This window comes from Pseudomonas sp. BIGb0278, assembly GCF_024809895.1.
GTDB lineage: Bacteria > Pseudomonadota > Gammaproteobacteria > Pseudomonadales > Pseudomonadaceae > Aquipseudomonas > Aquipseudomonas shirazensis.
Genome location: NZ_JANUEL010000006.1, coordinates 57,348 through 114,155, shown reverse-complemented (window position 1 = coordinate 114,155; position 56,808 = coordinate 57,348). Strand labels below are relative to the sequence as shown.

The following is a 56,808-nucleotide window of genomic DNA, read 5'->3' as shown; positions in this document are numbered from 1 at the left end:
CTGCGCCCAGACGGTCATCGGCGACAGCTTGGCGATGCGCAGGATCAGCGGGGTCTGCTGTTGGGCGTTGAGGGTCTGGCCCTCGCGCGCGTCCAGCGCCACCACCGTACCGTCCATTGGGGCAAAGATACGCGTGTAGCCAAGCTCGGCTTCATCACTGCGCAAGCTGGCCTGGGCCTGGCGGATCTGCGCCTGGTACATGTCGATGCGCGCCTGGGTGACCTTGAGCTGGGCGTCAGCGCTTTGCAGGTCTTCGGCACGGGTGGCGCCGGCGGCAGCCAGTGCACGTTGGCGCTGCTGTTGTTGCTGGGCTAGCTGGAATTGCGCGCGTTGCTCAGCCAGTTGCGCCTTGAGGTTGTCGATCGAATAACGCCCGGCATCGAGCCTGGCCTGTTGCGTCGAGGGGTCGATTTCGACCAGCAGCTGACCCTGGCGGATCGGGTCGCCGACTTCGACGTGCAGCTTGCGGATCTGCCCCGACGCCTGCGCCCCCACGTCGACGTAGCGGCGTGGCTGCAGGGTACCCAGCGCGGTGACGCTGCTTTCGATGTCGGCGCGGGTAACCGCGACGGTGCTGACTGGCGCGCCAGCCAAGGGCAAGCTGGCCCAGGCCAGTACGCTGCCCAGTGCCAGCAGGCCGAGGCCACCGAGCAAAACACGGTGGCGGGTGGTGGTTGAGCGACTCATGCGAACTTCCAGCCAGTGAGGTTGGCCACACGCTGCCAATCAGGGCGCGCACGGAGGTGCCAGATAGACGAAAGCGCTGTATCCGGATTTAGCCGGAAAAGGTGCTCGCGTGCTTGTTGCTGAGAATAATTATAATTTGTAAGATCGCACTCTGATATCACTCAGTCCCGCGTCAATGCAGTGCATATTGCCCAGCAGGGAGACGCCAGGTGCCGTTGTGGAACATTATTATCGCGAGTTGGTGAGCTTTCTTTGCGCGCGTCTGGGTAATCGCCAGGCCGCCGAAGACGTGGCTCACGACGCTTATCTGCGGGTGCTGGAGCGTACCGATACCCAGCAGATCGAGCATCCCCGCGCGTTCCTTTATCGCACTGCGCTCAACCTGGTGATTGACCGCCACCGCCGCCACCTGATCCGCCAGACCGAATCGCTCGATGTGCTCGACAGCGATGAGCGCTGGCACAGCCCGGCGCCGTCGCAGAGCATGCAGCTTGGCCAGCGCCTGGCACTGATGCAGCGCGCACTGGATGAACTCAGCGCGCCGTGTCGCGAGTGTTTTCTGCTGCGCAAGATCGACGGTCTGTCGCATCCGCAGATTGCCGAGCGTCTGGGTATTTCCCGCAGTCTTGTGGAAAAGCACATCGTCAATGCCATGAAGCACTGCCGCGTGCGCATGCGCCAGTGGGAATCGTGAACGGCGGCCAGTGAAAATCCCCGTGCTGGCACCTTGATTTCTCGCGTTTTAGCGACGAGTATCAGTAAAGACCCCGCCTGGTAGTGACCGGGCATGCCTGAACTGGCGCAGTATGGTCATGGAGCGTGTGTCCTTACCTCTGCCCAGGTTCGATCGATGCCTCATAAATCCTTGCGCATCCTCATCGCCGACGAGCACCCGTCCCAGCGTTTGCAGCTGGAGAAGATGCTCAATGCCATGGGGTATTACCGGATCGCCCCGGTGGAAAACTTCGAAGACTTGCAGCGCCTGGTGCAGAGCGCGCTGCAGCCGTTCAATCTGTTGATTGGCAACATCGAGCTGGCTAGCCACGCCGGTGTTGATCTGGCGCGTTTCTGTCGGGTCAGTTCGCAGATTCAGCATGCCCTGCTGTATCACTCGCAGCGCCTGAAAGTGCCGGCGGTGCCGCAGACCGAGCGCAAGGCGGTGAGCATCAGCCTACCGAAAGTGCCTGACAGCGAGGCGTTGGAGTCATTTATGGCAATCATCGACCTGCCGATGGTGGTCGGCCAGTTGCCGCTGCCGCCCGGGCTTTCCCCAGGCTCGGGCTATCCAAGACTGCGGCGCAACTTCGCCCAGACCGTGTTCAACCGCTAAGCCTGGATGCGCCTGATGGCCGCAGGGTTTGTTATCCTCTCGCCCTTTGCCGATCTGCGGACTCTGCCATGACTGCCATCGATAGCGCGCCTGCGCCGCGGTTTACCCGCGCTGACCACCGGACCCTGGGTCTGGCGGCGCTGGGCGGCGCGTTGGAAATCTACGATTTCATCATCTTCGTGTTCTTTGCCCTGACCCTCAGCCAGCTGTTTTTCCCGCCGGAAATGCCTGAGTGGCTGCGTTTGTTGCAGAGCTTCGGGATTTTTGTGACTGGTTACCTGGCGCGGCCGTTGGGCGGTATCTTGATGGCGCATTTTGCCGACCACCTGGGCCGCAAGCGGGTGTTCAGCCTGAGCATCCTGATGATGGCGCTGCCGTGCCTGCTGATCGGGGTGATGCCGACCTACGCCGACATCGGCTACGCCGCGCCGTTGATCCTATTGGCGCTGCGGATTCTGCAGGGCGCGGCAGTGGGCGGTGAAGTGCCCAGCGCCTGGACCTTCGTTGCCGAGCATGCGCCAGATGGCCGGCGCGGCTACGCATTGGGCTTTTTGCAGGCTGGATTGACCTTTGGTTATTTGCTCGGCGCGCTTACGGCTACTTTGCTGGCGCAGCTGTTTACCCCGCAGGAGATCCTTGATTACGCCTGGCGTTACCCGTTCTTGCTTGGCGGGGTGTTCGGCGTGATTGGGGTTTGGCTGCGCCGTTGGTTGAGTGAGACGCCGGTGTTTCTGGCGCTGCGTGAGCGGCGTGAGCAGCCGGTGGCGTTTCCGTTGCGCCAGGTGTTGCGCGAGCATCGGCGGGCGTTGCTGCCGGCGGCGCTGCTGACCTGTGTGCTGACTTCGGCGGTGGTGGTGTTGGTGGTGATTACGCCTACAGTGATGCAGCAGCGCTTTGCTATCAGTGCTGGGCATACCTTTGCCTTGAGCAGTGTCGGGATCGTGTTTTTGAATATTGGTTGCGTGCTGGCGGGGTTGCTGGTTGACCGCATCGGGGCGTGGCGGGCGTTGCTTGTTTATAGCCTGGCGCTGCCGGTGGGGATTGCCACGTTGTATGCGAGTCTGGTGGGGCAGTGGGGGATGATCTGGCCGGCCTATGCGCTGGCGGGGCTTTGCTGTGGGGTGGTGGGGGTGGTGCCTTCGGTGATGGTCGGGTTGTTTCCGGCGCAGATTCGGGTTTCCGGGATTTCCTTTACCTATAACGTGGCATATGCATTGTGGGCAAGTACTACGCCTTTGGCTTTGATCGCCTTGATGCCTTGGAGTCCTTGGGTTTGTGTGGGGTTCTGTTTGGTGATGGGGGTGGTTGGGGTGGTGACTGCGCTGTATTTTCAGGGGCGGGAGTCGTTGGTGTTTGCAGGTGATAGTTCTGCTTCAGGGGCGGCTTTGTGTCGCGAGGGGGCTGCTTAGTTAGGCTTGGCTGTCTTCGGGTTGATCGCGGGTCTTTTGAGCTTATCCATTTGATTTATAGATAGTTCTGGCCCCTTTCGCCCTTACGGCGAGTCACCTTTTTGGGGCGCGCGGGCGTTTGCCAAAAAAGTGACTCGCCGTAAGGGCGAAAGGGGCTGGACCTACCCATGCATCACATGGACAAGTCCCAGCCCCCAGCCTCAAACAATCACATATTAGGGTAGTTAGGCCCACCCGCACCCTCAGGCGTAACCCAGGTAATATTCTGCGCCGGATCCTTGATATCACACGTTTTGCAATGCACACAGTTCTGCGCATTGATCTGGAACCGCTTGGCGCCATCTTCCTGCGTAACCACCTCATACACCCCAGCCGGGCAATATCGCTGCGCCGGCTCGTCATACAACGGCAGGTTACTGGCAATCGGTACACTCGGATCAGCCAGCTTCAAGTGGCAAGGCTGCTCCTCTTCATGGTTGGTACTGGAGAGAAACACCGAACTCAGCTTGTCAAAGCTCAACTTGCCATCCGGCTTCGGATAATCGATCTTCTTCGAGTCTGCCGCCAGTTTCAGGCACGCATAATCAGGCTTGGTATCACGCAGGGTGAACGGCAGCTTGCCGGCAAACCAGTTCTGGTCGACATAGTTGAAGGCAGCACCAAACAGCGGCCCGAACTTGTGCATCGCCGGGCCAAAGTTACGGCTGGCAAACAACTCGTCATGCAGCCAGCTGGCCTTGAAGCCATCGACGTAGCTATTGAGCACATCACCGCCTTCACTCCCGGCCAGCAACGCAGCAGCCACCGCATCAGCGGCGAGCATGCCTGACTTCATCGCCGTATGGCTGCCCTTGATCTTGGCGAAGTTCAGCGTGCCCAGGTCGCAACCAATCAGTGCGCCGCCATTGAAGACCATCTTCGGCAGCGAGTTGAAGCCGCCCTTGGCGATTGCGCGGGCGCCGTAGCTGATGCGCTTGCCGCCTTCAAGGTACTGGCTGATCACCGGGTGATGCTTGAGACGCTGGAACTCATCGAACGGCGACAGGTACGGGTTGGAGTAGGACAGGTCGACGATAAGGCCAACCACCACCTGATTGTTCTCCAGGTGATAGAGGAACGAGCCACCGGTGTTCTCGTTGCTGACCACATCCAGCGGCCAGCCCGCGGTATGCACCACCAGGCCTTGCTCGTGCTTGCTCGGGTCGATCTCCCAGATCTCTTTGACGCCGATGCCGTAGTGCTGCACATCCGACTCGCTGTCGAGATTGAAGCGTTTGATCAGCTGCTTGCCGATGTGCCCGCGGCAGCCTTCGGCGAACAGGGTGTACTTGGCACGCAGTTCCATGCCTGGGGTGTACAGGCCATCTTTCGGCTTGCCTTCGCGGTCGACGCCGAGGTCGCCGGTGAGGATGCCGCGAACTACGCCGTTGTCATCGATCAGCGCTTCCTGAGCGGCAAAACCTGGATAAACCTCGACGCCGAGGTTTTCCGCCTGCTGGGCCAGCCAGCGGCACAGGTTGCCCAGCGAGATGATGTAGTTGCCCTGGTTGTGCATGGTCTTGGGCACGAACAGGTCAGGCACCTTGGTCGAGCTGCCGGCATCTTTGAGGACATAGATGTCATCGCGTTTGACCGCGGTGTTGAGCGGGGCGCCGAGCGCTTTCCAGTCAGGGAACAGCTCGTCCAGCGCGCGCGGTTCGAACACCGCGCCAGAGAGGATGTGAGCGCCGACTTCGGAGCCTTTCTCGACCACGCAGACGCTGATCTCGCTACCGGCTTCGGCGGCCTTCTGCTTCAGACGGCAGGCGGCGGACAGGCCTGCCGGCCCGGCGCCGACAATGACCACGTCGAATTCCATGTATTCGCGTTCCACTGGTTCTCTCCTACTCAAGGCTCATCGCTGTTTCTTGTCGGGGGACGGGCAGTCACCGGTAGCTATCTAGGCTGTAGCTTTACCGAACACGGACTACACCGCTGGGTCATGCCGCGCATTATATCTACACCACTCCAACGGTCCAATACAAACGTTTGTTTGAATTTGCCGCAGACCAGTAAAATCACAGGGAGGCGGCTGGAGGCTGGCCGATTTGCCGTATTGACCAGGCTGGGTGTTACGGTCAAGATACGAGCGGTTTTACGCTCGCCGTAGGCTGATCGATGGGCGCAGGAGCACCCCTAAAGACCAGGTGTAGAGCAGGGTTTTCGGGCTGAAAGCCGTCATGTAGTGGAGTTTACACGCCACCACAGAAAATGACCCGCAGGTTCTACCTCGGCAGTCGCTACAGGACTTATCAGTCACAGTGAATAATCCTCTGGCCGATACGTTTTTAGAGGTGCCCTTGTACCCACGCGCAATCGCCGGGCCTTTGTCCCCAGGCGAGTTTCTTTTCACCGGAGAGTAACGAGGAATCCATGAAGGTTCTTGTAGCTGTCAAACGAGTGGTCGACTACAACGTCAAGGTTCGCGTCAAAGCGGATAACTCCGGCGTCGACCTTGCAAACGTCAAGATGTCCATGAACCCCTTCTGCGAAATCGCGGTGGAAGAAGCCGTACGCCTGAAAGAAAAGGGCATTGCGACCGAGATCATCGCCGTTGCAGTCGGCCCGACTGCTGCCCAGGAGCAACTGCGCACCGCGCTGGCCCTCGGCGCTGACCGTGCCATCCTGGTCGAGACCAGTGATGAACTGAACTCGCTGGCCGTGGCCAAGGTGCTCAAGGCGCTGGTCGACAAGGAGCAGCCGCAGCTGGTGATCCTCGGCAAACAGGCGATCGACAGCGACAACAATCAGACCGGGCAGATGCTCGCGGCGCTGACTGGCTATGCCCAGGGCACCTTCGCCTCCAAGGTTGAGGTGGCCGGTGACAAGCTCAATGTCACCCGTGAAATCGATGGCGGCCTGCAGACTGTATCGCTGAACCTGCCGGCGATCGTCACTACCGACCTGCGCCTGAACGAGCCGCGCTATGCGTCGCTGCCGAACATCATGAAGGCCAAGAAGAAGCCACTGGAGACTGTTACTCCGGACGCGCTGGGCGTTTCTACCGCCTCCACTGTGAAGACCGTAAAAGTCGAAGCGCCGGCTGCACGCAGCGCGGGTATCAAGGTCAAGTCGGTGGCTGAACTGGTCGAGAAATTGAAGAACGAGGCGAAGGTAATCTAAATGACTATCCTGGTTATCGCTGAACACGAGAACGGCGCTGTTGCCCCGGCCACCCTCAATACCGTTGCTGCTGCCGCCAAGATTGGTGGTGAAGTCCACGTACTGGTCGCCGGCGCCAACGTTGGTGCTGTCGCCGAAGCCGCAGCCAAGATCGCTGGCGTGGCCAAGGTGCTGGTAGCCGACAACGCCGCCTATGCCCACCTGCTGCCGGAAAACGTCGCGCCGTTGCTGGCCGAGCTGGGCAAGGGTTACAGCCACGTGCTGGCTCCGGCCACCACCAACGGCAAGAACATCCTGCCACGGGTTGCTGCACTGCTGGACGTCGACCAGATCTCCGAGATCATCGCGGTCGAGTCTGCCGACACCTTCAAGCGCCCGATCTATGCTGGTAACGCCATTGCCACCGTGCAATCGAGCGCGGCCGTCAAGGTCATCACCGTGCGTACCACCGGCTTCGATCCGGTTGCTGCCGAAGGTGGTTCGGCCACTGTCGAAGCCGTCAGCGCTGCCCACGATGCCGGCAAGTCGGCGTTCGTTGGCGAAGAGCTGGCCAAGTCGGACCGTCCCGAGCTGACTGCTGCCAAGATCGTCGTTTCCGGCGGCCGCGGCATGGGTAACGGTGACAACTTCAAGCACCTGTACACCCTGGCCGACAAGCTCGGCGCCGCCGTTGGTGCATCCCGCGCTGCGGTAGACGCAGGCTTTGTGCCGAACGACATGCAGGTCGGTCAGACCGGCAAGATCGTCGCGCCGCAGCTGTACATCGCCGTCGGTATTTCCGGCGCGATCCAGCACCTGGCCGGTATGAAAGACTCCAAAGTGATCGTTGCGATCAACAAGGATGAAGAGGCGCCGATCTTCCAGGTAGCTGATTACGGCCTGGTCGCGGACCTGTTCGAAGCAGTTCCGGAGCTGGAAAAGCTGGTCTGATCCGCCTGCTTCACTTATAAAGAAGCCCGGCCCTCGACATGAGGGCCGGGCTTTTTTCATAAGGAGTGGTGGATGAATTTTCGCAGAACGGGCAGGGCGCTGGTCTGCCTGGCCGCGCTGATGTCGCCTGCGGTCATGGCGGCCGGCAAGTGCGAGCGCCTGGTCGCCACCGGCAGCCCGGATGCGCCGCCTTATTCATGGCAGGACCCGCAAGACCCGCGGCACCTGATCGGGGCCAACGTCGACCTGCTGCGCCAGGTGGCGACCGAGCTTGGCCTGAAGCTTGAAGTGCTGCACGCCGGCCGCCGCGATCAAGCGCTGGAAGAGGTGCGCAGCGGGCGTATGGACCTGTTGCTCGATACGCCCATGCAGGTAACCCAACTGGATGCCCTGGATTACATCCACCCTGCGCTGCAGCTCAATGAATACCTGGTCTGGACCCGGCATGACGGCGCCGTGGTGTTCGACGGGCCGGCTGATCTGGCTCGCTACCAGGGCACTTTGTCCGAGCGGGCGCGGCTGACCCCGGCCTTCGAGGCCTTTGCCAAGGCGCAGCTCAAGCTGGTGCCGGCGCAGAACCTGACTCAGGCGTTCCAGAAGCTGGTGCTCGGTCAGGTTGATTATGTGCTGGCCGGGCGCTACTCGGGCATGGCCATGGTCCAGGGCCTGGGCATGGCCAATGACCTGATCGCCCGTGGCCTGCCGGTGGACCGCCCCGGGCTGTACCTGGCTGTGTCGCACAACTCGGCCTGCAATGACGCCTGGTTGCGCGGACAACTGGCAAAAAAACTGACAGAATTGCCGATCTCCGGTGCATCCGAAACGGTGCTGCAACGTAACGTCGAACGCTGGAAGGCGCAGATGTTGGTGCCCCAGGATGCCCCCAAACAGTAGGAAGACCGTGTTGAGAATCCAACCCTTGATGCTGGCCCTGGCCATCACCAGCCTGGCTGGCTGTGCCAATGATCCGGCGCCCACTGAACAACTGCGGCTGTCCGAGCAGGCGCTGGAGCAGGCCAAGGCCGTCGGTGCCACCGATCAGGTCGAAGCGCTGAAGCTGGCAGACGAAAAACTGACTCGCGCCAAAGCCAATCTGCTCAGCCAGGACAATCGCGATGCACGCATGCGCGCCGAGCAGGCCGAACTGGATGCGCGCCTGGCCGAGGCACAGGTATTGACGCTCAAGAGCGAAGAGCAGTTGACCGTGCTGCAGTCGCGCGTCAAGCGCTTGCGCAAGCAATTGGAGGCGCAGCCATGAATCGCACTACGCCAATCGCGGCGCTGGCATTGCTGGCGCTGGTCGGTCTGCAGGGCTGTGCCAGCCAGCGCAGCGAGTCGGCCCTGGAGGACGCCAGCGCGGCGTTCCAGAAGGTCAAGGATGACTCCAACGTGCTGCGCAGTGCGCCACGCGACGTGATCCGCGCCGGCGAGTCGCTTGCCAAGGCCGAGCGCTTGTCCAGCTACATCGGCACCGGTGCCGATGTGCGCCACTACGCTTATCTGAGCCAGCGCTACAGCGAGATCGCTGCCGAGCACGCCAAGCTGTCGTTGAATCAGGAGCGCATCGCCAAGCTTGATCTGGAGCGTCAGCGCCTGCAATTGGCGCTACGTGAGGCCAAGCTGGCCAGTGTGCAGCAGCAAGGCAAGTGGGTCGAAGCGCAGATCAGCGCGCTGGCCTCCGAGCAGAGCGAACGCGGCCTGGTGATGACCCTCGGCGATGTGCTGTTCGACACCGGTCGGGCTGATCTGAAGAATTCGGCAAGTCGCACCGTGCTCAAGCTGGTGCAGTTTCTCCAGCTCAATCCGCGCCGTGTGATCCGCATCGAGGGTTACACCGACAGCACTGGTACGCCGGAAGACAACCTCAAGCTGTCGCGTGATCGTGCACAGGCCGTGGCCGATATGCTGGTCGATCTGGGTATCGACGAGAAGCGTATTCAGGTCGAGGGTTACGGCGACCAGTACCCGATCGACGTCAATGCTTCGGAGCGGGGCAGGGCGCAGAACCGCCGAGTCGAGATCGTCTTCTCGGACGACAAGGGCAAACTCGCCGCGCCACGCTGACGGATGCTGCTCGCGGGGCCGTTGCATGGCCCCGTGAGCTGGCGTGGATAAACCCTGAAAGGGTGCTGGTCACGTAACTGTAATGTCGACTATTCTGCAATCTGTCCCCGTACACTTTGCAACTGTTCCGGTATTCTGCCTATCAGTGAGTCGCATAAAAACAACGACCCGTCCGCGCTTCGAGAATCCGTCATGACCAACCTGCTGCTGTACCAGCGCATCGCCCAGCAACTGGCTGAGGACATCCGTCGCGGTGTCTACCAGCCCGGGGAGCGAGTACCGTCGGTGCGCAAGATGAGCGCGCAGCTCAATGTCAGCCACGCAACCGTGCTTCAGGCCTACGCCAACCTGGAAGACCAGGGGCTGATCCGCGCACGGCCGCAGTCCGGCTACTATGTGCACCAGACGCCAGCGTTGACTGCGCAGACGCCGGACATCGCCCGCGTCGAGCGGCCTGGCCTGGTCACCCGCGCGACCATCATCCAGCAGGTACTGACCGAGGCACGTCGGGATGGCGTATTCCCGTTCGGCGCTGCCGTGCCGCATGTCGACTATCTGCCGGTACGAGCGCTACACCAGCAATTGGCCAAGGTCACCCGTTTTCATAGCCCGCGCGCGTTCAGTTACATGTTCAGCCCGGGCTTCGAGCCACTGCGTCGACAGATAGCCATTCGCATGCGTGATGCCGGTGTGTTGGTCGACCCGAGTGAGATCATCGTGACCCATGGCTGTGTCGATGCGCTGCAGATGTCGCTGCGCGTGCTGACCCGGCCGGGCGACCTGATCGCAGCCGAGTCGCCGACCTATTACGGCCTGCTGCAACTGGCTGATCTGCTTGGGCTGAAAGTCATCGAGATCCCCAGCGACCCTGCCAACGGCATCAGCCTTGAGGCATTGCAGCTGGCGGCCAATCAGTGGTCGATCAAGGCGCTGGTACTGACTGCGCGATTGAGCAACCCGCTTGGCGGCACCATCCCGGAAGAGCGCCAGAAGCAGCTGCTGCGGCTGGCGTCGGACTTCGACATCCAGATCGTCGAGGATGATATCTACGGCGAGCTGATGTTCGAACAGGGCCGCACCAAGGCACTCAAGGCCTACGACCGGCTGGATCGGGTGATCTACTGCTCGAGCTTTTCCAAGACCTTATCGCCCGGCGTACGGGTGGGCTGGATGATTGCCGGCCGTTATCAGGCCGAGATCCAGCGCTTGCAGACTTTCACTACCCACTCGGCTTGCAGCGTGACTCAGATGGGGGTGTCGGCGTACCTGGAAAACGGCGGCTATGACCGCCACCTGCGCTTTATCCGCCAGGAATACCGCAAGAACCTCAGTGCGTATCAGTTGGCGGTGCAGCAGCACTTCCCTGAGGGCACGCAAATGACCCGGCCAACCGGCGGTTTCATCCTTTGGGTGAGTCTGCCTGGGCGGGTCAACACCCAGGAGTTGCATGTGCGCGCGCTGGAGCAGGGCATCAGTATCGCGCCAGGGTTGATCTTCAGTAATACCGAGCAGTTCAACCACTGTATTCGGCTCAATTGCGGTATCCCGTGGAACAAGGAAGCCGAGCGCGCCGTGATCACCCTTGGCCTGCTGGCCCATCAATTGTGCAAAGACTCGGCCAGTTCACTGTTCTAGTCTTGCCAGACTCAGGCGGAACCGCCAGCATAGTCCTGTCATTCAGCGGTGTTTATGGAGTTCATGAAAGCGCTTCGCTGTTTTGCCCTGTTGTTTTGCCTGGCTCCGCTGTGTTTCTCCAGCGGTGCGCTGCAGGCTGCGTCCACAGCGCCCGTCGCTGCCCCGGCCAAGGCGGCCAGCAAAGCCACCGCTGGCAAGGCGAGCACGCCCCCGGCAAAGGCTGCGGTACGGAAGAAGGCCAAGGCCAAGCCTGTGGCGAGAAACAAGCGCAAGGCAGTCAGCAAGGCTGTGGCCAAACCGGTACCCAAGACCAAGCTCGACCTCAGCTTGCCTACGCACTTGGTCGACAAGCTGGAGCCGGAGGTGAATACCTTGTCGTCGCAACGGCGCAAGCCTCTGCTGCCGTCGATGTTCCCGGAGAACCCGCCGGCGGATGACAGCCCATTTCAGCTCAACGGGCGCTTGATCAACAACGAGATGCAGCTGCAGTTGCGCAATGACAGCCGGCGTGAAGTCGAAGGCGCTGCCATCGATTTTCAATTCCGCCAGTAACTGCAACTGACTGCCGGGTCACGGCAGATTTCATCTGGCCAGCAATTTCAAACGAATGTTTGAGTCGTTACTATCAGGGACGTTCGTCCCGTTTTGTTCCAGGAGTCTAGACTTGATGAAATGCCGAGAGGGTTGCGGTGCATGCTGCATCGCCCCTTCGATCAGCTCGCCCATGCCGCGCATGCCACATGGCAAGCCGGCCGGTGAGCGCTGCCTGCACCTGACGCCGAGCAATCTCTGTGAGCTTTTCGGCAGGCCGGAGCGCCCCGCAGTGTGTGGTGGCTTCAAGGCCGATGTCGAGGTGTGTGGCAGTGACAGTGACGAGGCAATCAGGCTTCTTGGCTGGCTGGAGCAGATGACGGCGGCGTGACACGGTATCTTCGACAACAAGGATAAGCATGATGAGATCGTTCAAGCGTATTGCACTGCTGTGTGGCATGGGTGTGTTGTTGGCTCCGGCCGCCTGGGCAGAAAACTGGCAGGTGGCCAAGGACAAGGACGGCATCACCGTGTCGCTCAGCGAGGTGGCAGGATCGCAGTACAAGGCCTACCGCGGCGTGACGGTGATCAAGGCACCGCTGGCCAAGGTCAAGGCGCTGCAGGAAGACGTCGCCGGGGCCTGTGCCTGGATCCATGAGTGCGAGTCGCAGAAGCTGCTCAAGCATGAGGGTGATCAAACCTGGACTTACAGCCGCTTCAATACGCCGCCGCTGGTTACCCCGCGCGACTCGGTGATGCTGGTTACCACCACTCAGCAAGCGGACGGCAGCCTGCTGCGCACGCTGGAAGAAAAGCCCGATTATCTGCCGGCAGAAAAGGGTTTTGTGCGGGTGGCCAAGGTTGAAGGCTTCTGGAAGCTGGTGCCCAAGGGTGACAGCACTGAGGTGACCTATCAGGTGCACACCGAACCAGGTGGCAGCGTGCCGTCCTGGCTCGCCAACAAATTCGTCGTGGATGCACCGTTCAATACCCTGCAGGCGCTGCGCGAGCGCGCCGAGAAGCCCTGATCGGCAAATGCAAAAAGGCTGCCCGAGGGCAGCCTTTTTTACGCATTCAGCATTAAACCAGCGATGCTTACTTGCGATCCGTCAGGTTGACGATATCGCGCTGCGGCTCACCGGTGTACAGCTGGCGTGGACGGCCAATCTTGTACGGGCTGGAGAGCATTTCTTTCCAGTGCGAGATCCAGCCGACAGTACGTGCCAGGGCAAAGATCACGGTGAACATGCTGGTCGGAATGCCGATCGCCTTGAGGATGATCCCCGAGTAGAAGTCGACGTTCGGATACAGCGAGCGCTCGATGAAGTACGGATCGGTCAGAGCGATCTCTTCAAGGCGCATGGCCAGTTGCAGTTGCGGGTCGTCCTTGATGCCCAGCTCGCGCAGGACTTCGTCGCAGGTCTGCTTCATCACGGTGGCGCGCGGGTCACGGTTCTTGTAGACGCGGTGACCGAAGCCCATCAACTTGAACGGATCGTTCTTGTCCTTGGCCTTGGCGATGAAAGTGTCGATGTTGGAAACATCGCCGATTTCATCGAGCATGGTCAGTACGGCTTCGTTGGCGCCGCCGTGTGCCGGGCCCCACAGCGCGGCGATGCCGGCTGCGATACAGGCGAACGGGTTGGCACCCGACGAACCGGCCAGACGTACGGTGGAGGTCGAAGCGTTCTGCTCGTGGTCGGCATGGAGGATGAAGATCCGGTCCATCGCCTTGGCCAGCACCGGGCTGATCGGTTTGATCTCGCACGGGGTGTTGAACATCATGTGCAGGAAGTTTTCCGCGTACGACAGGTCGTTGCGCGGGTACATCATCGGCTGGCCCATGGAGTACTTGTAAACCATCGCTGCCAGGGTCGGCATTTTCGCGACCAGGCGCACCGCGGAAATTTCGCGGTGTTGCGGGTTATTGATATCCAGGGAGTCGTGGTAGAACGCCGAGAGGGCGCCGACCACACCGCACATCACCGCCATCGGGTGAGCGTCGCGGCGGAAACCGTTGAAGAACGACTTCAGCTGCTCGTGAACCATGGTGTGGTTCTTGACGGTGCTGACGAACTGCGCCTTCTGCTCAGCATTCGGCAGTTCGCCGTTGAGCAGCAGGTAGCAGGTTTCGAGGTAGTCCGATTGCTCGGCGAGCTGCTCGATCGGGTAGCCGCGGTGCAGCAGGATGCCCTTGTCGCCGTCAATGTAGGTGATCTTCGACTCGCACGAGGCAGTCGCCATGAAACCTGGGTCGAAGGTGAAGTGACCAGAAGCCCCCAACCCGCGGACGTCGATTACATCGGGACCAACGGTGCCGGTTAAAATGGGCAGCTCGACGGGGGCTGCGCCCTCGATGACCAACTGCGCTTTTTTGTCAGCCATGTGGCCTCCTATTAATGCTTGAAATCATCAGACAGACCCCCCACGCAGGGCCCGCACCACTATAGAGGGATAAATTCAGATGTCAATTTGCCTAAAGGTGGGTTGAATCACCCCCTAAGGCCTGATTTTTCAAGAAATTGGCGCCCGTTTACGCCTTTTGTTCGCTAAAGGCAATGCGCTATTTGGGCTAGCCCATCACGTTGTCATAAGCAGCCTAACTGTCTATACTCGGCAGCCGACCGCCAAGGGCTTGCAAGCCCGATTGCTGGGGGTCGCCGTTCTCTGGGTGGTGGGTACCTGACCAGTACACTTACCAACAACTTTGCCCTGTTAGCTTGGGGCTCTTCAGTGTGAAAAAAGCCGTGAAAAGCCAACGACCTGTAAACCTAGACCTAAGGACCATCAAACTCCCCATTACCGGTATTACGTCATTCCTGCACCGTGTCTCCGGCATCATTCTCTTCCTGGGCTTGGCGATCATGCTTTACGCATTGAGCAAATCCCTGGGTTCGGAGGAAGGTTTCGGCGAGGTGAAGGCGTGCTTGACCAGTCCGCTGGCCAAGTTCGTGGCGTGGGGTCTCCTCTCTGCCCTGCTGTATCACCTGGTTGCCGGTGTGCGCCATTTGATCATGGACATGGGCGTCGGTGAGACACTGGAAGGCGGAAGACTGGGCTCGAAAATCATCATCGCTGTTTCCGTAGTGGTGATCGTGCTGGCAGGAGTTTGGATATGGTAACTAACGTCACGAACCTCTCGCGTTCGGGCCTCTATGACTGGATGGCGCAGCGCGTATCTGCGGTCGTTCTCGCGGCTTACTTCATCTTCCTGATCGGCTACCTCGTCGCCCACCCGGGTATCGAGTTTGCCCAGTGGCACGCTCTGTTCTCCAACAATGCGATGCGAATCTTCAGTCTGTTGGCCCTGGTGGCCCTTGGCGCTCACGCCTGGGTCGGCATGTGGACCATCGCCACTGACTACCTGACGCCAATGGCGCTGGGCAAGTCGGCGACTGCGATTCGTTTCCTGTTCCAGGCGGTATGCGGCGTTGCGATGTTCGCTTACTTCGTCTGGGGTGTGCAGATTCTCTGGGGTATCTGATTCATGGCTATGATTCCAACGATTTCATTCGACGCCATCATTGTTGGTGGTGGCGGTGCCGGCATGCGCGCTGCGCTGCAGCTGGCCCAGGGCGGTCACAAGACTGCCGTGATCACCAAGGTCTTCCCGACCCGCTCGCACACTGTATCCGCCCAAGGCGGCATCACCTGCGCAATCGCCTCGGCTGACCCGAACGACGATTGGCGCTGGCACATGTACGACACCGTCAAGGGGTCGGACTACATTGGTGACCAGGACGCTATCGAATACATGTGTCAGGAAGGCCCGGCTGCGGTGTTCGAGCTGGACCACATGGGTCTGCCGTTCTCGCGTACCGAAACTGGCCGTATCTACCAGCGTCCGTTCGGTGGCCAGTCCAAGGACTTCGGCAAGGGCGGTCAGGCGGCGCGCACCTGCGCAGCTTCCGACCGTACCGGTCACGCGCTGCTGCACACCCTGTACCAGGGTAACCTGAAAGCCGGCACCACCTTCCTCAACGAGTACTACGCAGTCGATCTGGTGAAAAACCAGGACGGCGCATTCGTTGGTGTGATCGCGATCTGCATCGAAACCGGCGAAACCCTGTACATCAAGGCCAAGGCCACTGTACTGGCGACTGGCGGTGCGGGCCGTATCTACGCGTCGACCACCAATGCCCTGATCAACACCGGTGACGGTATCGGCATGGCCCTGCGTGCAGGCGTTCCGGTACAAGACATCGAAATGTGGCAGTTCCACCCGACCGGCATCGCCGGCGCTGGTGTACTGGTCACCGAAGGTTGCCGCGGTGAAGGCGGTTACCTGATCAACAAGCACGGCGAGCGTTTCATGGAGCGCTATGCGCCTAACGCCAAGGACCTTGCCGGTCGTGACGTTGTGGCCCGCTCGATGGTCAAGGAAATCATCGCCGGTAACGGCTGTGGTCCGAATGGCGACCACGTGATGCTCAAGCTCGACCACCTCGGCGAAGAAGTGCTGCACAGCCGCCTGCCAGGCATCTGCGAGCTGTCCAAGACCTTCGCCCACGTCGACCCAGTGGTCGCGCCGGTGCCGGTCGTACCAACCTGCCACTACATGATGGGCGGCGTTGCCACCAACATTCATGGTCAGGCCATGACCCAGGACGCCGACGGCGTCGACCAGATCATCCCGGGCTTGTTCGCCGTGGGTGAAGTGGCTTGCGTATCGGTTCACGGCGCTAACCGCCTGGGCGGCAACTCGCTGCTCGACCTGGTGGTGTTCGGTCGTGCTGCTGGTCTGCACCTGGAAAAAGCGCTGTCCGACGGCATCACCTACACCGACGCCAGCGACACCGACATCGAAGTCGCCCTGAGCCGCTTGAACAAGCTCAATCAGCGCACTGATGGCGAAGACGTGGCTACCCTGCGTCGCGAGCTGCAAAGCTGCATGCAGAACTACTTCGGCGTGTTCCGCACCGGCGAATACATGCAGAAGGGAATCGAGCAGCTGGCTCAGCTGCGCGAGCGTATTGGCAACGTCAAGATCAACGACAAGTCCCAGGCCTTCAACACCGCGCGGATCGAAGCGCTGGAGCTGCAGAACCTGCTGGAAGTTGCCGAAGCTACTGCGATCGCCGCAGAAGTGCGTAAAGAGTCGCGCGGTGCTCACGCCCGTGAAGACTTCGAAGATCGTGACGACGAAAACTGGCTGTGCCACACCCTGTTCTTCCCAGGTGAGAAGCGGGTTGCCAAGCGCGCAGTCAACTTCGCACCGAAGACCGTACCGGCGTTTGAGCCAAAAATCCGGACTTACTAAGGGGTGGCCGCTATGTTGAAAGTCGAAGTATATCGCTACAACCCGGACACCGACTCGGCGCCGAAAACTCAGATTTTCGAAGTCGACACCGGTGGCAAGGACCTGATGGTGCTGGACGTGCTGGCACTGATCAAGGAGCAGGACGAAGGTTTCTCCTATCGTCGCTCCTGCCGTGAAGGCGTCTGTGGTTCCGACGGCATGAACATCAACGGCAAGAACGGTCTGGCGTGCATCACGCCGCTGTCTGCCGTAGTAAAAGGTAACAAATTGGTCGTGCGTCCGCTGCCGGGCCTGCCAGTTATCCGTGACCTGGTCGTCGATATGAGCATCTTCTACAAGCAGTACGAGAAGGTGAAGCCATTCCTGCAGAACGATTCGCCAGCTCCGGCTATCGAACGCCTGCAATCGCCAGAAGAGCGCGAGAAGCTGGACGGTCTGTACGAGTGCATCCTGTGCGCTTGCTGCTCGACTTCCTGCCCGTCGTTCTGGTGGAACCCGGACAAGTTCCTCGGTCCAGCTGCACTGCTGCAGGCCTATCGCTTCCTGGCCGACAGCCGCGACACGAAAACTCAGGAGCGCCTGGCGTCCCTGGATGACCCGTTCAGCGTATTCCGCTGCCGCGGGATCATGAACTGCGTAAACGTTTGCCCTAAAGGTCTGAATCCGACCAAGGCAATCGGTCACGTACGTAACATGCTGCTGCAAAGCGGCACCTGATACACAGCTGTAGCAAGTGCAAGACACTGAAGCGCGGGTGGTGAGCCCGCGCGGAGGTGAAACCCGGGCAGGGGTCGATAAGGCCCACGCCCATTACCTATGAAGATTTGAGACCAGCAGGGGCTTCCGGGCTGGTACCCGGAAAATCTGCAGGATCCTCGGTGGCGTGATTGGTCGCTGTTCTCGGGCTTTCTCATGCGTATTGAGGTACTTGCCGATTCGTCCCCGAACGAGGGTGACCAAGCATGCAAGAAAGCGTGATGCAGCGCATGTGGGAAAGCGCCCACCTTTCAGGTGGTAACGCTGCATATGTGGAAGAGCTCTACGAACTCTACCTGCACGACCCTAACGCTGTGCCAGAAGAGTGGCGCACCTACTTCCAGAAGTTGCCCGCCGACGGCAGCACCGCTACCGATGTATCGCACTCGACAATCCGCGACCATTTCGTACTGCTGGCAAAGAACCAGCGCCGCGCTCAACCGGTTTCCGCCGGGAGCGTGAGCAGTGAACACGAGAAGAAGCAGGTTGAAGTTCTGCGACTGATCCAGGCCTATCGTATGCGCGGCCATCAGGCTGCCAAGCTCGACCCGTTGGGGTTGTGGCAGCGCCCTGCGCCCGTAGACCTGTCGATCAATCACTACGGCTTGACCAATGCCGATCTTGATACGACCTTCCGTGCCGGCGACCTGTTCATCGGCAAAGAGGAAGCGAGCCTACGCGAAATTCACGATGCGCTGGAGAAGACATATTGTCGCACCATCGGCGCCGAGTTCACCCATATCGTCGATTCCGAGCAGCGTAGCTGGTTCCAGCAGCGTCTCGAAAGCGTGCGTGGGCGTCCGGAGTTTTCCGCTGATGTGCAGGCGCATCTGCTTGAGCGTGTCACCGCAGGTGAAGGCCTCGAGAAGTATCTGGGCACCAAGTATCCAGGTACCAAGCGCTTCGGTCTGGAAGGCGGCGAGAGCCTGATCCCGATGCTGGACGAAATGATCCAGCGCTCGGGCTCCTACGGCACCAAGGAAGTCGTGATCGGCATGGCCCACCGTGGCCGTCTGAACGTGCTGGTCAATACCTTCGGCAAGAACCCGCGCGAGCTGTTCGACGAGTTCGAAGGCAAGAAGATGAACGAGCTGGGCTCGGGTGACGTTAAATATCACCAGGGCTTCTCGTCGAACGTGATGACCCCGGGTGGTGAAGTTCACCTGGCCATGGCGTTCAACCCGTCCCACCTGGAAATCGTCTCGCCAGTGGTGGAGGGTTCGGTGCGCGCCCGTCAGGACCGTCGCAACGACAGCGTTGGCGACAAGGTACTGCCGATCTCGATTCACGGTGATGCTGCGTTCGCTGGCCAGGGTGTGGTACTGGAAACCTTCCAGATGTCGCAGACCCGCGGTTTCAAGACCGGCGGTACCGTGCACATCGTGATCAACAACCAGGTTGGTTTCACCATCAGCAACCCGCTCGACTCGCGTTCCACCGAGTACTGCACCGACGTCGCCAAGATGATTCAGGCGCCGATCCTGCACGTCAACGGTGATGATCCGGAAGCTGTGCTGTTCGTGACCCAGCTGGCCATCGATTACCGCATGCAGTTCAAGCGTGACGTGGTGGTTGACCTGGTCTGCTACCGTCGCCGCGGCCACAACGAAGCGGACGAGCCTAACGGCACCCAGCCACTGATGTATCAGCAGATCAGCAAGCAGCGCACCACCCGTGAGCTGTACGCCGAGTCGCTGATCCAGGCCGGTCGTGTCGATGCCGAGCGTGCTCAGGCCAAGATCGACGAGTACCGCAACGCACTGGACAACGGTCTGCATGTGGTCAAGAGCCTGGTCAAGGAGCCGAACCGCGAACTGTTCGTCGACTGGCGTCCATACCTGGGCCATGCCTGGACCGCGCGTCACGACACCCGTTTTGACCTCAAGACCTTGCAGGACCTGTCGGCCAAACTGCTGGAGATGCCGGAAGGCTTCGTCGTGCAGCGTCAGGTGTCGAAGATCTACGAAGACCGCCAGAAGATGCAGGCCGGTGGCTTGCCGATCAACTGGGGCTATGCCGAAACCATGGCGTACGCCACGTTGGCCTTCGAAGGTCACCCGATCCGCATGACCGGTCAGGATATCGGCCGCGGCACCTTCTCGCACCGCCATGCGGTGTTGCACAACCAGAAGGACGCCAGCACCTATATCCCGCTGCAGAACCTGTACCCGGGCCAGCCACGTTTCGACCTGTACGATTCGTTCCTGTCCGAGGAAGCAGTTCTGGCGTTCGAATACGGTTACTCGACCACTCAGCCAAACGCGCTGGTGATCTGGGAAGCCCAGTTCGGCGACTTCGCCAACGGTGCGCAAGTGGTCATCGACCAGTTCATCACCAGTGGCGAGCACAAGTGGGGCCGTCTGTGCGGTCTGACCATGCTGCTGCCGCACGGCTACGAAGGTCAGGGTCCTGAGCACTCCTCGGCGCGTCTGGAGCGTTACCTGCAGCTGTGCGCCGAGCACAACATCCAGGTGTGCGTACCGACCACCCCGGCACAGATCTACCACCTGCTGCGTCGCCAGGTGATCCGCCCGCTGCGCAAGCCGCTGGTAGTCCTGACGCCGAAGTCGCTGCTGCGCCACAAGCTGGCCGTGTCGACCTTGGAAGACCTGGCAGAAGGCTCGTTCCAGACCGTGATCCCGGAAATCGACACCCTCGATCCGGCCAAGGTCGAACGCTTGATCCTGTGCAGTGGCAAGGTCTACTACGACCTGCTGGAAAAACGCCGTGCCGAAGGCCGCGAAGATATCGCCATCGTGCGTATCGAGCAGCTGTATCCGTTCCCGGAAGACGACCTGGTCGAAATCCTGGCGCCGTACAGCAACCTCAAGGCCGCCGTCTGGTGCCAGGAAGAGCCAATGAACCAAGGCGCCTGGTACAGCAGCCAGCACCACATGCGCCGTATCCTGGGCCGCCACAACAAGGCACTGGTCCTGGAATACGCCGGCCGCGACGCTTCTGCCGCGCCAGCCTGTGGTTACGCATCGAAGCACGCTGAACAGCAGGAAAAACTGCTGCAAGACGCCTTCACTGTTTAATGCTTTCGCGCACCTGAAACCGAATTTAAGGAAACACTGCTAATGGCTATCGAGATCAAAGCCCCAACCTTCCCGGAATCGGTTGCCGACGGCACCGTTGCCACCTGGCACAAACAGCCGGGCGACGCCGTCAAGCGTGACGAGCTGATCGTTGACATCGAAACCGACAAAGTCGTCCTGGAAGTGCTCGCCACTGCCGACGGCGTACTCGGCCCGATCGTCAAGGGCGAGGGCGACACCGTCCTCTCCGACGAACTGCTGGGCTCGATCGTTGAAGGCGGCGCTGCTGCCGCTGCACCTGCTGCTGCCGCGCCTGCTGCTGGCGGCGCTGCCCCGGCCGCTGCTGCCGACGCTGGCGAAGACGACCCGATCGCTGCACCGGCCGCGCGCAAGCTGGCTGAAGAAAGTGGTATCGATCTGGCTACCGTCGCCGGCACTGGCAAAGGCGGTCGTATCACCAAGGAAGACGTGGTTGCCGCCGTTGCCAACAAGAAGTCCGCGCCTGCCGCGGCTCCTGCTGCCAAGCCAGCCGCTGCTGCTGCCGCTCCAGTACTGACCGCCACTGGCGACCGTACCGAGAAGCGTGTGCCGATGACCCGTCTGCGCGCCAAGATCGCCGAGCGTCTGGTCGAAGCCCAGTCGAACATGGCGATGCTGACCACCTTCAACGAAGTCGACATGACCGAAGTCATGGCTCTGCGTTCGAAGTACAAGGACCTGTTCGAGAAGTCCCACAACGGCGTACGCCTGGGCTTCATGTCGTTCTTCGTCAAGGCCGCTACCGAGGCGCTCAAGCGCTACCCGGCAGTCAACGCCTCGATCGACGGCACCGACATCGTCTACCACGGCTTTGCTGACGTCGGCGTTGCCGTCTCCAGCGACCGTGGCCTGGTGGTTCCAGTACTGCGCAACGCCGAGCAGATGAGCCTGGCGGAAATCGAGAACGGCATCGCCACCTTCGGCAAGAAGGCTCGTGACGGCAAGCTGGGCATCGAAGACATGACCGGCGGTACCTTCACCATCACCAACGGTGGTACATTCGGCTCGATGATGTCGACCCCGATCGTCAACCCGCCGCAGGCGGCTATTCTGGGCATGCACAACATCATCCAGCGTCCGATGGCGGTCAATGGCCAGGTTGCCATTCGCCCGATGATGTATCTGGCGCTGTCCTACGATCACCGTCTGATCGATGGCAAGGAAGCAGTAACCTTCCTGGTCACCATCAAGAACCTGCTGGAAGACCCGGCTCGTCTGCTGCTGGACATCTAACACGCAGCTGCAAGCGGCAACCGGCCGGCTCCCGTGCGAGCCCGTCGCTTGCCGCTTGAGGCTTGCAGCTTGTAGCTGAAAAGGAATCTTTTATGACCCAGAAATTCGACGTGGTAGTGATTGGTGCAGGCCCTGGTGGCTATGTTGCCGCGATCAAGGCCGCTCAGCTTGGCTTGAGCACCGCCTGCATCGAGAAGTACACCGACGCCGAAGGCAAACTGGCCTTGGGCGGTACCTGCCTGAACGTCGGTTGCATTCCTTCCAAGGCGCTGCTGGACAGCTCCTGGAAATACAAGGAAGCCAAAGAGAGCTTCAACGTTCACGGTATCTCCACTGGCGAAGTGAAGATGGACGTTGCTGCCATGGTTGGCCGCAAGGCTGGCATCGTGAAGAACCTGACCAGCGGTGTTGCCACCCTGTTCAAGGCCAACGGCGTTACTTCGATCCAGGGCCACGGCAAACTGCTGGCTGGCAAGAAAGTCGAAGTCACCAAGGCTGACGGCACTACCGAAATCATCGAAGCCGAAAACGTGATCCTGGCCTCCGGCTCGCGTCCGATCGACATTCCGCCGGCTCCGGTCGACCAGAACGTCATCGTCGACTCCACCGGTGCCCTGGAATTCCAGACCGTTCCGCAGCGTCTGGGCGTGATCGGCGCTGGCGTGATCGGCCTGGAACTGGGTTCGGTATGGTCGCGTCTGGGTGCTCAGGTAACTGTCCTGGAAGCTCTGGATACCTTCCTCATGGCTGCCGATACTGCAGTTGCCAAGGAAGCCCAGAAGACCCTGACCAAGCAAGGCCTGGACATCAAGCTGGGCGCTCGCGTGACCGGCTCGCAAGTCAACGGCAACGAAGTCGAAGTGACTTACACCGATGCCAACGGCGAGCAGAAGATCACCTTCGACAAGCTGATCGTTGCGGTCGGCCGTCGTCCAGTGACCACCGAACTGCTGTCTGCCGACAGCGGCGTCGACATCGACGAGCGCGGCTACATCTTCGTCGATGACTACTGCGCAACCAGCGTGCCGGGCGTGTACGCCATCGGTGACGTGGTGCGTGGCATGATGCTGGCGCACAAGGCCTCGGAAGAGGGCATCATGGTTGTCGAGCGCATCAAGGGCCACAAGGCTCAGATGAACTACGACCTGATCCCATCGGTGATCTACACCCACCCGGAAATCGCTTGGGTCGGCAAGACCGAACAAGCCTTGAAGGCTGAAGGCGTAGAGGTTAACGTGGGCACCTTCCCGTTCGCGGCCAGCGGCCGTGCGATGGCTGCCAACGACACCGGTGGTTTCGTCAAGGTCATCGCCGATGCCAAGACCGACCGCGTTCTGGGTGTGCACGTGATTGGCCCATCGGCTGCCGAACTGGTTCAGCAGGGCGCAATCGCAATGGAATTCGGCACCAGCGCCGAAGACATCGGCATGATGGTGTTCAGCCATCCGACCCTGTCCGAAGCGCTGCATGAAGCCGCTCTGGCTGTGAATGGCGGTGCCATTCACGTCGCCAACCGCAAGAAGCGTTAATTATAAGAAACCACGGCGGGTCGCCCGTCGTGAGTCCTGCGTGCATGACTCACCGCGGAACGTCCGCCGGACCGGACCTTCGGGACCACCCGAAGGTTTAACGGTCACAGGTGGTGCGGCGCCATTGTTGGCGCAGCGCCGAAGCGCAGTACCTAACGAAGACGGTATAAAGCATGAATCTTCACGAGTATCAGGGTAAGCAGCTGTTCGCTGAATACGGCCTGCCAGTTTCCAAGGGTTTCGCAGTCGACACCCCTGAAGCAGCAGCAGAAGCCTGCGACAAGATCGGCGGTTCCGAGTGGGTTGTAAAAGCCCAGGTTCACGCAGGTGGTCGCGGTAAAGCGGGCGGCGTCAAGCTGGTTCGCAGCAAAGAAGACGCCAAGGCGTTCGCTGCACAGTGGTTGGGCAAGCGTCTGGTGACTTACCAGACTGACGCCAACGGTCAGCCAGTGACCAAGATCCTGGTCGAGTCCTGCACTGACATCGCCAAAGAGCTGTATCTGGGCGCTGTAGTCGATCGTTCGAGCCGTCGTATCGTGTTCATGGCTTCCACCGAAGGTGGCGTGGATATCGAGAAAGTCGCTCACGAAACTCCTGAGAAGATCATCAAGGCTACTATCGATCCACTGGTTGGCGCTCAGCCATTCCAGGGTCGTGAACTGGCGTTCCAGCTGGGTCTGGAAGGCAAGCAAGTTGCACAGTTCGCCAAGATTTTCGTAGGCCTGGCCAAGCTGTTCAAAGAACACGACCTGGCCCTGCTGGAAGTCAACCCGCTGGTCATCAAGGCCGACGGCGACCTGCATTGCCTCGATGCCAAAATCAACATCGATGCCAACGCAATGTACCGTCAGCCTAAGCTGAAGACCTTCCACGACCCGTCCCAGGACGATCCTCGTGAAGCCCACGCTGCCAGCTTCGAGCTGAACTACGTAGCGCTGGAAGGCAACATCGGTTGCATGGTCAACGGTGCTGGCCTGGCCATGGGTACCATGGACATCGTCAACCTGCACGGCGGCAAGCCAGCCAACTTCCTCGACGTAGGTGGTGGTGCTACCAAAGAGCGCGTGACCGAAGCTTTCAAGATCATCCTGTCCGACAGCAATGTCGCGGCCGTACTGGTCAACATCTTCGGCGGCATCGTTCGCTGCGACATGATTGCCGAAGGCATCATCGGCGCTGTGAAAGAAGTCGGCGTCAAGGTACCGGTTGTCGTCCGTCTGGAAGGCAACAATGCCGAACTCGGCGCTAAAGTACTGGCAGAAAGCGGTTTGAACATCATTGCTGCAACCAGCCTGACCGACGCTGCTCAACAAGTTGTCAAAGCTGCGGAGGGCAAGTAATGAGCGTCCTGATCAATAAAGACACCAAAGTCATCTGCCAGGGCTTCACCGGCTCGCAGGGCACTTTCCACTCCGAGCAAGCCATCGCCTACGGCACCAAGATGGTTGGCGGCGTGACTCCGGGCAAGGGCGGCACCACTCACCTGGGCCTGCCAGTGTTCAACACTGTGAAAGAAGCTGTAGAAGCTACCGGCGCTGACGCTTCGGTCATCTACGTTCCAGCTCCTTTCTGCAAGGACTCGATCCTTGAAGCAGCCCTGGGCGGCATCAAGCTGATCGTCTGCATCACCGAAGGCATTCCTACCCTGGACATGCTGGATGCCAAGGTCAAGTGCGACGAACTGGGTGTTACCCTGATCGGCCCTAACTGCCCAGGCGTGATCACTCCGGGCGAGTGCAAGATCGGCATCATGCCAGGTCACATCCACTTGCCAGGCAAGGTCGGTATCGTGTCGCGTTCCGGCACCCTGACCTACGAAGCTGTCAAGCAGACCACCGACGCCGGCTTCGGCCAGTCGACCTGCGTCGGCATCGGCGGTGACCCGATCCCAGGCTCGAACTTCATCGACATCCTGAAGCTGTTCCAGGAAGACCCGCAGACCGAAGCGATCGTCATGATCGGCGAGATCGGCGGTTCGGCTGAAGAAGAAGCCGCTGCCTACATCAAAGCCAACGTGACCAAGCCGGTCGTTTCCTACATCGCTGGTGTTACCGCTCCTGCGGGCAAGCGTATGGGTCACGCTGGTGCAATCATCTCTGGCGGCAAAGGCACTGCAGACGAGAAGTTTGCAGCGCTGCAGGACGCAGGTGTTAAAACCGTGCGTTCGCTGGCCGACATCGGCAAGGCCCTGGCCGAGCTGACTGGCTGGGAAGCCAAGAAGTAATACGCTAGACCCCCCACGCGCACAGAGGCCACCTTCGGGTGGCCTTTGTCGTTTCAGCAGTACCGCAAGTCAGCTCACTGGGGCTGTCGTTCATAACCGCGACAGCCAATTGCATTGGCGAGACACCTCGTCAGCCAGCCGTGCAGTCGGGGTGCAACTTGGTTACACTGTCGCCCACTTTCGTGTCGGCGCCCCAAAAGGGTGCGGGTATGTCAAAAAGGTCTGTCCCACCCGGACGGTCCCATATTTCCCTCATCCAAGGGGAAATCCCTCTCTAAATCCCGATTTCAGTAGTGTGGTATTTCCTTAAATGAAAGTTCTCAAAGGCCAGGATATTCTGGCGCTTGGCTTTATGACGTTTGCGCTGTTCGTCGGCGCCGGCAACATCATCTTCCCGCCGATCGTTGGCTTGCAGTCAGGCCCGCACGTGTGGATGGCAGCCTTGGGCTTCCTCGTCACTGCGGTAGGCCTGCCGGTCATCACCGTGGTTGCCCTGGCCAAGGTCGGCGGCGGCATGGACGCGTTGAGCAGCCCGATCGGCAAGTTCTTCGGTGGCCTGCTGGCGGCGGTCTGCTACCTGTCGGTCGGCCCGCTGTTCGCTACCCCACGTACAGCAACGGTGTCGTTCGAAGTGGGCGTAGCGCCGTTGACCGGTGAAAGCCCGCTGGCGTTGTTCATCTACAGCCTGGTCTACTTCATCATCGTGCTGGCAGTGTCCATGTACCCCGGCAAGCTGCTCGATACCGTGGGCCGCTTCCTTGCACCGCTGAAGATCCTCGCCCTGGCGGCCCTGGGTATCGCTGCGTTTGCGCTGCCTGCCGGGACCATCGGCGAAGCACAGCCGGCTTACGTTGCCGCGCCGTTCTCGCAGGGTTTCATCAATGGCTACCTGACCATGGACACCCTCGGGGCGCTGGTCTTCGGTATCGTCATCGTCAACGCGATCCGCTCGCGTGGCGTAGAGTCGCCAAAGCTGATCACCCGCTATGCAGTCATCGCTGGCCTGATCGCCGGGTTAGGGCTGGCACTGGTGTACATCAGCCTGTTCCGCCTCGGTGCCGGCAGCCATGACATCGCCGCTGACGCTACCAACGGCGCGGCCGTGCTGCATGCCTACGTGCAACACACCTTTGGCTCGCTTGGTAGCGGCTTCTTGGCGGTTTTGATCGCGTTGGCCTGCCTGGTGACTGCGGTTGGCCTGACCTGCGCCTGTGCCGAGTACTTCAGCCAGATTCTGCCGCTGTCGTACCGCACGCTGGTGGTGATCCTGGCCGGTTTCTCGCTGGTGGTTTCCAACCTTGGCCTGACCAAGCTGATCATGTTCTCGATCCCGTTGCTGACGGCAATCTATCCACCATGCATCGTGCTAGTGGCGCTGAGCTTCTGCAAAGGGATCTGGAACTCGCCGGTGCGTATCATGGGTCCGGTGATGGCGGTGTCGTTGTTGTTCGGCATGGTCGACGCGATCAAAGGCACTTCGCTCGCGCACATCCTGCCGGATGCCGTAGCGCATCTGCCGCTGAGCGAACAAGGCCTGGCGTGGTTGGTACCTTCGGCGCTGACCCTCGGCGCGGCGATGCTTTGCGACTGGATGCTGGGCAAGCCGCGCGAGGTCCTGGCGTGAGGCACTGACAGCTTCTGGCGAGCGCTGGCCACAAGCCGCTTGGGCGTTTGCTGCAGCTGAATGACAAAACCCCGTGTCCGTCAGGATCCGGGGTTTTTTTATGCGTGGCTTACAATGTGCAACTAGGAGCGTTCCAGAATCTGCGGGCCAGGGCCTGCTTCACCGAGTACATCACCTGGGTTGCGCAACGGGCAGTCATCCAGCGATAGACACCCGCAACCTATGCAACTGTCCAGTTCGTTCCGCAATCTCGTCAGCCGTTCAATGCGCTCATCGAGGTTGGCCTTCCACTGGGACGACATCACCTTCCACTGCGCCGCGGTGAGTTTGCTGCCGACCGGGTACTGGCTGAACGCTGCGCGGATGGACTCCAGGGAAATCCCGGTGCGCTGTGCCACTTTGATGATGGCGATATAGCGCAACATGATTGCCGAGTAGCGGCGCTGATTACCTTCGCTGCGCGTGCTCGTGATCAACCCCTTGGACTCATAGAAGTGCAGGGTAGAGACCGCTACGCCGCTGCGCTTGGCCACCTCGCCGACGCTCAATGTCCGGTAGGGGCCGATCGATTCCAGTTCTTTGTCCATGGTGCTTGACCTCAAGATAACTTGAGGTATTAGAGTGCCTCGCGCTGCATTTGGCAAATCTGCGTGCGCGCCGTGGGATCGGCGCGTGCTCCCGTGCGGGCTGGCTGCAATGGCAGCCGTCTGCAGCGGCAACGGGCAATAGCACTACTACGGATAAAGGCATTTCTATGAGTTTGGATAGTTCTGTGTGGCTGTTTCAGTCGCTGTACGCAGTCGGCCTGGCCATTTGGCTGACGATCGCTGTGATCGATAACCTGCGCGGGTTTCGTGAGTTGGTCCACGCGGTGGGGGTGACGATGTCGATGACGTCGCTGCAACAACCACCCGCTATCCATTCGATCCTGTCGGAGCGTGCGCTGACCTCCGTGCGCTGGCATCGCCTGACCGTGTCCGTGCTGCTGGTGCTCAAGTGCGTTGCTTTGCTTGCGTGCTGGATCGGGTGTTACCTGTTGCTTATCGGCGGCGGCCTGGAGCAAGCCCGTCCTTGGCTCAACGTTGCCCTGAGCGCTTTCACTGGCTGCCTGTTGGCCATGCATCTGGGCGGCCTTTGGTTCGCTTACTGGATTCGCGAAGACGACCTGCAACGCGGTCACCTGGCGTTACTGATCTGGACGTTGGGCAGCTTTTTCCTGTTCAACGGCCGCTGGGCATGAACCGAACCAAGTCCGAGACCAAGAGCCTCTTCGCCATGCATACAAAAACGACCCGTGCCCTCGCCATCGCAGCGTGTGCCCTCATCCTGTGCGCTGCGCTCTACGCAGCGGGTAATTTCAAAGACACTGCAGACACAGCTGGAGTGACTGCATTGACCAAGGTCGCGCTCGCTACCGTCGAGCACGGCAACGCTTCGAGTAGCATCTCCGCAATCGCCGGGCTGGAAGCCGCTCGCCAGGTGCAGGTGCCGGCGGAGGTCGGTGGTCGGGTGACCAAGATCTCGTTCACCTCGGGGCAGGCGGTTGCCGCGGGTCAGTTACTGCTGCAACTCAATGACGCACCCGAGCAAGCCGAGCGCATACGCCTTCAGGCACAGCTGCGTAACGCGCAGACAGCGCTCGCACGCACCCGCAGCCTGGTCGCGCAAAACGCCGCGACCCAGGAGCAGCTCGACGACGCACGCGCGGCACATGACATGGCCGTCGGCGCGCTACGGCAGAATGAGGCGTTGATCGCACAAAAGGCTATTCGTGCGCCATTCTCCGGGGTGGTTGGCATCCGCCGTGTGCATGAAGGCCAGTACCTGAACGCTGGTGATGCAATTGTCAGCCTGGTCGACGCGCGCACGCTTCACGCCAACTTCTCGCTCGCCGAGCAAAGCAGCCCAGGCCTCTACGTCGGGCAGCCGGTCGAGCTACTGGTCGATGCTTATCCTGGTCGCAGTTTCCAGGCAAAGGTAAGCGCGATTGATCCGTTGATCGACCGCTCGCGTACGGTCCAGGTGCAAGCCACGCTGACCAACCCCGACAGCCTGCTCAAGGCCGGTATGTACGCGAGCATCCAGGTGGCGCTCGCCGAGACGCAGCCGGTGCTCACCATTCCGGAAACGGCGGTGACCTACACAGCCTATGGCGACACGGTATTCGTGGCGGAACGCAACGACCAGCAGATGCTGGTGGTCAAGCGTGTCGCCGTCGAGGCCGGCGAGCGGCGCGATGGTCGCGTGGAGATCGACAAGGGCCTGCGCGAAGGAGATCGGGTGGTCACCTCAGGGCAGCTCAAGCTCAGCGATGGCATGGCCGTCGAGGAGGTCACGCATGACACCTTGGCCGCACCAGATCCGCTTGCCAGCGATATCGCACAGGTGTCGCCATGAAATTTACCGATGTTTTCGTGCGCCGCCCGGTGCTCGCCTTGGTGGTCAGCACGCTGATTCTGCTGCTGGGCTTGCTCGCAGTGGGCAAGCTGCCGACCCGCCAGTACCCCATGCTGGAAAGCTCGACCATCACGGTCATGACCGAGTATCCGGGAGCATCGTCGGAGCTGATGCAAGGCTTCGTTACCCAGCCGATTGCGCAAGCGGTGTCGTCCGTCGAGGGCATTGACTATCTATCGTCCTCCTCGGTGCAGGGGCGCAGCCTGGTCACCCTCAGGATGGAGCTCAACCGCGACTCGACCCAGGCGCTGACCGAGGTCATGGCCAAGGTCAATCAGGTTCGCTACAAGCTGCCGGCGCAGGCCTATGACCCGGTGATCGAACGCTCGTCCGGCGACTCCACCGCCGTCGCTTATGTTGGTTTTTCCAGCGCAACGCTCGCTACGCCAGCGATGACAGACTACCTGGCGCGGGTGGGGGAGCCGATGTTCTCCACCATCGAAGGGGTTGCCAAGGTCGAGGTATTCGGCGGGCAACGGCTCGCGATGCGGTTGTGGCTGGACGCCGACCGCTTGGCTGCACGCGGGTTGACCGCTGCCGATGTCGCGCAGGCTGTGCGGCGCAACAACTTTCAGGCCGCACCCGGCAAGGTCAAGGGCCAGTACGTGGTGTCGAGCGTGCGGGTCAATACCGATCTTGCCAGCGTCGCCGAATTTCGCGAGCTGGTAATTCACAACGACGGCAACCGCCTGGTGAAGTTGAAGGACGTCGGCACGGTCGAGCTGGGAGCAGCAGCGTCGGAAACCAGCGGCTTGATGGATGGCACGCCTGCGGTACACCTGGGGCTGTTTCCGACCCCGGCTGGCAACCCGCTGGTGATCGTCGCAGGGATCAGGGAGCTGCTGCCGCAGATCCGCCAGACCCTGCCGCCCGGCGTGCAGGTCGAACTGGCCTTCGAGACTTCGCGGTTCATTGAGGCGTCGATCGATGAGGTCATGCATACCTTGCTCGAAGCCTTGCTCGTGGTCGTGGTGGTGATCTATCTGTGCCTTGGCTCGTTGCGCACCGTGTTGATCCCGGTGGCGACCATTCCGCTGTCGATGCTGGGCGCCGCAGGTTTGATGCTGGCCTTCGGCTTCAGCATCAACTTGCTGACCCTGCTGGCCATGGTGCTGGCCATCGGGCTGGTGGTGGATGATGCCATCGTGGTGGTCGAAAACGTCCATCGGCACATCGCGGCGGGCAAGTCACCGGTCGCCGCTGCGTTGATCGGCGCGCGTGAGGTGGCCGGGCCGGTGATCGCCATGACCATTACCCTCGCGGCGGTGTATGCGCCGATTGGGCTGATGGCCGGCCTGACGGGCGCATTGTTCAAGGAGTTTGCTTTGACCCTGGCCGGCGCGGTGGTGGTGTCGGGCGTGGTTGCCCTGACCCTGTCGCCGGTCATGAGCTCGTTGCTGTTGCCAGCCAGACAGCAGGAAGGGCGCATGGCGCATGCCGCCGAGCAGTTCTTTGCTGGTTTGACGCGACACTATGGCCAGCTGTTGAGTATTTCGCTGAGCCACCGCTGGGTCACCGCCGGGTTCGCGCTGCTGGTGTGCGTGAGCCTGCCGCTGCTGTATCAGTTGCCGCAGCGCGAGCTGGCACCCGCTGAGGATCAGGCCAACGTGCTGACTGCGATCAAGGCGCCGCAGCATGCAAATCTGGACTATGTGGAACGTTTTGCCCATAAACTCGATGCCGTCTACGCAAGCATCCCGGAGACCGTCAGCACCTGGATCATCAACGGCAGCGACGGCGTGGCCTCCAGCATTGGTGGCATCAACCTGTCGACCTGGGGCGAGCGCGAGCGATCAGCCGCGCAGATCCAGGCGCAACTGCAGGGCGCCGTCAATGAAGTCGAAGGCACCAGTATCTTTGCCTTCCAGTTAGCGGCGTTGCCCGGTTCTACCGGCGGCCTGCCGGTGCAGATGGTGCTGCGCAGTCCACAGGGTCATGCGCTGCTTTACCAGACAATGGAGGAGATCAAACAGCGCGCACGAGACAGCGGCCTGTTTGCCGTCGTCGACAGTGACCTCGATTACAACAGTCCGGTGGTGCAGGTGCGCATTGATCGCGCCAAGGCCAACAGCCTTGGTATAAGCATGCAGGACATCGGTGAATCGCTGGCGGTACTGGTCGGTGAGAACTACGTCAACCGTTTCGGCCTGGAGGGCCGCTCCTATGATGTAATTCCGCAGAGCGTGGGCAATCAGCGCCTTACTCCGCAGGGGTTGGCGCGCCAGTTCGTGCGCACACAGGATCAAACGCTGGTGCCGCTGTCGACCGTTGTGCAGGTAGCGATGCAGGTAGAGCCCAACAAGTTGACGCAGTTCAACCAGCAAAATGCCGCTACCTTGCAGGCCATCCCTGCGGCGGGTGTATCACTTGGCGAGGCCGTGGCCTTTCTCGAGGGGGTGGCGAGTAGCCTGCCGGCCGGCTTCAGCCATGACTGGCAATCCGATGCCCGCCAGTACGTGCATGAAGGCAGCGCGCTGGTGTTCGCGTTCCTCGCGGCGCTGGTGATCATTTACCTGGTGCTGGCCGCACAGTACGAAAGCCTGATCGACCCGTTGATCATCCTGATCACCGTGCCGCTATCGCTTTGCGGCGCATTGCTGCCGTTGGCGCTGGGCTTTGCCACCTTGAACATCTATACCCAAATCGGCCTGGTGACCCTGATTGGTCTGATCAGCAAGCACGGCATCCTCATGGTCGAGTTCGCCAATGAGCTGCAGGTGCATGGAGGGCTGAACCGGCACACGGCCATTCTGCGTGCGGCACAGATTCGCCTGCGGCCGGTGCTGATGACCACTGCGGCAATGGTGGTGGGGCTGGTGCCGTTGTTGTTCGCCAGTGGTGCGGGTGCTAATAGCCGCTTCGGGTTGGGTGTGGTGATCGTGTCGGGGATGCTGGTCGGTACGCTCTTCACCTTGTTCGTGTTGCCCACGGTGTACACGCTGCTGGCCCGCAACCACTCGGCCAGCGCCACGACCCTTCGCGCACGACAACTTGCCGAAGTCGATACTTGTGAGGGCGCAGCGGAGCAGGGGAGCGCATCATGAAAAAACTGTACCCATGGGTCTTGATGGCCAGTGTCAGCGCGGTGCTCGGCTGCGCGGTAGGACCGCAATACGTTCAACCTGTCACGCCGCCGATTGCAGTGCAGAGCAAGCAGGCGAGCCAGTTCAATGCGGCGCTGAGTCAGGCGCCGTGGTGGACGTTCTTCGATGAACAGCGGCTTACTCAGCTTATCTCCACGGCACTGACGCACAACCATGACATTCGCCAGGCCCAGGCCAACCTGCAGGCTTCTCGCGCGGTGTCCGATGAACGCCGCCTGGATCGACTGCCCGCCGTCACCGCGCAAGCTGGCTATCTGCGCAGCATCGCGCAACAAGCCGACGCTGACGGTAAGGTCGAACGCAGGCTGAGCGAAAGCTGGCGGACAGGTTTCGATGCTCAGTGGGAGATCGATTTGTTCGGGCGTCTGAACCGCCTGAGCCAGTCGGCACAAGCTCGTTCGCAGGCAATGCAGGCAGAATTGGACTTGATCCAACTGACCATTGCCGCCGAAGTTGCGCGTGCCTATTACGAGGGCCAAGGCGCGCAGCACAGACTGCAACTGGCTCGAGCGCAGGCACAGAGCTGGCAAGAAACGCTGCAGTTGGTCCAGGCCCGCGTAATGTCGGGCAGCGGCTCCCCGGAGGATCTGGAGAACGCCCGCGCCAACCTGTTGCGCAGCGAGGCCGCCATTCCGCCGCTGGCAGTAATGCTTGAGCAAATGCGCTTACGGCTCGATGTGCTGACGGGTTATCGGCCAGGCCACCATTCAGTCAACTTCGACGCGCCATCATCGCCACCTCTGGTCAGGCAATTACCGCTGGGCGACGTCGATCGCCTGATCCGCGCCAGGCCCGACGTGGTGCGTGCCGAGCGCTTGCTGGCAGCGAGCACTGAAGACGTCGGCGCTGCGACTGCCGAACTGTACCCGCGTGTGGACCTGGGTGGCTTCATCGGGTTCATCGCCCTGGGCGGCAACACCATCGGCAGCGCATCACGCGCATTCGAGGTTGCGCCTGGCGTCAGCTGGCCTGCACTGCGCCTGGGCAGCGCGCGTGCGCGCTTGCGCGGGGCGCAGGCGCTATCGGAGGGCGCCCTGGCAGGCTACGAGCAGTCCTTGCTGCAGGCTCAGGAGGAGGTTGAGCACGCTGTTACCCAGCTCACCCAGCAACAAACGCGTGTAGCCAGGATGCTGCAATCGGCTACTCATGGCCAGGCAGCACTCGACATCGCGATGGCGCGCTATCGCGCGGGCTCGGGCAGCTACTTGGCAGTGCTGGAAAATCAACGCGGCCTGTTCGAGATCCAGCAGGAGCTTGCCCAGGCGGAGACAGCCTCGTATGTCCACGTCATCGCCCTTTACAAGGCATTGGGTTGGGGTGCAGCAGGCCCTGGTCATGCGCCGCAGGCGCTTACTGCAGGTGCAGGCGTGTGAGCCGAAGCGTGGCAACCTGGGTGGTTGGCGAGGGGGCGCAGCTTTTGTAGTTCAACGCGTGTCTTTTGCCACATTCGGGCGTCGAAACCGATATCCTTTTGTGCACCTGAACGGTCGAGAACCTGCATGAGCTTTATCCAAAGCAACCTGAGCAACCTGTTGGCAGTCTGCTGGTTTGCCGTGTGCTGGGGTGGTTACACCCGCTACGCAATCTGGAAGGGCCGCGATACGGCCTGCCTGGCCAGCGTTCTGCACCTCTATCGGGAAGACTGGATGCGGCGCATGCTGCTGCGCGACAACCGCATTGCCGATGCCAGTGTGATCGGCAACCTTGAGCGCAATGCATCGTTCTTCGCTTCCAGCACGTTGATCATCCTTGCCGGTATCCTCACGGTGCTGGGGGCGTCGGACCGCGCCGTATCGCTGCTGGCCGACCTGCCGTATGTGCAGGTGGCTTCGCAGGGCATGTCGGAAGTGAAGCTGTTGGGCCTGGCGGCGGTGTTCGTCTACGCCTTCTTCACCTTCAGCTGGTGCATGCGCCAGTACAACTTTGCAGCGGTGCTGGTGGGCTCGGCGCCGATGATCGGCGAGCGCCTGGTCAACGAGCTTGAGCGCAAGGCATTTGCCGCGCGGGCAGCACGGGTGCTGTCACTTGCGGCCAACCAGTTCAACTTGGGCTTGCGCGCCTATTACTTCGGCATGGCCATGTTGACCTGGTTCATCAACCCGTGGCTGTTCATGGTCGTCAGCCTGGGCGTAGTGCTGATTCTTTATCGCCGCGAGTTCCACTCCGATGTATTGGAAGTGATGGTGTTCACGCCGACTGAAAGTGTCCCTGCTGACGCGCCGAAAGAGCCGAGCGCGGTGTTGACTGAAACGGTTAATCGTTAAACTTCAGGCATAAAAAAACCCGACAATGTCGGGTTTTTTAATGTGCTGCGATTACGGCTTGACTGGTGCAGTCGGGGCCGGCTCGCCTTTGTCAGCAGCTTCTTCAGCTGCTTTTTGCTGCGCTTCAGCCTGGTCTTTGGCAGCTTCGGCGTTTTCCTTGGCAGCTTCATTCATCTTATCCTGAGCTTCGCCCGCTTTTTCCTGGGCTTGCTCAGCGTGTTCCTGTGCATCTTGAGCCTTGTTTTCGCTTGCCTTGTCGCAAGCAGCCAGGCCCATGGCAGCAGCCAGCATCAGAGCAAAAGCAAAAGGTTTACGCATGGGGTGTCTCTCCTTGGGTGGAATAACTTACTTGAACCTTCGAGTTCAAGTGCGCGAAATTAGTTCCACAGAGATTACAGATATATAAGTGCGCGTCCACTCTGGAATTTTCAACGCGCTTGTGCTGTCACGCCAACGAGGGCTTAACGGTGATCGATTCGTCTCTGACGGCCATGGCTGAACGCTTTCTGTCGGCACTCCGGCATTGCCAGTTATTGAACATGCGCGTGCATCAAGCTGATGCTGGCGGCATGACCTTGGTGCTGCCTTGGTCGCCGCTGCTGGTTGGCAATCCACAGACCGGTGCAGTCCATGGCGGCGCGCTGACCACGTTGATGGACACCACCTGCGGCATGGCCACTTTGTGTTCGTTGGCGCAGTTCGAAGTGTGCCCGACCCTGGACCTGCGCATCGACTATATGCACCCCGCCGAGGCCGGCAAGGATATCTACGGCCACGCGCATTGTTATCGTGTCACCCGCGATGTGATTTTCACCCGTGGCATGGCCTATCAGGATGACCCCGAGCAGCCTATCTGCCAGGTGGTGGGGACTTTCATGCGCCTGGGTCAGCAGGCCAGGGGTGGTATCCGCTTTGCTGGCAAGCTTGATGGAGGGCAGGGCTGATGATTCCGGCAGACGTTCGCCAGCGCCTCAATCAGGCCCACGCTGTGGGTGATTACGCACCACTGCTGTCATTGATTCCTTATGCAGGGCTCATCGGTATCGAGTGCGAGCGCCAGGGCGAGCAGCTGTTGTTCCGCTTGCCAGCCAGTGCCGACAATGTCGGCAATCCGCTGTTGCCGGCCATTCATGGTGGTGTCATCGCAGGTTTCATGGAGCTCTCGGCAGCGCTCTACCTGCTGGTCTATAGCGAAAGCGCGAGCATTCCGAAAATCATCGATTTCTCCATCGACTACCTGCGTGCCGGCTATCTGCGCGACACCTACGCCAGCTGCCAGCTCTGGCGCCAGGGGCGGCGGGTGACCAATGTCGCGATCAGTGCCTGGCAGGACGATCGCAACCTGCCGATCGCCATGGCCCGTGCTCATTTCAAGATCGAACCGGAAAAGCCCTTGAAATAGTCCGCCATGCCCCCATCTGTTGGACATCCCGCCGTAAACGCCGGCCACCGCGGCCTGCCAGGCGACCATTGCCATCAGATCGGAGTTTTGAAGACCATGAGTGTGGAGACACAAAAAGAAACCCTGGGCTTCCAGACCGAGGTAAAGCAACTGCTGCACCTCATGATCCACTCGCTGTACTCGAACAAGGAAATTTTCCTTCGCGAGCTGATTTCCAACGCCTCCGACGCCGCTGACAAGCTGCGTTTCGAAGCCCTGGCCAAGCCAGAGCTGCTCGAGGGCGACGCCGACCTGAAAATCCGCGTCAGCTTCGATGCCGAGGCCGGCACCGTGACCCTGGAAGACAACGGCATCGGCATGAGCCGTGAAGATGTCATTGCGCACCTGGGCACCATTGCCAAGTCCGGCACTGCCGATTTCATGAAAAACCTCAGCGGCGACCAGAAAAAGGATTCGCACCTGATCGGTCAGTTCGGCGTGGGCTTCTATTCGGCGTTCATCGTCGCCGACCAGGTCGACGTCTACAGCCGTCGTGCCGGTCAGCCAGCTGCTGAAGGCGTGCACTGGTCGTCGAAAGGCGAGGGCGAATTCGAAGTTGCCACCATCGACAAGCCACAACGCGGCACGCGCATCGTTCTGCACCTGAAGAAGGAAGAACAGGAGTTTGCTGACGGCTGGCGCCTGCGCAACGTCGTGAAGAAGTACTCCGACCACATTGCCCTGCCAATCCAGCTGCCTAAAGAGCAGGCCGAAGCCGCTGAAGGCGAAGCCGCACCGGCGCAGGAATGGGAAACCGTCAACCGCGCCAGCGCCCTGTGGACCCGTCCGCGTACCGAGGTCAAGGACGAGGAATACCAGGAGTTCTACAAGCACATCGGCCATGACTTCGAAAACCCGCTGGCCTGGAGCCACAACAAGGTCGAAGGCAAGCTCGAATACAACTCGCTGCTGTACGTCCCGGCCCGCGCGCCGTTCGACCTGTACCAGCGCGAAGCGCCGCGTGGCCTGAAGCTGTACGTGCAGCGTGTGTTCATCATGGACCAGGCCGAGTCGTTCCTGCCGTTGTACCTGCGTTTCATCAAGGGCGTGGTTGACTCCAATGACCTGTCGCTGAACGTTTCGCGCGAGATCCTGCAGAAAGACCCGATCATCGACTCGATGAAAACCGCGCTGACCAAGCGTGTGCTGGACATGCTCGAGAAGCTGGCGAAGAACGAACCCGAGCAATACAAGGGCTTCTGGAAGAACTTCGGCCAGGTCCTCAAGGAAGGCCCGGCAGAAGATTTCGCCAACAAAGAGAAGATCGCCGGCCTGCTGCGCTTTGCTTCAACCCACGACGACAGCGGCGAGCAAAGTGTGTCGCTGGCTGACTACCTGGCCCGTGCCAAAGAAGGTCAGGACAAGATCTACTACCTCACCGGCGAAACCTACGCGCAGGTCAAGAACAGCCCGCACCTTGAGGTCTTCCGCAAGAAAGGCATCGAAGTGCTGCTGCTGACCGACCGTATCGACGAGTGGCTGATGAGCTACCTGAGCGACTTCGACGGCAAGAGCTTTGTCGATGTTGCCCGCGGTGACCTTGACCTGGGCAAGCTGGATTCGGAAGAAGACAAGAAAGCCCAGGAAGAAGTCGCCAAGGAAAAAGAAGGTCTGGTCGAGCGTCTGAAAGCTGCGCTGGGTGACAGTGTTGCTGAAGTGCGTGTTTCCCATCGCCTGACCGACTCGCCAGCCATCCTGGCCATCGGTGAGCAGGACCTGGGCCTGCAGATGCGTCAGATTCTCGAGGCCAGCGGGCAGAAAGTGCCGGATTCGAAGCCTATCTTCGAATTCAACCCGGCTCACCCGCTGATCGAGAAACTCGATCACGAGCAGAGCGAGGATCGTTTCGGCGAGCTTTCGCACATCCTCTTCGATCAGGCTGCCTTGGCCGCTGGCGACAGCCTCAAGGACCCTGCGGCGTATGTGCGTCGCCTGAACAAGCTGCTGGTCGAGCTGTCTGCTTGAGATAAGCGCTGAATAAGCCCGCTTCGGCGGGCTTTTTTATTACGGTCTTTTGTACCAGGACAAGGAGAAGCTTGATGAGCAAAGCAATCGTCGAATCGTTGGTCTATCACCACGCCGGCAAGGCTTACGAGAGCCGCTTGGTATACGCCCCAGGCGCAGAAGCAAAACCTGCTCTGCTGATGGCGCCGAACTGGATGGGCATCGGCGAAGGTGCCGAGCGCATTGCCAGGGAAGTCGCCGAGAAGGGCTATGTGGTGCTGATCGCCGACCTCTATGGGCAGTCGGTGCGGCCGACCAATGCAGATGAAGCGGGCGCCGCCATGATGCCGCTGAAAAACGATCGTGGTGAGCTGCGCAAGCGCATGCATGCCGCCCTGGCCCAGTTGCTGGGGCAGTCCAGGGCGCTGCTGGCGCCGGGCAAAGTGGCGGCGTTCGGCTTCTGTTTTGGTGGTTGCTGTGCACTGGAGCTGGCCCGCAGTGGCGCTGATCTGAAAGCCACTGTCTCCTTCCACGGCACCCTCGACACACCTGATAGCGCTGATGCCGGCAACATCAAAGGTTCGGTACTGGTGCTGCACGGCGCCAGCGATCCACTGGTACCCCGCGAGCAGCTACCTGCCTTCGAGCAGGAAATGAACGCGGCCAAGGTCGATTGGCAACTGGTCAGCTACGGCGGTGCGGTGCATTCGTTCACCGACCCGGCGGCAAACGTACCGGGCAAGATGCAGTTTGACTGGCGCACCTCGCAGCGCGCGTTCAAGGCCATGCACAATCTGCTCGAAGAAGTGTTCAAACCGGATCCTGCTTCGCTAGCGGGGTAACTCGATCCGCTGGGTTTCTCCGGCTACCACTGGCCATTGCCCGGCTGCCCAGTTGGCCCGCGCCTGTTCGATCAGTGCCGGGTCGCTGGCAACAAAGTTCCAGTTCATCCGCCGCGGCCCATCCAGCGGCGCGCCGCCGATCAGTGCCAGTTGGCATTCACCTTGCGCGTACAGCGTCAGTTCCTCGCCTTCTGGCAGCACCAGCAAGCTGTGCGGCTCGACCGGCTCATCATCGAGCAACACCTCGCCCTCCAGCAGATACAGCGCACGCTGGGTATGTTCAGTGGGGATCAGCAGGCTGGTTGCCGGTTGCATGCCGATGTGCGCGTACAGGGTAGGGGAAAGCACCGGTACCGGCGATTCAAGGCAAAAGCCTTGACCGGCAATCAGACAGATACGCACCCCCAGGGTGTCGCTGACCGGCAAGCTCGCTGCGCAGTGATGGCTGTAACTGGGCAGTGCCTGCTCGTGTTCACGCGGCGCCGCCAGCCACACCTGCAGCCCATGCAGGCGTGAGCCGCTTGCGACCAGCTCGGCCGGCGTGCGCTCGACATGGGCCACGCCAAGACCGGCGCTCATCCAGCTGACCTCGCCAGGCCGCACACGTTGATCAGAGCCAATGCTGTCCTTGTGCAGCAGTTCGCCTTCGAACAGGTAGGTCAGGGTCGCCAGGCCGATGTGTGGATGTTGGTGGATATCCATGCCACTGCCCGCAGCGTAGTCGGTTGCCAGCATGTGGTCGAAGAACACGAACGGGCCGACGCTGCGACACTGCGCCGAGGGTAGCGGCCGCAGAATGGGCTGGCCTGCGATGGTTTCGGCGCGTGGGCGGATGATCAACGGGCGGCTCATGCAAGGCTCCAGGCGCAGGGCTGAGGCTGCAAGCATAGCGGTTTGCCAGCCATTGCTGAACCGTGGCCACCAGGCGCGGGTCTACTCTGTTCGAATCAGCTCAAGGAAACTGCCATGATCGCCAGAGCACTGGCTGCGGTGCTGGTCTCGGGCCTGCTGTGCCACGCGGCGCAGGCACGCGACTACCGCTACAGCGATGCCCATCTGCATTACGTCGACTTTTTCCAGGAATCCGAGGGCATGCCGGCCCTGCTTGCGGCGATGGACAATGCCGGTATCGATCAGTCGATGATTTCCGGGGTGTCAGTGGCGAAGAAGTGGCACGAGGACGAACCCAAGCGCCCGCGCTACTACGCCGGTGATGATGCCGATGCCTACTGGTACAGCGCCACTGACGTCTATGTGGCGGCCGCATTGGAAAAGCTGCCGGCCGAACAGCGCAAGCGCTTCCATCCATTCCTGACCGGCTTCAATCCGGTTGACAAGAATGCAGCCAGCCACATCGAGCGTATGCTCGAGCTGTACCCGGGAATGTGGCAGGGCATCGGCGAGGTGTTCACCCGCCATGACGACCTTACTGCGCTGACCAGCGGCGATACGCCGAGGGCCAACAACGAGGCCATGACACGGATTTATCACCTGGCCGCAGAACGTGACCTGCCCGTGCTGATCCACTCCAACATCACCTCCAAGCGCGAGCGCAACCCACTGTACCTGGCCGAGCTGGAAGAGCCTCTGCGCAACCATCCGCACACACGATTCATCTGGGCGCATGCCGGTACCAGCATGGAGATTCATCGCCATCAGACGCAGATGGACTTTCTCTTGCCGGTAGTAACGCGATTGTTGAAGGACTATCCGAACCTGTACATCGACTTGTCCTGGAGTGTGCTCGAGCCGTATCTGCTCGACGATGCAGGCAAGCCGCGCAAGGCCTGGGTCGAGTTGGTCGAGCAGTACCCTGACCGGTTCATGTTGGGTTCGGATGTGGTTGGTCGGTTCGACAGCCTGGGCAAGGAGCTGCATGGCTTCGATCCATTCCTGGATGCCTTGAGCGAAGAGGTGGCGCACAAGGTGGCGCGGGACAACTTCCTGGCGGTGCTGCCCAAGGGGCACTGAGCCGCGCCAGGCAACGCGAACGCCGAAAACAAAAACGCCCCGAACCAGTCGGGGCGTTTTCAGTGCAGCAGTCAGGCCTTACTTGCCTTCCCAGCGCTTGAGCACCAGGGTGGCGTTGGTGCCGCCGAAGCCGAAGCTGTTGCTCATGACGGTGTCGATCTTCGCATTTTCGATGGTTTCACGCTGGATCGGCAGGTCAGCAACTTCCGGGTCCAGCTCATCGATGTTGGCGGAGCCGGCGATGAAGTTGTTTTCCATCATCAGCAGGCAGTAGATCGCCTCGTGCACACCAGCGGCGCCCAGCGAGTGGCCGGACAGGCTCTTGGTCGAGCTGATCTTCGGTGCCTTGTCCTTGAACACTTCACGTACACCTTTCATCTCGGCAACGTCGCCGACCGGAGTCGAGGTGCCGTGAGTGTTGAGGTAGTCGATTGGTGTATCAACGGTCGACAGCGCCTGCTGCATGCAACGGATCGCGCCTTCGCCGCTCGGCGCGACCATGTCGTAACCGTCGGAAGTTGCACCGTAGCCGACGATTTCAGCGTAGATCTTGGCACCGCGGGCGAGGGCGTGTTCCAGCTCTTCGACCACGACCATGCCGCCGCCGCCAGCGATGACGAAACCGTCACGGTCAGCGTCGTAGGCGCGCGAAGCCAGCTCAGGCGTTTCGTTGCGCTTGGTCGACAGGGCGCCCATGGCATCGAACAGGAACGACTGGCTCCAGTGCTCTTCTTCACCGCCACCGGCAAAGACGATGTCCTGCTTGCCCCACTGGATCTGCTCCAGAGCGGTACCGATGCAGTGTGCACTGGTGGCGCAGGCCGACGAGATCGAGTAGTTGATACCCTTGATCTTGAACGGCGTGGCCAGGCACGCGGAAACGGTGCTGCCCATGGTGCGGGTAACCCGGTACGGACCGACGCGCTTGACGCCTTTCTCGCGCAGGGTGTCCAGCGCTTCCATCTGGTTCAGGGTCGATGCGCCGCCGGAGCCTGCTACCAGGCCGGTGCGTGGGTTGGAAACCTGCTCTTCGCTCAACCCCGAATCCTTGATCGCGTCCTGCATCGCCAGGTAGGCGTAGGCAGCGGCGTGACCGACGAAGCGGAACACCTTGCGGTCGATCAGTTCTTCGAGGTTCAGGTCGATGGAACCGGAAACCTGGCTGCGCAGCCCCATTTCCTTGTATTCCGGGTTGAAACGAATGCCCGGACGGCTCTTGCGCAGGTTTTCGGTGACGGTCTCTTTGTCATTGCCCAGGCACGATACGATGCCCAGACCAGTGATAACGACGCGGCGCATGCGAATAACCCTTAGAAATTGTCAGTGGAGGTGAACACGCCGACCCGGAGGGCTTCGGCCGTGTAGATCTCGCGGCCGTCGACACTGACCGAGCCATCGGCGATGGCCATGTTCAGCTTGCCTTTCAGGACGCGCTTGATATGAATGTTGTAGGTGACTTTCTTCGCAGTAGGCAACACCTGGCCGAAGAATTTCACTTCGCCAGAGCCCAGTGCGCGACCGCGACCCGGCAAGCCCTGCCAGCCGAGGAAGAAGCCGACCAGCTGCCACATGGCATCGAGGCCCAGGCAGCCCGGCATGACCGGATCACCTTCGAAGTGGCAGGCAAAGAACCACAGGTCTGGAGTGATATCCAGCTCAGCGACCAATTCACCTTTGCCGAACTTGCCGCCTTCCTCGCTGATATGCGTGATGCGATCAACCATCAACATGTTGGGGGCGGGCAGTTGCGCGTTACCTGGGCCGAACAGCTCACCGCGACTGCAGCGCAGCAGGTCTTCCCGAGTAAAGGCGTTTTGTTTGGTCATGCGAGCTCCTCAATAATCCCCATGCGGCAGGGGATGAATCTTCCCGGCCATCCCTGAGCACCAAAGGGCTCAAGGCGGCAGCCTACAGATAGACTATTGCGTTGTGGTGAAAGTCACAGTGATCCTGGTAAATGAGTACAGGTGTTCACTGAAACCGGTATTTTCAGGCCCAGCGGCGCGCCTGTCCAGCATTAAGACTGCCGCACTTTAACATTTATCGCCAGTCACGGCTGTCTGGCCGGGTGGCTCGCGGCCGCAAGCGTCAGCGGTATTTCCAGGGTGAACGTCGAGCCCCGCCCCGCGCGGCTCTGTGCGTGCAGGCGGCCGCCCATGCGCTCTGCCAGGGTTCGCGCGATGGCCAACCCCAACCCGGTGCCGCCGTAGCGGCGCGAGATCGAACTGTCGGCCTGCTGGAAGGCAACGAACATGCTTTCCAGATGCTGGTCGTCGATGCCGATGCCGGTGTCGCGAACCGCGCAGGTGAACCATAGTCCACCCGTATCGGCCAATTGCCAGCGCGGCTCGATTTCTACCCTGCCTTGCTCGGTAAATTTCAATGCATTGCCAATCAGGTTGAGCAGGATTTGGCGAATCCGCGTCGGGTCGCCATAGACGCGCATGTGCTCGGCGCCAGCGGGCAACTGCAGGTGCAAGCCCAGGCCACGCTGCTGGGCGCTGTGCTGGAAGGCTTGCACACTGCTGGTGATCAGTTCGCCAAGGCTGAATTCGATGTGTTCCAGCTCAAGCTGGGTGCGCTCGATACGCGAGAAATCGAGGATGTCGTTGATGACTTTGAGCAGATGCCCGGTCGATTCACTGGCGACAGAGGTGTACTCGGCCTGCTCGACGGTCATCTGGGTGGTTTCCAGTAACTGCAACATGCCGAGCACGCCGTTCATCGGTGTGCGCAACTCGTGGCTCATCATCGCTAGAAAGTCCGACTTGGCGCGGTTGGCCTGTTCGGCTTCCTCGCGCGCCTGGGTCAGTTGCGCGATTGCCTGACGCTGCTCCTGGCTGGCCTGCTCAAGGGCGCTGGCGAGGTTGTTGATGTGCCGCGCCAGGTTGCCCAGTTCGTTGTCATCGACCACCGGCACCGGGGTATTGAAGGTGCCTTGCTGAATCGCCTTGACGGCAAGCCCCATGTCGCTGATCGGCTCGGCCAGGCTGCGTGCCAGGCGCCGCGCCACAAGGAACGTGAAGAGCAGGGCAAACAGGGCGAGGATGCCGGCCTTGATCACAATCTCCTGCTGGCGCTGGTTGAAGGCATCGTCGGACATGCCGACGATGACCCGGCCCAGGTAATCATCGGTGATGCCCGGCAAGGTGGTCTTGGTGGGTGGCAGGAAGTCACTGTCCAAGCGGATCTGCTGCAGACGGATCGGCGCCTGGAACACCTCGACCCGCTGTGCGCGGTTGGCGCTCTCATCGGCCTGCTCGACATACACCAGAATATTGTTGCGGCCATCCTGAACCTCGAGGAAGCGCACATGGGGGATGCTCAAAGTGGCGCGCATCAGGCTGTCGAGCACTTCATTGTTGCCTGAGATAACCCCGTATTCGGAAGCCGGGGCCAGCTGATTGGCGATCAGTTGCCCGGTGTGATTGAGCTCCTGACGCAAATCCTGAATGCGCACGAAGGTGAAGAAGCTGATCAGCAGCAGCGTCAGCAGCAGGGCCGGCCCCAGGCTGATGATCTGGGTGCGGGTATGGATATCCCAGCTCAGGCGTTTACTCATGGGGTGGACTCTCCTGCGGCCAGGGCCAGTGCGGCGGCCTGCGGGTCGATCGGTTCGAGGCCCAGCGCGCGCGCCACCTGTTGGTTGCCGCTGACGCCGAAATGGACAGGGTACAAGCTGCGTGGCCAGCGAGCTGGCGGCTGATCGAGCAATTGGTCGAGCACTGCCAGCCAGTCGTCCTGGTCGCTATAGGTGCTGGCCAAGGCGCCGGCACGGACAAAACCGGCGTTGGGGCCGATCAGCGCCATTTGCCGGCCGTAGCTACTGAGCAAGACGTTTTTCGCGGTCTTGGCGTTATACAGATCAGGGTCATCCAGGCCGAGCAGTACGTCGCTGTCAGCCAGCACTTGCTGTAGCGGGCGGCTGTCGCGCAGGTCTGGCCAGGGCTGGGCAACGATCTCAAGCCCCAGTGGCCTTGCGGCCTGGCGCAACTCATTGAGCAAAAAGTGGCTGTGCTGGCCATAGAGCACGCCGATTCGTCGTGCCTGCGGCATCAGCAAGCGGGTCAGGCGCAACTGCCGGGCCAACGGCGGATCGTTCCAGAGCAGGCTCAGGTAGCCCGGGCGATCTGCCCCCAGCAGATGTTCGGCCTCGACGCGGCTGACCCGCATGAGCAATGCGCGCGGCCCGGCGGATTCGCTCATGCGCCATTGCAGCGCGGCGCGGTCGAGCAGGATCAGGCGCAGGTCACGCGGCAGTTGGCTGGGTGGCGGCAAGCTTGAGACGGGTTGGAAGTGCACCTGATCATTGCCACGGCGAACTTGCAGTGCCTGGGCGAAGCTGCGCATTCCAGCCTGGTCGCTGGCGCCGACTACCAGCACCTCATTGGCCGACAGTGTCGCCAGTGGCCACAGGCAGATCAGCAGCAGACCGAGCAAGCGCGCCATCAGAACTCCAGCTCCGCGCTGACGCTCAGGCGCTGACGACTGTCGTAGCGGTTCTGCGCGAGGGTGATCGGTTCATCGTCCAGACGCTGCTGCCACAGTGCGGCCAGCTCAAGGTTGCTGCGCCGAATGCGCAAGCGCTTGGCCAGGCGCAGGTCAACCCGCTCATAGCGATACTGGTTAAGCGCGTCATCGCCGTAGTAGAACAGCGCACTCGACCAGCCATCGCCCCAGTCGCGCAACCAGCCGGCAGAGCCGCTATTGCGCGCACTGGCTTCGCTGTCGTTGCGGTTGCTGGCCCAGGCGTCGACATAAGCGTAGGTCAGGCGCAGCCGGTCACGCTGGCCAAGGTGCCAATCGAGTTGCAGCTCACTGCCGCTGAAACGGGCCTTGTTGCTGTTGCTGGCGATGTACTGGTTATTGCGCAGCGGCTCGCTGATCATGCCGCTGATTTCGTCGTAGAAGACCTTCAGGTCAAGGTTCAGACCGATTTCGCTGAAGCTGCCGTTGTAGCCCAGTTCACGCGAGCGCATCCGCTCCTGATCGAGATCGCCCGGGCCGCGGGTCTTGACGAAGTACTCGCCCCTGCCCAGGCCAGGCTGATAGGGGCTGAGGTTATTGACCGTATAGCTCCAGTTGACGTTGTTCTCGAACATGTCGGGTGAGCGCACTGCTTCGGAATACACCGCGCGCAGGCCATGACGCGGGGTGATCAGGTAGTTGACCGCCAGGCGCGGCGTCAGCGAACTGCCGGACAGGCGGCTGTCCTCGAACATGGTTCCGCCCTGGATGATCCAGTGCTCGTCGGCGCGCCATTCCAGCTGGCCGAACAGGCGCCAGGTCTGGTCGCTCAGGGGGCCATTGAAATAGGTCTGCGAGTCAGCCTGGTCATAGCGAAAGTTGGCGCCGCTGAGCAGGCGCAGGTTGTCGGTCAGGCTCAGGGTGTCCTGGATTTCCAGGTCGTAGCGGGTTTCCCGGGTGCTTTGGTCGACATCACCGCACACGACCTGGCTGCCGCCCTGGCTGTCCCACTGGGTCTTGACCTGATCGCGCAGTGCCTGCAGCGCAGGATTGTTGTTGGCCGGCGGGTTGACGATGTTGCGGGCGACCTGCTCGGCGTAGTTCGAGTCGAGCTGCCACAGTCGAGTCAGGGCTGGGCTGAACGACAATGCCGCATCGCAGGCACGCCACACTTGCTGGCGGTCGAAGTGCTGCGCCGAGCCCTGTACATAGAGACTGTGCTGGTCATTGAAATCAATGTTCCAGCGCAGCGAGCCAGCGTAGTCCTTGGCCTTGACGTCTGCGTTGTTGCCACGGGCGGTGACGTAGGGAAACACCGGCTGATAAGTGTAGGGGCGCTGATTGGTGCCTTCCTTGGCCGCCAGTTGCCACTCCAGCGTCTGGTTGCTCGCCAACTGCTGCAGCACGCTCAGGTTGATCCGGTTGAGCCGGCGGCTGTCGCGGTAGTCAGCGCCCGACTGGTCGTGATCGAAGCCGTCATCCTCCTGGCCGGACATTGACAGACGCAGGTCGCCGCCCTCCCAGCCCAAGCCCTGGCTGGCGTAAAAGTCGTTGACGCCATCCGCCCCGCGGCTCAGCTTGAGGCGCGTGCCCTGGCTGTCGGCAGGGCTTCGGGTGAGGATGTTGACCACCGCCATCAGGGCATTGGCGCCATAACTGACCGTGTTTGGCCCGCGAAACACCTCGATCCGCTCAATATCCTCAAGTGCTACCGGGATATCGCTCCAGTCGACGGTGGCCAGGCCTGCGCGGTACACCGAGCGGCCGTCGATCAGCACCTGCATGCGCCGCGCCTCGCTGACGTTGCTGCCATGGTAGTTGACCGTCGGCTGGTTGCTGGCGCCGTAGCCGATCATCATGCCCGGCACCAGCCGCAAGAGCTCGGGGATGTCGCGGGCGCCGCTGGCGCGGATCAACTGGCTGTCGAGCACAGTCATGCTGCCCGGTACGCCGGCTGCAGATTGTTTAAGTCGGGTGGCAGTGAGAACTTGCGGCAGGTCCTGGTTGTCAATAAACAGGTCGTCGGCCACAGCTGGCCCGCCAAGCAGGGCAGTCAGTAATAGCAGGCGAGGGAAGGGCGGCGTGCCAGACAACACGTTACAGCCTTGTTTCAGCAGGAAACGCGCATGTTAACCGACCGTAGAGGTTTTTCCAGCAGCCCCATCCATGCTGGCTACGCCGTCGAGCGGGTAACAGGCTGACACCGCGTGCCTCTGGTTATGCCGCATCTGGCCCGTATAATGCGCCCGTCGCCACTCAACTTTGGCTTTAACGGACTGGATATGACTGAACAGCAACCTGTTGCAGTTCTTGGAGGCGGCAGCTTCGGCACCGCCGTGGCCAACCTGCTGGCCGAAAACGGCAACCCTGTGCGCCAGTGGATGCGCGATCCGGACCAGGCGCAGGCGATGCGCGTCAACCGCGAAAACCCGCGCTACCTCAAAGGTATCCGCTTGCAGGACGGCGTCGAGCCGGTCAATGACCTGCTGGCCACCCTGCAAGCTGCACAACTGATTTTTGTTGCGCTGCCATCCAGCGCCTTGCGCAGCGTCCTGGCGCCGCATGCCGAGCTGCTGCGCGGCAAGTGCCTGGTGAGCCTGACCAAGGGCATCGAGGCGCAGAGCTTCAAGCTGATGAGCCAGATTCTCGAAGAAATCGCCCCCGAGGCGCGTATTGGGGTGCTCTCCGGGCCCAACCTTGCGCGCGAAATCGCCGAACACGCACTGACCGCCACGGTGGTCGCCAGCGAAGACGAAGCGCTGTGCCTGAGCGTGCAAGAGGTACTGCACGGGCGCACCTTCCGCGTCTATGCCAGTGCCGACCGCTTCGGTGTCGAACTGGGCGGCGCACTGAAAAACGTCTACGCGATCATTGCCGGTATGGCCGTGGCGCTGGGCATGGGTGAAAACACCAAGAGCATGCTGATCACCCGCGCGCTGGCCGAAATGACTCGGTTCGCCGTCAGCCTGGGCGCCAACCCGATGACCTTCCTCGGCCTTGCCGGGGTCGGTGACCTGATCGTCACCTGCTCGTCGCCGAAAAGCCGCAACTACCAGGTCGGCTATGCGCTGGGCCAGGGTTTGTCGCTGGAAGAAGCGGTGAGCCGGCTGGGCGAAGTGGCCGAGGGCGTGAACACCATCAAGGTGCTCAAGGCCAAGGCCGATGACGCCCAGGTGTACATGCCACTGGTAGCCGGGCTGCATGCGATCCTGTTCGAAGGGCGCACCTTGAATCAGGTGATCGAACACCTGATGCGCGCGGAACCGAAAACCGACGTCGACTTCATTTCCACCAGCGGCTTCAACTAAACGCTGAGCACAGCAAGGAGCAATACATGAGCGATACCCCCGAGCGCGTGGAGCGCGAATCGATCATCCTGCGGGTGCTGTGGATGCTCGTGTTCCTGGTGGTCTGGCAGTTGGCCGAATTGCTGCTGGCCGGCCTGGTGCTGGTGCAGCTGATCTACCGTCTGGTCTACGGCGCGCCGAGTGCCAGCCTGATGAACTTTGGCGACAGCCTGAGCCAGTTTCTGGCGCAGATCGGCCGCTTTGGCACCTTTCACAGCGATCGCAAGCCGTGGCCGTTTTCCGATTGGCCAACCCCACGCGCACCCGAGGGTGAGGCGCCACACGTTGTAGCGGCCGCGCCCCATCCGGTGCGTGATGAGGAGCCCAAGCTGTGAAACTGTGGATCCTGCGTCACGGCGAAGCCGAGCCACGTGCTAATAGCGATGCCGAACGGCGCCTGACCAGCCACGGCCGCGAGCAGGTCCTGTACAGCGCTGCGCTGCTGCTGGGGCAACCACTGCAGGCGATTCTGGTGAGCCCTTACGTGCGTGCTCAGCAAACCGCTGCATTGGTGCAGGAAACCCTCGATTTTCCTCAGCCGCTGCGTACGGTGGCCTGGCTCACCCCAGAAAGCAGCGTGCGTGAAGCCATCACCGAGCTTGAAAAATTGGGCTTTGAGCACGTCTTGCTGGTCAGCCACCAGCCGCTGGTAGGCGCATTGGTTGGCATGCTTGAGCACGGCCATTTGCAACAGCCGGCAGCGATGAGCACCGCCAGCCTGGCCGAGCTGGAAGGGGACTGGCCGTTGCCTGGATTGATGTCACTGAAAGCCTTGAGTCATCCCGGCTAGCCTGCGGCAACTGGCATTTTTGCCAGTTGCCTGGGCGTTCGGCTGATTGCTAGCGTTGATCGCGTGAGAGTCGAACCGTGTAACAGGGAGTAGTGGATGAGTAGTCGACGTCTTGAATTGGTGAGCTCGGTGAGCCCACAGCGTGTGCTGGACAAACTGAACGAGCATGGCGTGCCGGACTTTGCCGAGCACCGTTTGCTGCAGGATTGCGCGGATGCCAGCTTCAATCGCCTGCTGGGCAAGTGCGAAGGCCAATATGAGCTTGAGCAACTGCGCCAGGCGAGCATTCGTATGGCGCATCTGCTGCAGACCAGCTGCCTTGCGCTGCGCCGCTCCAAGCTCGAAGAAGCGGACAAGGCCCAGGCTCGCGAGGCACTCGAGTATCAATTGGCCTACATGCAGGCGTGCCTGCGCCGGTCGATGGCCAGCTTCGATTGAACCGGCGATGACCTGAACGCCCTTGGCGATGACCTATCCGGACGTTGCCGCGGCCGCTGCGCTTGCCGACAATGGGCAATCTTTTCGTGAGAGCAGGCGGCCATGTCGCAGCAAATCTTCTTCGCCCATGCCAATGGCTTCCCCTCGGCCACCTACGGCAAGCTGTTTGCTGCGCTCGCGCCGGACTATCAGGTTCAGCATCTGCTCCAGCACGGCCACGACCCGCGCTTCCCGGTCGACGACAACTGGCTCAACCTAGTCGATGAACTGCTCCACCACCTGGCCCAGCAGCCAGGGCCGGTGTGGGGTGTTGGCCATTCTCTGGGCGGGGTATTGCACCTGCACGCGGCGCTGCGCTGCCCGCACTATTACCGCGGCGTGGTCATGCTCGATTCGCCAGTGTTGACCCGCGCCGATCAGTGGCTGCTGCGCACGGCCAAACGTTTTGGCTTCATCGACCGCATTACCCCGGCCGGGCGTACCCTGAACCGCCGCGCTGTGTTTGCTGATCGGGACAGTGCGCGGGGCTATTTCACTGGCAAGACGCTGTTCCGTCATTTTGACCCAGACTGCCTCGAGGCCTATCTGGAGCATGGCTTGGAAGCAGCTGAGGGCGGCCTGCGCCTGCGCTTCGATCCCGCCACCGAGATCAGCATCTATCGCAGTATCCCGCACTTGAGCCCGGCACCGGCGCGCCAACTGCAGGTGCCGCTGGCCATGGTTCGCGGCGATCGCAGCCGGGTGATCCGCCGCCATCACGCCTTTGCCGTGCGCAGCATGCCGCTGGGCGAATACCACAGCGTGCCGGGCGGGCATATGTTCCCGCTGGAGCGCCCCGCTGATACCGCCAGCTTGATCAAAGGACTGTTTGATCGTTGGGGGCAGCCATGAGCGCGCAGGTCGAGGAAATCCGGCTCAATCTGGGCCACATCGAATTGGCAGCTCATCTGTTTGGCCCGGAGGATGGCGAGCCGGTGATCGCGCTGCATGGCTGGCTGGACAATGCCAACAGCTTCGCCCGGCTGGCGCCGCTGCTGCGCGGGTTGCGTATCGTCGCGCTGGATCTGGCTGGCCATGGCTATTCAGAGCATCGCCCGGCGGGTGCCAGCTATGCGCTGGCCGATTATGCCCACGATGTCGTTCGGGTTGCCGAGCAGCTCGGCTGGCAGCGCTTTGGCCTGCTTGGCCATTCGCTGGGCGCAATCATTTCGGTGCAGCTGGCCGGAGCGCTGCCAGAGCGGATCAGTCGCTTGCTGCTGATCGACGGCGTGCTGCCGCCTACCGGCGCCGAGCAGGATGCTGCGCAGCGGCTGGGCATGGCCCTGCAGGCGCAGTTACGCCTGGACAGCAAACGCAAGTCGATCTATCCGAGCCTCGAACAAGGCATCGAGGCGCGTATGAAGGGTATGGTCGCGGTCAGCCGTGAAGCTGCCGAACTGCTCGCTCAACGCGGCCTGATGCCGGTGCCGGGCGGCTATAGCTGGCGCAGCGACAGTCGTCTGACCCTGCCGTCGCCAGCGCGCTTGAGTGAGGCGCAGGCCATGGCCTTTGTTCAGCGCATCGAATGCCCGACCTGCCTGGTGGTTGCGGCGGATGGCATGCTCGCGCGCCACACGGCGCTGCTGGAGCAGCTACCCTTCGAGCAGGTGCGCCTGCCTGGCGGTCATCACTTGCACCTGAACGACGAGCAGGGCGCGACCCTTGTCGCAGACTGTATCAATCGCTTCTGCGGGTTTTCTTGACTTGCTCCGGACAAGTGCCGAGGCTTGGCAGGTTGAACAGGGAGACAACCATGGACATGCCTGACATTTACCCCCTCGCCACCCACGCCGCCAGCGGCAAGGGAGGCCGATGAGTATTCGAATTCTGGTTGCCGGCTGCCTGGGTCTTGCCAGCCCGCTGCTGTGGGCCGGCAGCCTGCCAGTGCCGCTGGACGCCAAAATAGTCGATCAGCGCCCGGCGCTGGAGCAGGAGCGGGTTTACCCCCTCGGCCCGTTGCGCAAGATCAGCGGCCGGCTGCGGGTTGACGACAAGGTCGAGAGCCGCGGCCAGGTCAGCTCCGTGACCTACCAGCTGCCCGCCGAACGCACCGCACGCGAAGCCTTTACCAGCGCCCGCGAAGCACTGCAGGAGGAGGGCGGTTATCCGCTGTTCTGGTGTGAAAAACGCGACTGCGGCGAAGCCAGCCTGTGGGCCAACGAGGTGTTCAAGAACGCCAGGCTCAACGGTGGCGATGAGCAGCAGGCGTTTATCCTGCTGCGCCGCTCGGCTGAGGAAGCCGATACGCTGGTTGCCTTGTACAGCGTCACTGCGGGTAACAAGCGGGTTTACCTGCATGTCGAGGAATTTATTGCCGAGTCGCCGCTGGGCGAGCTGCTGCCGACCTCGGCCACGGTCATGCGTGAGCTGCGCGACACCGGCAAGCTTGACTATCCTGACCTGACGGCACCGTTGCCGGCTTGGGTGACCCTGCTCAGCCGCAGCCTGAATCTGGACAGCACTTTGCGCGTCAGCCTGAGTGGCAAGCAGGCTGAAGATTGGCGCGAGCAGTTGGTCAAGATGGGCGTACGCGCTGCACGGCTGGAGGTCGGCACTGCCGAGACCGAGGGGTTGCATCTGGAATTGATTCGTTAAATGAGTGCACCTGTGGCCAACAATGATCGCCTGCTGGTACAGATTCTGCTGTTGGCGCTGCTGGGCGCCGGCTTGTGGGTAATGGCGCCGTTCATCTCGGCACTGCTGTGGGGCGCAATCCTGGCGTTTGCCAGCTGGCCGCTGATGCGCCTGCTCACCCGTTGGCTGGGCGGACGTGAAACCCTGGCTGCGGCGGTGCTGACCACCCTGTGGATTCTGATCGTGGCGCTGCCGCTGGTGTGGCTCGGCTTCAACCTGGCTGACCATATTCGCGATGCCACGGCGTTTATCCGCGATGTGCAGGTCGATGGCCTGCCCGAGGCACCGGCCTGGCTGGGCAGCATTCCGCTGGTCGGTGAGCGCCTGCTGACCTGGTGGAACTCCCTTGACCAGCAGGGTGCGGCGCTGCTGGCATCGGCCAAACCTTACTTCGGCCAGGTCGGCAACTGGCTGCTGGCGCGCAGCGCGCAAATTGGCGGCGGCGTGCTCGAGCTGTCGTTGAGCCTGGTCTTTGTATTCTTCTTCTACCGCGACGGCCCGCGGCTGGCGGCATTTGTCCTGCGCCTGCTGCAGCGGCTGATCGGCGAGCGCGCCGAGTACTACCTGGAACTGGTCGCCGGCACCGTGCAGCGCGTAGTCAACGGCGTGATCGGCACGGCGGCGGCGCAAGGCCTGCTGGCGATGATCGGTTTCCTCATCGCTGGCGTGCCGGGGGCGATTGTGCTCGGTCTGGTGACCTTCATGCTCAGCCTGATTCCGATGGGGCCGCCGCTGGCGTGGCTGCCCGCCACCGCGTGGCTGGTGTGGCAGGGGCACTACGGCATGGCAGTGTTTCTCGGTATCTGGGGCACCTTCGTCATCAGCGGCGTGGACAACGTGCTCAAACCGTACCTGATCAGCCGTGGCGGCAATCTGCCGCTGGTGATCGTGCTGCTCGGGGTATTCGGCGGCCTGATCGCGTTTGGCTTCATCGGCCTGTTCATCGGCCCGACCCTGCTCGCCGTGGCCTACAGCCTGTTGCTGGACTGGAGCCGCAGCACTCAGCCGAGCGTGCAACCCTAGCAGGCTTTACGCTTTCTTTATGCGCTGAACCAGCGCTCGCTCTCGTTCCTTTACGGCCATCCCCCGGACAATCCTCGCAAAGCGGCCCACGCCGCATTCCGGGGAGATTGGCTCATGTACATGCTTGAAGGCGTGTCACTGCTCTTGGCAGTGGCGTTGGCGGTTTACCTGCTGGTCGCGCTGTTGCGCGCCGACCACAGCTAGGGAGCGGCCATGCACAGTTATGATTTCGCCTTGCTGCTGGCGTTTTTTGCCATCGTGCTGCTGCCCGCGCCTTGGCTCGGGCGCTTCTACTACAAGGTCATGGAAGGCCAGCGCACCTGGCTGTCGCCGGCGCTCGGCCCGCTGGAGCGCGGCTGCTACCGGCTGGCGGGCGTCCAGGCCGAGCAGGAGCAGAGCTGGAAGCAGTACGCGCTGGCCCTGCTGACGTTCAACCTGGCCGGGTTTGTCCTGCTGTTCGCCGTGTTGATGCTGCAGGGTTACCTGCCACTCAATCCGCAACGGTTGCCGGGCCAGGACTGGTCGTTGGCATTGAACACGGCGGTGAGCTTTGTCACCAACACCAACTGGCAGGCCTACAGTGGCGAAGCGTCGCTTAGTTACCTGAGCCAGATGCTCGGCCTGACCGTGCAGAACTTCGTCAGCGCCGCGACCGGCCTGGCCGTGCTGGTCGCGCTGTGCCGCGGGATTGCCCGGCGTTCGGCCGCTACGGTCGGCAACTTCTGGGTCGACATGACCCGCGCCACCCTCTACGGCCTGTTGCCGCTGTGCCTGCTGCTGGCGCTGTTGCTGGTGTGGCAGGGCGTGCCACAGACCTTTGCCGATTACGCCCATGCCGTGACCCTGCAAGGCGCTGACCAGACTATCCCGCTCGGGCCGGCCGCAAGCCAGATCGCGATCAAGCAACTGGGCACCAATGGCGGCGGCTTCTTTGGTGTCAACTCGGCCCATCCGTTCGAAAACCCCACGGCCTGGAGCAACCTGTTCGAGCTGGGGTCGATCATCCTGATCCCGGTGGCGCTGGTGTTCACCTTCGGCCACTACGTCAAGGACCTGCGCCAGAGCCGGGCGATTCTCGCCTGCATGCTGGCGCTGTTCCTGATCGGCGGGGCTACTGCGCTGTGGGCCGAGTACCAGCCCAATCCAGCGCTGATCAGTGAGCAGGTGCAGCAGTCGGCACCGATGGAGGGCAAGGAAAGCCGCTTCGGCACCACCGGCTCGGTGCTCTGGACAGTCACCACTACCGCCGCTTCCAACGGCTCGGTGAACGCCATGCACGACAGCCTCAACCCGCTGACCGGGATGGTCGCGATGCTCAACATGATGGTCGGCGAGGTAATCTTCGGCGGCGTGGGTGCGGGCCTCTACGGCATGCTCCTGTTCGTCTTGATTGCAGTGTTTCTGGCGGGGCTAATGATCGGTCGCACGCCTGAATATCTGGGCAAGAAGCTGCAAGCGCGGGAAGTCCAACTGCTGGTGGCGACCTTGCTGGTGATGCCGCTTGGTGTGCTGGTGCTCGGCGCCCTCGCAGCCAGCCTGCCAGGCCCTGCCGGTGCGGTCAGCAACCCCGGCGCGCACGGCTTCAGTCAGCTGCTCTACGCCTACACCTCTGGCACCGCCAACAACGGCTCGGCCTTCGCCGGCTTTGGCGCCAACACGGTGTACCACAACGTCATGATCGCTTTGGCCATGCTCATTGGCCGCTTCGGCTACATCCTGCCGGTGCTGGCCCTGGCCGGCAGCCTGGCGGCGAAGAACCGCGCACCGCAAGGGCAGAACAGCTTCCCCACCCACGGCCCGCTGTTCACCGGTTTGCTGCTGGTGATCATCCTGCTGATGGGCGGCCTGACCTTCCTGCCAAGCCTGGCCCTGGGGCCGATTGCCGAACAACTGAGCCTGGGTTTCTGAGGAATCAACATGAACATGCCTATTGCTCAAGTCCAGGCGCCACGCCCTGGCACTGATCAGACCCGCTTCGCCGCACTGTGGCGGCCCGCCCTGATCCAGGCGCTGGTCAAGCTCGACCCGCGTCAGCTCAAGCGTTCCCCGGTGATGCTGGTGGTGGCGCTGACGGCGCTGCTGACTACGCTGCTGTGTTTTGCGCCAGAGAGTGGTGTCAGCACTGCGGTAGCGATCCAGATCGCGCTGTGGCTGTGGTTCACCGTGCTGTTCGCCAACTTTGCCGAAGCGCTGGCCGAGGGTCGCGGCAAGGCACGCGCCGACAGCCTCAAGGCCGGCAGCCAGGGCTTGAATGCGCAGCGCCGGCGTGCCGATGGCAGCTTCGAAACGGTTGCCGCCAGCGCGCTACGCAAAGACGATGTGGTCAAGGTGGTGGCCGGCGAGCTGATTCCCGGCGACGGCGAGGTGCTCGAAGGCATCGCGGCGGTCAATGAGGCGGCCATCACTGGCGAATCGGCGCCGGTCATCCGCGAGTCCGGTGGGGACCGCTCCGCCGTCACCGGCAACACCCGGCTGGTCTCCGACTGGCTGCTCATCCGCATCACCAGCAACCCGGGCGAATCGACCCTGGACCGCATGATCGCCCTGGTCGAAGGCGCCAAGCGACAGAAGACCCCGAACGAGATTGCCCTCGACA

General features: G+C 61.4%; 53 protein-coding genes and 1 pseudogene (2 of these 54 running past the window's edge). 43 read left to right on the top strand and 11 right to left on the bottom strand.

Annotated features, from left to right (window positions below; all coding sequences use genetic code 11):
* Window positions 1-687 carry the 5' portion of an efflux RND transporter periplasmic adaptor subunit gene (locus M2396_RS19300; RefSeq protein ID WP_101318096.1) on the bottom strand. The gene continues 492 nt to the left of window position 1, outside the view, so 687 of the gene's 1,179 nt are visible here — the first part of the coding sequence; it begins with the start codon at window positions 685-687; its stop codon lies beyond the left edge, outside the window.
* Window positions 688-904: 217 nt separating this feature from the next.
* Between M2396_RS19300 and M2396_RS19295 the strand changes: the two genes are divergently transcribed.
* From M2396_RS19295 to M2396_RS19285, 3 genes are all read left to right on the top strand, one after another.
* The gene (locus M2396_RS19295; protein WP_101318098.1) at window positions 905-1,381 is read left to right on the top strand and encodes a sigma-70 family RNA polymerase sigma factor; all 477 of its coding nucleotides are present in this window, start codon (window positions 905-907) and stop codon (window positions 1,379-1,381) included.
* 156 nt (window positions 1,382-1,537) lie between these two features.
* Entirely contained in the window at window positions 1,538-2,017 is a 480-nt protein-coding gene (locus tag M2396_RS19290; protein WP_101318100.1) for a response regulator, read from the top strand.
* A 68-nt stretch (window positions 2,018-2,085) separates the two neighbouring features.
* Complete coding sequence (locus tag M2396_RS19285; protein ID WP_188035660.1) at window positions 2,086-3,426, top strand: MFS transporter; 1,341 nt, start codon at window positions 2,086-2,088, stop codon at window positions 3,424-3,426.
* 208 nt (window positions 3,427-3,634) lie between these two features.
* Here the strand turns inward: M2396_RS19285 and M2396_RS19280 are convergent, their stop codons facing one another.
* Window positions 3,635-5,299 (bottom strand): electron transfer flavoprotein-ubiquinone oxidoreductase, encoded by a 1,665-nt coding sequence (locus M2396_RS19280; protein ID WP_259077309.1) that lies wholly within the window; start codon window positions 5,297-5,299, stop codon window positions 3,635-3,637.
* Between the two features lie 539 nt (window positions 5,300-5,838).
* Between M2396_RS19280 and M2396_RS19275 the strand changes: the two genes are divergently transcribed.
* From M2396_RS19275 to M2396_RS19235, 9 genes are all read left to right on the top strand, one after another.
* Complete coding sequence (locus M2396_RS19275) at window positions 5,839-6,588, top strand: electron transfer flavoprotein subunit beta/FixA family protein (protein WP_101318106.1); 750 nt, start codon at window positions 5,839-5,841, stop codon at window positions 6,586-6,588.
* Window positions 6,589-7,518: an electron transfer flavoprotein subunit alpha/FixB family protein gene (locus tag M2396_RS19270; RefSeq protein ID WP_101318108.1), complete on the top strand. Its 930-nt coding sequence runs from the start codon at window positions 6,589-6,591 to the stop codon at window positions 7,516-7,518.
* Between the two features lie 72 nt (window positions 7,519-7,590).
* Entirely contained in the window at window positions 7,591-8,412 is an 822-nt protein-coding gene (locus M2396_RS19265) for an ABC transporter substrate-binding protein (RefSeq protein ID WP_101318110.1), read from the top strand.
* Window positions 8,413-8,422: 10 nt separating this feature from the next.
* Complete coding sequence (locus M2396_RS19260; protein WP_101318113.1) at window positions 8,423-8,776, top strand: DUF4398 domain-containing protein; 354 nt, start codon at window positions 8,423-8,425, stop codon at window positions 8,774-8,776.
* Window positions 8,773-9,582: an OmpA family protein gene (locus M2396_RS19255; RefSeq protein WP_101318115.1), complete on the top strand. Its 810-nt coding sequence runs from the start codon at window positions 8,773-8,775 to the stop codon at window positions 9,580-9,582. The genes M2396_RS19260 and M2396_RS19255 overlap by 4 nt, the downstream gene beginning before the upstream one ends.
* Before the next feature lie 192 nt (window positions 9,583-9,774).
* Entirely contained in the window at window positions 9,775-11,217 is a 1,443-nt protein-coding gene (locus M2396_RS19250) for a PLP-dependent aminotransferase family protein (protein WP_101318118.1), read from the top strand.
* Window positions 11,218-11,280: 63 nt separating this feature from the next.
* The gene (locus M2396_RS19245) at window positions 11,281-11,769 is read left to right on the top strand and encodes a hypothetical protein (protein ID WP_150569700.1); all 489 of its coding nucleotides are present in this window, start codon (window positions 11,281-11,283) and stop codon (window positions 11,767-11,769) included.
* 115 nt (window positions 11,770-11,884) lie between these two features.
* A complete protein-coding gene (locus M2396_RS19240) occupies window positions 11,885-12,139 on the top strand; it encodes a YkgJ family cysteine cluster protein (protein WP_101318120.1) in 255 nt (84 codons plus the stop codon).
* Between the two features lie 31 nt (window positions 12,140-12,170).
* Window positions 12,171-12,776 carry an START domain-containing protein gene (locus M2396_RS19235; protein ID WP_101318122.1) on the top strand — a complete coding sequence of 202 codons (606 nt, stop codon included), beginning with the start codon at window positions 12,171-12,173 and terminating at the stop codon, window positions 12,774-12,776.
* 67 nt (window positions 12,777-12,843) lie between these two features.
* Here the strand turns inward: M2396_RS19235 and gltA are convergent, their stop codons facing one another.
* Entirely contained in the window at window positions 12,844-14,133 is a 1,290-nt protein-coding gene (gltA, locus tag M2396_RS19230) for a citrate synthase (protein ID WP_101318124.1), read from the bottom strand.
* A gap of 350 nt (window positions 14,134-14,483) precedes the next feature.
* On the opposite strand from gltA, the gene sdhC reads away from it, so the two are divergent.
* From sdhC to brnQ, 10 genes are all read left to right on the top strand, one after another.
* Complete coding sequence (gene sdhC, locus M2396_RS19225; protein WP_178080755.1) at window positions 14,484-14,870, top strand: succinate dehydrogenase, cytochrome b556 subunit; 387 nt, start codon at window positions 14,484-14,486, stop codon at window positions 14,868-14,870.
* Window positions 14,864-15,232, top strand: coding sequence for a succinate dehydrogenase, hydrophobic membrane anchor protein (gene sdhD / locus M2396_RS19220; protein ID WP_101318128.1), 369 nt, complete (start codon window positions 14,864-14,866; stop codon window positions 15,230-15,232). The genes sdhC and sdhD overlap by 7 nt, the downstream gene beginning before the upstream one ends.
* Window positions 15,233-15,235: 3 nt before the next feature.
* Window positions 15,236-17,008, top strand: coding sequence for a succinate dehydrogenase flavoprotein subunit (gene sdhA, locus M2396_RS19215; protein WP_101318131.1), 1,773 nt, complete (start codon window positions 15,236-15,238; stop codon window positions 17,006-17,008).
* A 12-nt stretch (window positions 17,009-17,020) separates the two neighbouring features.
* On the top strand, window positions 17,021-17,725 hold the full coding sequence (locus M2396_RS19210; RefSeq protein WP_101318133.1) for a succinate dehydrogenase iron-sulfur subunit: 705 nt from the start codon (window positions 17,021-17,023) through the stop codon (window positions 17,723-17,725).
* A gap of 245 nt (window positions 17,726-17,970) precedes the next feature.
* Window positions 17,971-20,802 carry a 2-oxoglutarate dehydrogenase E1 component gene (locus tag M2396_RS19205; protein ID WP_101318135.1) on the top strand — a complete coding sequence of 944 codons (2,832 nt, stop codon included), beginning with the start codon at window positions 17,971-17,973 and terminating at the stop codon, window positions 20,800-20,802.
* Window positions 20,803-20,844: 42 nt separating this feature from the next.
* Window positions 20,845-22,074 carry a 2-oxoglutarate dehydrogenase complex dihydrolipoyllysine-residue succinyltransferase gene (gene odhB, locus M2396_RS19200; RefSeq protein ID WP_181108316.1) on the top strand — a complete coding sequence of 410 codons (1,230 nt, stop codon included), beginning with the start codon at window positions 20,845-20,847 and terminating at the stop codon, window positions 22,072-22,074.
* Window positions 22,075-22,166: 92 nt separating this feature from the next.
* Window positions 22,167-23,603: a dihydrolipoyl dehydrogenase gene (gene lpdA / locus M2396_RS19195; RefSeq protein ID WP_101318139.1), complete on the top strand. Its 1,437-nt coding sequence runs from the start codon at window positions 22,167-22,169 to the stop codon at window positions 23,601-23,603.
* A gap of 173 nt (window positions 23,604-23,776) precedes the next feature.
* Entirely contained in the window at window positions 23,777-24,943 is a 1,167-nt protein-coding gene (gene sucC, locus M2396_RS19190) for an ADP-forming succinate--CoA ligase subunit beta (RefSeq protein WP_008091914.1), read from the top strand.
* Window positions 24,943-25,827, top strand: coding sequence for a succinate--CoA ligase subunit alpha (gene sucD, locus M2396_RS19185; protein WP_101318141.1), 885 nt, complete (start codon window positions 24,943-24,945; stop codon window positions 25,825-25,827). The genes sucC and sucD overlap by 1 nt, the downstream gene beginning before the upstream one ends.
* 310 nt (window positions 25,828-26,137) lie before the next feature.
* A complete protein-coding gene (gene brnQ / locus M2396_RS19180; protein ID WP_150573381.1) occupies window positions 26,138-27,451 on the top strand; it encodes a branched-chain amino acid transport system II carrier protein in 1,314 nt (437 codons plus the stop codon).
* A 122-nt stretch (window positions 27,452-27,573) separates the two neighbouring features.
* On the opposite strand, the gene soxR is transcribed toward brnQ, so the two are convergent.
* The gene (soxR, locus tag M2396_RS19175) at window positions 27,574-28,038 is read right to left on the bottom strand and encodes a redox-sensitive transcriptional activator SoxR (protein ID WP_150569699.1); all 465 of its coding nucleotides are present in this window, start codon (window positions 28,036-28,038) and stop codon (window positions 27,574-27,576) included.
* Window positions 28,039-28,223: 185 nt separating this feature from the next.
* Here soxR and M2396_RS19170 point away from each other — a divergent pair, with 185 nt between their 5' ends.
* The 5 genes from M2396_RS19170 (at window position 28,224) to M2396_RS19150 (ending at window position 35,276) form a co-directional block, all read left to right on the top strand.
* Window positions 28,224-28,691: a DUF2165 family protein gene (locus M2396_RS19170; protein ID WP_224786385.1), complete on the top strand. Its 468-nt coding sequence runs from the start codon at window positions 28,224-28,226 to the stop codon at window positions 28,689-28,691.
* Between the two features lie 35 nt (window positions 28,692-28,726).
* Window positions 28,727-29,848 carry an efflux RND transporter periplasmic adaptor subunit gene (locus M2396_RS19165; protein WP_259077294.1) on the top strand — a complete coding sequence of 374 codons (1,122 nt, stop codon included), beginning with the start codon at window positions 28,727-28,729 and terminating at the stop codon, window positions 29,846-29,848.
* Complete coding sequence (locus M2396_RS19160; protein ID WP_259077292.1) at window positions 29,845-32,952, top strand: MexW/MexI family multidrug efflux RND transporter permease subunit; 3,108 nt, start codon at window positions 29,845-29,847, stop codon at window positions 32,950-32,952. Before M2396_RS19165 ends, M2396_RS19160 begins: the two co-directional genes overlap by 4 nt.
* Entirely contained in the window at window positions 32,949-34,385 is a 1,437-nt protein-coding gene (locus M2396_RS19155; RefSeq protein ID WP_310504242.1) for a TolC family protein, read from the top strand. Before M2396_RS19160 ends, M2396_RS19155 begins: the two co-directional genes overlap by 4 nt.
* A gap of 126 nt (window positions 34,386-34,511) precedes the next feature.
* A complete protein-coding gene (locus M2396_RS19150) occupies window positions 34,512-35,276 on the top strand; it encodes a DUF599 domain-containing protein (protein WP_259077290.1) in 765 nt (254 codons plus the stop codon).
* A gap of 51 nt (window positions 35,277-35,327) precedes the next feature.
* Here M2396_RS19150 and M2396_RS19145 read toward each other — a convergent pair whose 3' ends face one another.
* Window positions 35,328-35,594, bottom strand: a complete 267-nt coding sequence (locus M2396_RS19145; protein WP_101318157.1) for a hypothetical protein — start codon at window positions 35,592-35,594, stop codon at window positions 35,328-35,330.
* A gap of 149 nt (window positions 35,595-35,743) precedes the next feature.
* On the opposite strand from M2396_RS19145, the gene M2396_RS19140 reads away from it, so the two are divergent.
* From M2396_RS19140 to M2396_RS19125, 4 genes are all read left to right on the top strand, one after another.
* Complete coding sequence (locus M2396_RS19140; RefSeq protein WP_150569693.1) at window positions 35,744-36,220, top strand: PaaI family thioesterase; 477 nt, start codon at window positions 35,744-35,746, stop codon at window positions 36,218-36,220.
* Complete coding sequence (locus M2396_RS19135; protein ID WP_101318160.1) at window positions 36,220-36,678, top strand: PaaI family thioesterase; 459 nt, start codon at window positions 36,220-36,222, stop codon at window positions 36,676-36,678. Before M2396_RS19140 ends, M2396_RS19135 begins: the two co-directional genes overlap by 1 nt.
* A gap of 96 nt (window positions 36,679-36,774) precedes the next feature.
* Window positions 36,775-38,682 carry a molecular chaperone HtpG gene (htpG, locus tag M2396_RS19130; protein WP_101318162.1) on the top strand — a complete coding sequence of 636 codons (1,908 nt, stop codon included), beginning with the start codon at window positions 36,775-36,777 and terminating at the stop codon, window positions 38,680-38,682.
* A 74-nt stretch (window positions 38,683-38,756) separates the two neighbouring features.
* Window positions 38,757-39,503 (top strand): dienelactone hydrolase family protein, encoded by a 747-nt coding sequence (locus tag M2396_RS19125; protein WP_101318164.1) that lies wholly within the window; start codon window positions 38,757-38,759, stop codon window positions 39,501-39,503.
* Here the strand turns inward: M2396_RS19125 and M2396_RS19120 are convergent.
* Window positions 39,492-40,355: a pirin family protein gene (locus M2396_RS19120; RefSeq protein ID WP_259077287.1), complete on the bottom strand. Its 864-nt coding sequence runs from the start codon at window positions 40,353-40,355 to the stop codon at window positions 39,492-39,494. The two genes, M2396_RS19125 and M2396_RS19120, sit on opposite strands and share 12 nt — an antisense overlap.
* Before the next feature lie 114 nt (window positions 40,356-40,469).
* Between M2396_RS19120 and M2396_RS19115 the strand changes: the two genes are divergently transcribed.
* Entirely contained in the window at window positions 40,470-41,474 is a 1,005-nt protein-coding gene (locus M2396_RS19115) for an amidohydrolase family protein (protein ID WP_150569690.1), read from the top strand.
* Window positions 41,475-41,552: 78 nt separating this feature from the next.
* Here the strand turns inward: M2396_RS19115 and fabB are convergent, their stop codons facing one another.
* The 5 genes and pseudogenes from fabB to M2396_RS19090 all read right to left on the bottom strand — a co-directional run bounded on the left by fabB (window position 41,553) and on the right by M2396_RS19090 (window position 48,037).
* Complete coding sequence (fabB, locus tag M2396_RS19110; RefSeq protein WP_101318171.1) at window positions 41,553-42,773, bottom strand: beta-ketoacyl-ACP synthase I; 1,221 nt, start codon at window positions 42,771-42,773, stop codon at window positions 41,553-41,555.
* An 11-nt stretch (window positions 42,774-42,784) separates the two neighbouring features.
* Window positions 42,785-43,300, bottom strand: a complete 516-nt coding sequence (fabA, locus tag M2396_RS19105; RefSeq protein WP_101318173.1) for a 3-hydroxyacyl-[acyl-carrier-protein] dehydratase FabA — start codon at window positions 43,298-43,300, stop codon at window positions 42,785-42,787.
* Between the two features lie 227 nt (window positions 43,301-43,527).
* Window positions 43,528-45,036 (bottom strand): annotated as a pseudogene (locus M2396_RS19100) (ATP-binding protein); the annotation flags it as partial.
* The gene (locus M2396_RS19095; protein ID WP_188035669.1) at window positions 45,033-45,923 is read right to left on the bottom strand and encodes an ABC transporter substrate-binding protein; all 891 of its coding nucleotides are present in this window, start codon (window positions 45,921-45,923) and stop codon (window positions 45,033-45,035) included. The gene M2396_RS19095 and the pseudogene M2396_RS19100, both read right to left, overlap by 4 nt.
* On the bottom strand, window positions 45,923-48,037 hold the full coding sequence (locus M2396_RS19090) for a TonB-dependent siderophore receptor (RefSeq protein ID WP_259077285.1): 2,115 nt from the start codon (window positions 48,035-48,037) through the stop codon (window positions 45,923-45,925). The genes M2396_RS19095 and M2396_RS19090 overlap by 1 nt, the downstream gene beginning before the upstream one ends.
* A gap of 186 nt (window positions 48,038-48,223) precedes the next feature.
* Here M2396_RS19090 and M2396_RS19085 point away from each other — a divergent pair, with 186 nt between their 5' ends.
* From M2396_RS19085 to kdpB, 11 genes are all read left to right on the top strand, one after another.
* Entirely contained in the window at window positions 48,224-49,249 is a 1,026-nt protein-coding gene (locus tag M2396_RS19085) for an NAD(P)H-dependent glycerol-3-phosphate dehydrogenase (RefSeq protein ID WP_150569687.1), read from the top strand.
* A 26-nt stretch (window positions 49,250-49,275) separates the two neighbouring features.
* On the top strand, window positions 49,276-49,623 hold the full coding sequence (locus M2396_RS19080; protein ID WP_101318181.1) for a DUF4389 domain-containing protein: 348 nt from the start codon (window positions 49,276-49,278) through the stop codon (window positions 49,621-49,623).
* A complete protein-coding gene (gene sixA, locus M2396_RS19075; RefSeq protein WP_101318183.1) occupies window positions 49,620-50,078 on the top strand; it encodes a phosphohistidine phosphatase SixA in 459 nt (152 codons plus the stop codon). Before M2396_RS19080 ends, sixA begins: the two co-directional genes overlap by 4 nt.
* A gap of 96 nt (window positions 50,079-50,174) precedes the next feature.
* Window positions 50,175-50,516: a hypothetical protein gene (locus tag M2396_RS19070; RefSeq protein WP_101318185.1), complete on the top strand. Its 342-nt coding sequence runs from the start codon at window positions 50,175-50,177 to the stop codon at window positions 50,514-50,516.
* Between the two features lie 102 nt (window positions 50,517-50,618).
* Window positions 50,619-51,407, top strand: a complete 789-nt coding sequence (locus tag M2396_RS19065; RefSeq protein ID WP_188035672.1) for an alpha/beta fold hydrolase — start codon at window positions 50,619-50,621, stop codon at window positions 51,405-51,407.
* Complete coding sequence (locus M2396_RS19060) at window positions 51,404-52,258, top strand: alpha/beta hydrolase (RefSeq protein WP_150573394.1); 855 nt, start codon at window positions 51,404-51,406, stop codon at window positions 52,256-52,258. Before M2396_RS19065 ends, M2396_RS19060 begins: the two co-directional genes overlap by 4 nt.
* Before the next feature lie 109 nt (window positions 52,259-52,367).
* Window positions 52,368-53,150 (top strand): DUF4892 domain-containing protein, encoded by a 783-nt coding sequence (locus M2396_RS19055; protein ID WP_259077283.1) that lies wholly within the window; start codon window positions 52,368-52,370, stop codon window positions 53,148-53,150.
* 12 nt (window positions 53,151-53,162) lie between these two features.
* On the top strand, window positions 53,163-54,212 hold the full coding sequence (locus M2396_RS19050) for an AI-2E family transporter (protein ID WP_101322976.1): 1,050 nt from the start codon (window positions 53,163-53,165) through the stop codon (window positions 54,210-54,212).
* A gap of 114 nt (window positions 54,213-54,326) precedes the next feature.
* On the top strand, window positions 54,327-54,416 hold the full coding sequence (gene kdpF, locus M2396_RS19045; RefSeq protein ID WP_101318193.1) for a K(+)-transporting ATPase subunit F: 90 nt from the start codon (window positions 54,327-54,329) through the stop codon (window positions 54,414-54,416).
* 9 nt (window positions 54,417-54,425) lie between these two features.
* Window positions 54,426-56,120 (top strand): potassium-transporting ATPase subunit KdpA, encoded by a 1,695-nt coding sequence (gene kdpA / locus M2396_RS19040; protein WP_150569682.1) that lies wholly within the window; start codon window positions 54,426-54,428, stop codon window positions 56,118-56,120.
* Between the two features lie 9 nt (window positions 56,121-56,129).
* Window positions 56,130-56,808, top strand: the start of a protein-coding gene (gene kdpB / locus M2396_RS19035) for a potassium-transporting ATPase subunit KdpB (protein WP_220633350.1). Its footprint extends 1,376 nt past the window's final position; the window shows 679 of its 2,055 coding nt (coding positions 1-679); the start codon lies at window positions 56,130-56,132; the stop codon falls past the right edge of the window.

Coding starts and splice junctions, on each gene's coding strand:
- odhB (WP_181108316.1), top strand. CDS start 20,845: ATGGCTATCGAGATCAAAGCCCCAACCTTCCCGGAATCGGTTGCCGAC.
- brnQ (WP_150573381.1), top strand. CDS start 26,138: ATGAAAGTTCTCAAAGGCCAGGATATTCTGGCGCTTGGCTTTATGACG.
- M2396_RS19150 (WP_259077290.1), top strand. CDS start 34,512: ATGAGCTTTATCCAAAGCAACCTGAGCAACCTGTTGGCAGTCTGCTGG.
- lpdA (WP_101318139.1), top strand. CDS start 22,167: ATGACCCAGAAATTCGACGTGGTAGTGATTGGTGCAGGCCCTGGTGGC.
- M2396_RS19285 (WP_188035660.1), top strand. CDS start 2,086: ATGACTGCCATCGATAGCGCGCCTGCGCCGCGGTTTACCCGCGCTGAC.
- sdhD (WP_101318128.1), top strand. CDS start 14,864: ATGGTAACTAACGTCACGAACCTCTCGCGTTCGGGCCTCTATGACTGG.
- M2396_RS19125 (WP_101318164.1), top strand. CDS start 38,757: ATGAGCAAAGCAATCGTCGAATCGTTGGTCTATCACCACGCCGGCAAG.
- sucC (WP_008091914.1), top strand. CDS start 23,777: ATGAATCTTCACGAGTATCAGGGTAAGCAGCTGTTCGCTGAATACGGC.
- M2396_RS19145 (WP_101318157.1), bottom strand. CDS start 35,594: ATGCGTAAACCTTTTGCTTTTGCTCTGATGCTGGCTGCTGCCATGGGC.
- M2396_RS19255 (WP_101318115.1), top strand. CDS start 8,773: ATGAATCGCACTACGCCAATCGCGGCGCTGGCATTGCTGGCGCTGGTC.
- M2396_RS19165 (WP_259077294.1), top strand. CDS start 28,727: ATGCATACAAAAACGACCCGTGCCCTCGCCATCGCAGCGTGTGCCCTC.
- M2396_RS19060 (WP_150573394.1), top strand. CDS start 51,404: ATGAGCGCGCAGGTCGAGGAAATCCGGCTCAATCTGGGCCACATCGAA.
- M2396_RS19120 (WP_259077287.1), bottom strand. CDS start 40,355: ATGAGCCGCCCGTTGATCATCCGCCCACGCGCCGAAACCATCGCAGGC.
- M2396_RS19240 (WP_101318120.1), top strand. CDS start 11,885: ATGAAATGCCGAGAGGGTTGCGGTGCATGCTGCATCGCCCCTTCGATC.
- M2396_RS19290 (WP_101318100.1), top strand. CDS start 1,538: ATGCCTCATAAATCCTTGCGCATCCTCATCGCCGACGAGCACCCGTCC.
- sucD (WP_101318141.1), top strand. CDS start 24,943: ATGAGCGTCCTGATCAATAAAGACACCAAAGTCATCTGCCAGGGCTTC.
- soxR (WP_150569699.1), bottom strand. CDS start 28,038: ATGGACAAAGAACTGGAATCGATCGGCCCCTACCGGACATTGAGCGTC.
- gltA (WP_101318124.1), bottom strand. CDS start 14,133: ATGGCTGACAAAAAAGCGCAGTTGGTCATCGAGGGCGCAGCCCCCGTC.
- M2396_RS19205 (WP_101318135.1), top strand. CDS start 17,971: ATGCAAGAAAGCGTGATGCAGCGCATGTGGGAAAGCGCCCACCTTTCA.
- M2396_RS19275 (WP_101318106.1), top strand. CDS start 5,839: ATGAAGGTTCTTGTAGCTGTCAAACGAGTGGTCGACTACAACGTCAAG.
- htpG (WP_101318162.1), top strand. CDS start 36,775: ATGAGTGTGGAGACACAAAAAGAAACCCTGGGCTTCCAGACCGAGGTA.
- M2396_RS19160 (WP_259077292.1), top strand. CDS start 29,845: ATGAAATTTACCGATGTTTTCGTGCGCCGCCCGGTGCTCGCCTTGGTG.
- M2396_RS19245 (WP_150569700.1), top strand. CDS start 11,281: ATGAAAGCGCTTCGCTGTTTTGCCCTGTTGTTTTGCCTGGCTCCGCTG.
- M2396_RS19055 (WP_259077283.1), top strand. CDS start 52,368: ATGAGTATTCGAATTCTGGTTGCCGGCTGCCTGGGTCTTGCCAGCCCG.
- M2396_RS19080 (WP_101318181.1), top strand. CDS start 49,276: ATGAGCGATACCCCCGAGCGCGTGGAGCGCGAATCGATCATCCTGCGG.
- M2396_RS19235 (WP_101318122.1), top strand. CDS start 12,171: ATGAGATCGTTCAAGCGTATTGCACTGCTGTGTGGCATGGGTGTGTTG.
- M2396_RS19065 (WP_188035672.1), top strand. CDS start 50,619: ATGTCGCAGCAAATCTTCTTCGCCCATGCCAATGGCTTCCCCTCGGCC.
- M2396_RS19095 (WP_188035669.1), bottom strand. CDS start 45,923: ATGGCGCGCTTGCTCGGTCTGCTGCTGATCTGCCTGTGGCCACTGGCG.
- M2396_RS19155 (WP_310504242.1), top strand. CDS start 32,949: ATGAAAAAACTGTACCCATGGGTCTTGATGGCCAGTGTCAGCGCGGTG.
- kdpA (WP_150569682.1), top strand. CDS start 54,426: ATGCACAGTTATGATTTCGCCTTGCTGCTGGCGTTTTTTGCCATCGTG.
- M2396_RS19070 (WP_101318185.1), top strand. CDS start 50,175: ATGAGTAGTCGACGTCTTGAATTGGTGAGCTCGGTGAGCCCACAGCGT.
- fabA (WP_101318173.1), bottom strand. CDS start 43,300: ATGACCAAACAAAACGCCTTTACTCGGGAAGACCTGCTGCGCTGCAGT.
- M2396_RS19135 (WP_101318160.1), top strand. CDS start 36,220: ATGATTCCGGCAGACGTTCGCCAGCGCCTCAATCAGGCCCACGCTGTG.
- M2396_RS19250 (WP_101318118.1), top strand. CDS start 9,775: ATGACCAACCTGCTGCTGTACCAGCGCATCGCCCAGCAACTGGCTGAG.
- kdpF (WP_101318193.1), top strand. CDS start 54,327: ATGTACATGCTTGAAGGCGTGTCACTGCTCTTGGCAGTGGCGTTGGCG.
- M2396_RS19085 (WP_150569687.1), top strand. CDS start 48,224: ATGACTGAACAGCAACCTGTTGCAGTTCTTGGAGGCGGCAGCTTCGGC.
- sdhA (WP_101318131.1), top strand. CDS start 15,236: ATGGCTATGATTCCAACGATTTCATTCGACGCCATCATTGTTGGTGGT.
- fabB (WP_101318171.1), bottom strand. CDS start 42,773: ATGCGCCGCGTCGTTATCACTGGTCTGGGCATCGTATCGTGCCTGGGC.
- M2396_RS19210 (WP_101318133.1), top strand. CDS start 17,021: ATGTTGAAAGTCGAAGTATATCGCTACAACCCGGACACCGACTCGGCG.
- M2396_RS19270 (WP_101318108.1), top strand. CDS start 6,589: ATGACTATCCTGGTTATCGCTGAACACGAGAACGGCGCTGTTGCCCCG.
- M2396_RS19265 (WP_101318110.1), top strand. CDS start 7,591: ATGAATTTTCGCAGAACGGGCAGGGCGCTGGTCTGCCTGGCCGCGCTG.
- M2396_RS19115 (WP_150569690.1), top strand. CDS start 40,470: ATGATCGCCAGAGCACTGGCTGCGGTGCTGGTCTCGGGCCTGCTGTGC.